Source organism: Bacillus sp. V3B, assembly GCF_024494465.1.
Lineage (GTDB): Bacteria > Bacillota > Bacilli > Bacillales > Cytobacillaceae > Bacillus_BD.
Genome location: NZ_JAETXM010000030.1, coordinates 1 through 46,156, shown reverse-complemented (window position 1 = coordinate 46,156; position 46,156 = coordinate 1). Strand labels below are relative to the sequence as shown.

Genomic DNA, 46,156 nt, shown 5'->3' with positions numbered 1-46,156 from the left:
CAGCCGGGGTTTGAACCCCCACTGAATCAAAGAGCTTTTTGCATTCATCCCCCACTTACAGAAGTGGAGGACTTCTGTACCTGTCGCAAGCTTTCGGTACAAAAAGCATTTGCTGAATGAAGTTAAAGTGTCTTTTTGTGGTGCCTGACACCAGCTAGTTTCGCTTATCGTAGAAAACTCCATCTGTTATAAGAGATTCGTATGGATTGTTATATTTTGCTGTTGATTGCTTTTTCTTACTTAAGTTTTTTATATCCTTTTGAATCATCGTTTTTTCTTTTTCTAGCAGCTTCGTTAATTGTTGATCTAGTTTAACAAGTTGCTTACCTAGTTGTTGTTCAGCTTGTGAGAAAGGAGGCTTCATGCTTTTCATGAACCCCTCTCGTTTTTCTAATAACTCTTCAATCCTTTTGATTTTTACATCGCGATCCTTTTGATCTTCACGGCTAAGCAACTGAATTAACTCAACCGTTGCCTCGTAAAAACCCTTTACAACACCCACTATGCTTGACCACCTTCGGCATAGTGCTTCTGACGATTGAGTTGAATGACTTCTTTCCATGTATCACGGAACTCTGTTACAAATCCTTCTACTTCATCTAAAATGGCTGCATCATTTTTCGTGTTTGCTTCGATTAAGCGACGAAGCAAATAATCATATAAACTCATCATATCTTTCGAGACAGCTACATCCATTTTTAATGTTACCATTAACTCTTGGATGATTTTTTGTGCTTTGATCAGGTTTGTGTTCTTTTCTTCTATATTATTATCAGTAATCGCCTTTTTAGCGATACGAATAAATTTAATACATCCGTTATAAAGCATCAGTGTCAATTCTCCTGGTGAAGCTGTTGTGACGGAATTTTGTTTATAAGATTGGTAAGGATTATTTATAGCCATTTGTTTACTCTCCTTCTGTTCGTTCATTCATTAACTAAAAAAGTTCTGCATTAAATACGATGATTGTTGGTTTGCCTTTTGTATTGCTTTTTCCATTGCCGTAAATTGCCTATAATAGCGATCTTCCACTGCTGCCATTCTTTCTTCAAAAGCCGAAATTTTATCTTCATAATTATTTAATAGGCGTCCTATTGTAAATGTATTATTGATAGATGAGGCTTTGCCAGCTTTCGTACTAATGTCTGTCATGGCTGCCTTTAAATCTGTTCTTAATCTTCTCGCAACCCCTTGTTCACTGGTTGGTGACGAACTACTGCCACCCATAAATAATTGGTAAACACCATTGGGATCTTCTTCAATTGCTGCTCGAAGTGTATTTTCATCGATCTCAAGCTTCCCGCCTTCGAGATAATTACTCGTTGTCGAGACTCCAATTTTAGCTAAACTACCGAAGGATGTATCACTAACAGACGTATAAATCGACGTTCTCATTTTCGTAAGTAGGCTACTCAATGTTGAATCTCTGCTTAACGTTCCTTTTTTTGCGATAGCCTCCCACTGTTCAACCTCGTCATCTGACATCGCTTTTTTCTGAGTATCCGTTAACGGAGCATAATCCCTACTTTTCCTTTCAGATGTTTTGTCTGAAATATTCGCAATTAATCCATTATAACTATCGACAAAGTTCTTAATCGTATCATAAATGGTATCGACATCTGATGATGAAGAAAAAGTAACAGGACTTGTCGTTGCTTGTTTAAGCGTAATCTCAGCTCCATTAATTGTGAACTTGTTTGAAGCTCTTTCGATAGACAAGCCATTATAAGTTAAATTCGCATTTTGTCCAACTGTGCCTGCCATAATAGGGTCTTCTACAGTTCCAATATTAACACTAGCCGCATCAACATTGTTGGCACTCATTTTCATAATCTGTGTAAAAAAAGTATCTCCGTCAGCAATTACAGTACCATCTTCAGCAACAGCACCTAAAACAATTTCTGGTACATCATCACCCGCACTCGTCTTTGCATCACCAGTATTCTTAGCTGTAATCGAAAATTGTTTTGAGTTTTCATCAAAAAAAACAGTTACTCCCGAGTCAGCATTTATTTTATTTATAACGCTTTCTAACGTGTCATCTTCTGTGATCGTGTAAGAGAACACCTTATCTTCAGTCGAATCAGTTCCATCAGCATTTTTCTCTTTATCATAGCCGCCATCTTTATTGATTGCTTTTATTGTAATGGTTTGTCCAACAGTGTTTGGAGTAAGCTCTGATAGTTTTTGCTTTGCACTTTCTATATCTGTGTTTTCCGCCGTACTCACCATCGTTGCCGCACTTGCCAGATTGCTTACACTTACTGTTCCTGAGAAATCGCTCGTAGAATTCACATTTTTAACAGAGATCGCATTCTCGTTGGATACCGTTACATTCTTTTTGTTAAAAGAAGCTTGCTTCCCAACGCCTTCAAAAATCAATGTATCTAATTCGGATAAGGCCGTATTCATTGTTCGGTAATCATCACGTTGCCATTCCGTGTACGTTTTCTTTTGTTGTACCTTATCTAGTGGAATTCGCTCTGCATTCATTAAATTCGTAACAATTTCATCAATGTCCATTCCGCTTGCCAGACCACTGATTCTCATATCTGCCATTTCGAGTCACCTCGTTTAGATTTTCTTATCTACCAATAAACCAACAAATTCCATCATATTCGCATACGTATCTAAAAGCTTTTTCGATGGAATTTCTTTTATCACTTCATCTGTTGCATCATCTACAACCGCTACATAATAATCATTTAATTTATCATGAAGAACAAACTGGATGGACGTATTAATAGGCTGTATAAAATCATTCATTCCCTGTACAACCTCTTCCACCTTCTCCTTATCCATTTCTTTATAACCCTGTTTAGAAGGTTCTTTAGAAGAAGGCTCTTCAGGATGTTTCAATATGTCTTCAACTGGCCGAGAGGGATTAACTCTTTCTACTGCTGGTATTCTAGTTGAACCGGAACCATTTTGATTCGAAATCCGCTCAATCATCATCGAACTCCACCCCTTACAATAGTAGATTGCTACCCTTTATATCGGCATAAGGAGGGATGTTTTTAACAGTAAAAAATATAAAGTGAAGACTTTCGGAAATTAATATACCGCAATCAAAAAAGAAAACCTGAATCCGTATGAATTCAGGCCAAAAAAATTTAATTTTCATTTAAAAACTTGTTCACTCCAATGGACATTTTCTTGTCCAAATTCACCCTTTTATATCAATGTTTCCACCAAGATGTGGTTGGGCAGCATGCTGCAATGCCTGCACATTCATCTCACCCATCATCTTGTTGATGAAATCAGCATTTCCTTCTGATTGATCCATCGCTTTTTTCATCACTGAAATAGAAGCTTGTTGCTGAACTTGTCCTTGACTTAAAGCCATTGACATAAGTGCTACATCCATGAAAACACCCCCTTTATTGAGCTAATGTACAACAGAATGCAATTGTTTTTCTAAAACGTGAAATTCATTTTTCAAATCATTTAATTGGCTATTCAATGATTTCATTTCAATTGCTGAAAGCTCATGATCCACTACGTATTGAGCGATCCTTTTCATTTCAAGAAGCTTTACGTTCATTTTGTCTAAAATACGAGCTTGATCCTTGCTCCACTCAAGTTGCTCTTCTAGAAATTTTTTCACATCTTGTTGGTCTTTGTCCATCCTAACCCTTCTCATGAAACAGATTCTTTATATCAGATATTTCATATCAAATTCGCCCCGCCGAATTTGCGCCCGGATTTTTATCGAGCTTGCTCGATAAATTACCTTTAAAAAATCCGAGGCATCCGCCGGAGGCTTAACTTCATTCAGCCGGGGTTTGAACCCCCACTGAATCAGAGAGCTTTTTGCATTCATCCCCCACTTACAGAAGTGGAGGACTTCTGTACCTGTCGCAAGCTTTCGGTACAAAAAGCATTTGCTGAATGAAGTTAAAAATAGACTGCAGAGATGTTCACTACCCTAATCCCTTTTCCTATAAATGCCAATACATTTTGAAGATCATATTCTTAGTTTTCATACACATATTGATCCCGACCGGCGTATACACCAAATAGAATCAGAAGTGCGGTTACAATCATTAGTGTGATTAGTGGAATGGTCCACAGATGGGTGAAATCATACAAATAGCCAATAAACATAGGTCCGATCGCAGCAAGTACATACCCGATTGCTTGCGCCATGCCCGATAACTCAGCGGCTTGTCTGGCATCCCGAGCGCGCATTCCTAAGAAGGTTAGTGCTAAAGGAAAGCTTCCTCCCAATCCGATCCCCATCGCAATAATACTGACCATCATGACTGGATAAGATGAGCCTAGTAGCAAGCCCCCGAATCCGAAGAACGAAAATAAACCTAACACGACTACAATCCATTGCTGAGAACGAAAGCGCCCTGCGATGACAGGAACCAAGAAACTAAAAGGTAAACCGACAAACTGTAGGAGCGAAAGCAACCAACCAGCCCTCTCCATATGTACCCCTTGATTATGTAAGATTTCAGGTAACCAAGCAATCGTTACGTAAAACAAAAACGACTGAAACCCCATGAACAACGCCACTTGCCAAGCAATAGGTGAACGCCAAATTCGATTGTCACTAGGACGAACGTTTTTTATATCCGTCGGATTTCTTTTATTTATTTTGACAAGATAGACCCAGATAAAGATTGCCAATACTACAGGAATCACCCACACAATTAAAGCTCGCTCCCAGCCGAGGTTCAAACCGCTTGCCAATGGAATACTAATCCCTGATGCTAACGAAGCAACCAATCCCATGGATGTAGAATAAACGCTTGTCATAAGTCCAAACTTCAAGGGAAAATGACCTTTTACAATAACTGGCAACAGGACATTACAAAGAGCGATCCCTATTCCAACAAAAAGAGTTCCCGCAAAGAGAAAAAACGTCATAGAGATGGAGCGAATGCCTATACCGATTAAAAGAATCAGCAAACCAAGTAACAAGGCCCGCTCATTCGTCAAACGACTGGCGATTTTTGGGACCATTGGTGATACGACGGCAAAGGCCATTAATGGCAAACTGGTCAACAAGCCTGCACTCCAATGGGCTAGTCCGATATCCCCCTGGATCATTCCTACTAACGGCCCTACTGACGTAATAGCTGGTCGTAAATTAAACGCTACAAGTACAATACCCATAAAGAGAAAAAATATATAAAATGATTTCGTATTTACATCTGATTTTGACTTTGGTAACTCCACAAAAGAATCTCCCTTCAAATAACAATCTTACTTAATATAGCACACTAAGATTTTTAACTTACAGATTTCTAATGAATTTATTTGAGATTCCACTGAATCCCCACTATCTGGATGGTACCTTGCACCTAAGAATGGAAATGATAGTCGTTAACTACATAAAAGAAGTAATACGATCTACTCTCGGGATGAAAAATCGAAAGGTGGAAATGAAAATATCAAGTTATCTTATTTAAGTGAAGATGTATTTGACATGCGAATATTAAACCCGCTTAGCGATAAAAAAGGAGATCGAATCTCTTTTACGGTTCGCATTCCAGAGAAATTTATTATATTAATATAATAAAAGGAGAGCTAATCAACATGGATAGCTCTCCTTTTTCTGTATGGTATAAAAATATGGTGAAACATCATTATGAAGCAACATGGTTTTGATTGAAACACACAGTGACCTCAATTACATGGATGCAAAAATAAATGACTTTGGCTTTTCTGCCTTAAGTTTATCTAATTCGAAAAAAAGTTTCTTATATTCAACAATCGATAATTCCCCATAAATATAACTTTTTTGAAGATAATCTAGTAATTCATTGATGTGTAATGGGTTACGTTTTTTTACAAGTTCAAAACGGTTTGTTAACTCTTCTACCATAATGATCCACTCATTTCATTTGTTATTTTTTCAACTCGTTTATGTTAAAAATAGTATAACATGTGAATGGATTGTTTCTTATTTTTATAAAATTCAAACTAACGACATGTTTCTACAATATTTTTTATTGAACTACGAAACCTCTTTCAACGCCTTAGGTTATGGAATCCGTTTGCTACGAGAAACCGAAAAACAACAATCTATGCGAAAACAGCCTTTATTTAGGATCATCTAAAATGATTTTCTTTCCTTTTTGTTTAGGGACTAGAATCTGTAATAGCCCGTCTTTGTAAGAAGCTTTTACTTCTCTTTCATTGATTGGCTGTGGCAATGGGATCGTTCTGCTCGATCTTTGGAGGGACTCCTGTCTTCTTACCGTTTTCTGATTTTCATCTTCTTGTGTTAATGATTCGGATGAATGAATCGAAATGGTCACGTAACGATCAACAATATCTATATCAATTTGTTCCCTTTTGATCCCCGGAAGCTCAGAACTAATCAAATAACCATGTTCAGTTTCGGAAACTTCCACATTGAAAGAAGGAGCAAAAGAGAAAGTCGTTTTGAATAATTCATCCATCTGCTGCAGGAACCCTTTTACAGGTTTCTCATGAAAAAAATGATTAAGCGGCTTTATTAATTCTCCAAAAAGCTCATTTCTTTCATTCTTTTTACGCTCATCCATATGGTCATCCCCTCTTAGGCAAGAATTTTTCCTCTATATCGTATGCAAATAGAAAAAAGGTGTGAAAGGACTATCCTCTCTTTGTTAAAGCATGAAGACAACGGTCATATTTCGATAAGAAACAAAACATATAATGTTTCAACCTTCCATTACAGGAAGCAAGATTAAATCAAATGGAGAAAGGTAGTAAAAAACGGGCGATTGTCCCTTACACAAATAACAATGAGGAATAGGATGTTACCGTACTCTTATAGACAGATGAATGGAGGAAAGCTCACCATGTATAGAAATAGACCACCTCATTTTCAAAATAGAACGTTCGGGATTGGACCATTAGGTGCAGGATTAATTGGAGCTGGACTAGGTTATTTAGGTGGAGAACTTTTAGATAGACCAGGTATTTTTGGAGGATCAGCAGGTTATTATGGAACAGGCCCAGGAATGGCGTTTGGAGCAGGTTATGGAAGACCCGGATATAGCGGATATGGTCAAGGCTTTGGACCTGGATATGGTGCGGGTTATGGAAGTCCTGGGTATGGACCCGGATATGGAGCAGGTTACGGTTCGGGTTATGAACCGGGTTATTATGGATCAGGCTATGGTTCGGATTATGGACCAGGTTACGGTCAAGGTTATGGGTCAGGATATGGCCGAGAGTTTGACCCAGGATACGGATCTGGATTTCCTAATGGAATTGATTGGGTAGAAAATATTCTCTAAACCTCAGATTCGTTACCATCGGGATTTTTGAAAAATAATAATCAAACATCCTTCTTAAAGAAGAATATATAGGAAACATCATTTGCAAGGAGAGTGGAATTTATCCACTCTCCTTCACAAACGTTACCCTTTCTTACTCTTAAAATTCTGCAAAGCAAAATAAAAATGAAAACAAAAGAAAATAGCGTAGACTTTTCATTCCATGCCATCATTAGAAGAACAAAGTTTATTTAATAGAAAGCCGAAACGCCTTTACGATAATGCCATCATTTGCAGGTTCAAAGTCAAACTGAGGCAATCGTTCAAAACCGAGACGTCCATATAATTTTATGGCGCTTTCCATAAAATCAGCGGTATGTAACCCAATCGATGCAAAGCCTTTCGCTTCCGCTCTTCGAATGCATTCAGTGATTAATGCTGCTGCCACTCCATTCCCCCGAGCTTCTGGTGCAACAGCAAGCATGCGTATTTCAGGATGTTCTAACTCATCAACTAACCCATCATATGCATTCGTCTTTGCCGGAAATAAAGCGATACTCCCTACTATTCTTCCATCTAATTCAGCTACTAATCGTTCCACACCTGGCTGCATATCTACATCAGATGAGACCGTCTGCTTTAGAACCTCCCAATGATCACTAGAAATCTTTTGTGCATGTTCACTATAGGCATTCACTCTTAGTTCTCGAATATTTTGAAATTCACTTTCTACAGCATCACGTATGATCATTCCTTTATCAGCTCCTATTATAAGTTTCGACCTATTTACCCTATCAAGCAACATTTTATCATGTGAAAAATTGATTTTTTCATGAAAAGAAAGGTGAGTTTCTACTGACTCATAGTGACTCACCTTTCTAGTTTATCCTATATTTTATATATTGGAGGCGATTATCTTTTTTTGGTCTTCTTGCCTTTTTGTTTTTCATCATTGATTGCCTCTATAAGAAGACTTCCATGATGTATAAAAAAGCACCAAGGAAAATATCCCCGGTACCGCCTCTTCAAATGCTTCAATGAGAGACCCAGCAAAACTAGAGTCTCTTTCAAATGATCTAAAATGATGATAACAATTATTCTACAAAATCGACATATACTGAGATATCAAAGTGCCAAAAACCTAACTCTGCGAAGATTAGGTTAAGAATAAAGCTTTCTCTTTTATATAATTCATTATTTTACTAATATCTACTCCGGTTCCCTGCGCTACATTCATCGCGTTGGAGTTAGGGTTTTTACGTATATAGTCTCTTACCTTTTCATAATCGGAACGTTCCTTTTGGGAACACTCTACACAATACGATAATGACTGATTCTCTGTTAGCTTACCACAACTAGAACAGAATCCACGTTGGCTCAAATATAAAACCACCTATCTTTAGGATAACAAATAAGGTTCGAATACCTTCTGTAACTCCGCTTTCCACTTCGGGGCGTAACGGAAACATAGATCTTTCATGATAATTTAGGAATTGAGAAACACAAAAAACTATGCGGCTTTTTCTAATGCCAATTTCTTGATTAAGTTTCCAATCCTTTTCATTTGATTAACAATTGCTTTTCCAGCTAATATCTTACTAATTTTTCCCGTTATCTGCAAATAGACAATCTATCTATGCACCTAGATCAGTAGAAAGAAAAAATCTCTCCGAAGAATAGAAACTTCGAGAGATTTTTTAGTCGTTGGGTTGTTGCTGTGAAAGCATATGTTGTAATTCCTAATTATCTGGATGGTGCCTGGCACTTAGATTTCTAAGTATACTAATCCATTTATTCCCACTGATCTAATACTTTAATAGAAAGATTTGAAAAGTAGTTTGCTGCAACGATAAGGCCTTCTTCTTTTAAGGTGAACGCAGGATGGTGCCACTCTTGCGGACCATCTACACCTACCCACATAAAAAATCCAGGGATTTTCGTTTGATAAAAAGCGAAATCCTCCCCTGCTGCACTTTGCTCGGCTTCCACCACAGCATAACCAAGCTCCCTAGCAGCTTCCCTTGCCACCTTTGTAAAGCGAGGCGAATTATCCACAACCGGCATATAAGGATACCAACGGAAATCGGCTTTTGCACCAAATGAGCTCGCAATCCCCTTCGCTGTACGCTTCATCAATTCTGGAATAGCTTGACGAGCTTCATGTTGGAAAGTGCGAACCGTTCCTTCAAGCACTGCTTTTTCAGGTATCACATTCCACGTATTTCCTGCGTGCACCTGCGTCACACTTATCACCGCATTATGGAATGAGCTGAGGTTACGGCTGACGATTGTCTGCAATGCCGTAATGATCTGACTAACAATCACAATTGGATCAATGCTGTTATTCGGAATTCCCGCATGGCCACCGACTCCCACTACCTCTATTTCAAATCGATCGACACTTGCCATTAAAGAACCTTCACGGACCCCAATCGTTCCCACTGGTAATTCCGGTTTATTATGCATGCCAAAAATCGCTTCTACATCCTTGAGTGCCCCAACTTCTTCTATAAGAACGGCCCCTTGTGCAATTTCTTCAGCTGGTTGAAAAATGATTCGTACCGTCCCTTTTAATCGATCTCGACGTTCTTGCAAAAGAATCGCTGCTCCAATGATAGAAGATGTATGAAAATCATGACCGCACGCATGCATGACTCCTTCGTTTTTCGATGCAAACGGCAAGTCTGTTTCCTCTTTAATCGGCAAAGCATCAATATCCGCTCTTAATGCAATAGTAGGTCCAGGCTCGCTCCCCTTGACCTCCGCTACCACTCCCACCTCTAATGGAAAATCCAAAACCGAGACTCCTGCTTCTTCAAGCCACCTGCGAATTCTCTTAGTCGTTTCGTATTCCTTCATCGATAGTTCTGGATGTTCATGCAGCTCTCTTCGGTATGAGACTAGTCTTTTTAATAATGGTACCTGCTCATCTACTCTTGTCATCTTTCTATTCCTTCTTTCTATCAAATTTAGGAAAGAATCCACCTTCCTCAACACATATAGAGAGACCCCTTCTCACCTATTTAGATAAAATGAAAATCCTTCACAAAGTTCTTGTCCATACAAGCTTATTTAATCGTAAGCCGAAACGCCTTTACGATAATGCCGTCATTTGCAGGTTCAAAGTCAAACTGAGGCAATCGTTCAAAACCGAGACGTTCATATAACTTTATGGCACTTTCCATTAAACGAATTTCATAAGCTAGCCTTGTTTCTTCATCAAAACTGAGCTGTTCCCAATCTTGAAATGCTTCTCGCAAAATAGGATCTTTCATCGCAATTCCCTCCAACTCGTGATAAATATCCTCGTATAGATGAAAGGAAGTATGAAATTTACTTATTTCTATTTTAAACACATTGAAATTAAGAATATTGATCGTGATCACAGGTTTTAGTTCTAAATAACTTGATCCTGCATGCATCGGTTCTTTATACAAATGGGACCAGTAGAAAAAGGAACGCTGTACCATATCATATTCTTATCAACTCATGTAAAGGCAACCGTTTGAGTAACCGTTCCACAACCATCACCTTCTTGTTTTACCTTTATTATAACATGGCTGTATCCTTTCAACCTCCTCTTGGATACCTTAAGGGTCAGGCCGAAAACAACAAAAAAACAGAGATCATTTTCTCCTCTGCCTGATTTTCCTGCTGTATCTAGATATTGATTAGATTGATAATCTCTCTATGAAACGATTCTGTGAAACAAGACTTTTCAGGGCTTCACAGCGAACAAATCTCACGGTCTCCGGCATTAGATGAGTACAGAGATAGAGATGCCTGCTTGATTTGTTTCATCATTTGGACGACTTGGTCTGAGCTGGATGCGAGCTATTCGATTACTGTTGAGACATTTACGATTTGTTTTTAGCCTGCTTTAATTGCTTCTACAATTTCAACACAAAAAACAGGGGAATCCCCTGTTTTTAAAATGTCCAACCGTATGATTTAACTTCTACATTGGCAATTTGATCGACGACTTCGCGAGGAATTTCTGGATAGGTTAATTCAAAACCTGCCTCTGAGCCGGGGTTCACGCCAACATCTACAGAGCCGGTGAAGACTCCTAGGAGCTTCCCATTTGCATCAAATAAACCCGCTGCTAAACGAATATCGTCTTGTTTTTCTTCGGTTGTATTTTTTACCAATCCAGTTACTTTGTAAGGGGTGAACTCATCTCCTTTTATTCCCTTAACCCCTGAAACTTCAAGGATATTAGGGTCCTCTTCGGTTTCATCAAAACCAAAATTATAGGTTGTTTCCTTATACTGAGCGGGGTCGGTTATCCCGTCTAACATCGTTGTTTCTCCAATAAAAGCTGTTTCCCCTGGTTTGACAATTGCCGGAACAGAATAAATCATAGTAGCGGTACCTAATATCCCGTCATCCTGCCCTTTAAAGTTCATTTGCGTTTCTCCAATATCTACAGATTTTGAACCTGTATTTTTATAAACAGCTGCGGAGTGTACCCATACAGTGTCAATACTGTCTTTCCAAGTACCACCGGTTGAATCGGTAATTTCTAGTTTAGCTTCTTCTTTTTTAGCTTTGCCTTTATCTTGATCTTTGTTTGTCTCTTTTTGATCATCCGTTGTTTCAGCAGGAGTTTCCTCTGAAGTGCCTGCGTTATCCCCATTATTACAACCGACAGTTAACAAGAGCACTGAAAATAATAGTACAAATAGTTTCTTCATTTTATGACCACCTTTAATAAGATTCTTTTACTTTTTGTTTTGGTTTTCTCATGATCCCCATTAGACCAGCCGGGACTAAAAATAGGGCTGGTACGACACCAAATAAACTAATTGATATGACAATGGCAATCCCGGAAATCAGCATTAACCAACCGCCCAGTTTGGGTTTAAATTTCACCACAATCGCACCAATTAAGGCAAGCGCACTAAATAAAAAGGCACTGGTTCCAAGGCCTGACACTTCACCACTGCCATCAAAAGCTTCATCAACAGCACCTACAAATAAAGCGAAAAAGGCGCCGGCAAACGCAATAAGGGAGCCTATTATACCTAAAATCATTTCGGTCATGCGACTCATAATCCTACCCCTTTCTTCTAGATGTATAAGCATAGTATTTATCAGTCAGACAAATTTATGATTCAAACAGGTTGGCTAAAATTGTTAAATGGTGCTGACTTTCCCTTTCAGAAAATATTTTTCAAACTCCCACGCAAAAAAAGGCTATCTCATTAAACGTGGGGGCAGTTCTAGCGTTTCATAAGGTCCTTAATTACTAATTATAAACAGAATAAAAATTTGATTAGCATCCATTTTGTGGAACAATCTATGAAACAAGGTTTTTCGGAGTGTCACAGGGACGAAGACCACTTCCCCTCACTTCTTATTTTATGGTAAAATATTCCCATGACTAGTTCTAGGGGGCTATTTTATGCTTGTGCTATTAGGTATTATTATTTTTATCTTGATTGCGTACCGTGTAATCAAACTCGTTAGAATCCTTTTTATGAAACAATTTTGGATTGGTGTTGGATTACAGATACTTTTCTTTACATTTGTTATTTCCTATATTGTTCCAAAAATAGATTCTAGTATAAATAATTCGGATTATGTAGGATTCCTTGTGACTTTTGCCATCGTATCTTGGATCACATTAGCCTCTATATCTCGGTCTTTTAGACTGCCATTCTTGTTTATATTAGGAGCTCTTACATTAGGATTAGTAGTTTTTGGCATTGGCAATGTAGATATCGATACTGATATCGATACTGACTTTGACTTTGACCCTGATTCTGTAGACTTTGCGTTAGAGGAAGATGTCTTTGCTAGCGAAATGATGACTTCTGGGGCTGACTTATCAGGAATCCAAGACTGGGCAATAGCTTCAGAAAGCACATTATTAAACGCCACAACTAGCACCATGGAATTTCCGTCCTTTTCCTTTCCAGAAGTCCCCCTGTCAGAAATGGATTTTGGATTTGAAGAAGAGATTTATACTGATGATTCCTACAATGAAGCTGCCGCAACGAGTTATATGCAAATGAACATACCCGAAGATGCAGTCATTTTAGATCATGATTTAGATAATGATCAACAGTGGGACTATTTAGACAATGATATGGATAATGATGGAATGTACGATCCATACGATATTGACTTAGACAACGATGGAATGCCCGACATGTATGATTCAGATTTAGACAACGACGGCGAGTATGATGGGCTTGACCGAGATATGGATAATGACGGACAGCATGATCGCTTTGACAGGGATTTCGATAATGATGGACAGATGGATTATGTGTAAGGAAAAAAGGTGACCAACTACGGTCACCTTTTTTCATGATGATACTACTAAAAAATTACTCATTAAATTCCGGATATACATATGAAGCACCAACAAACTCTTCCATGATGAAGGAACCATCTACCGCTTGCACGCGATAATGTCCATCAAATTTTTCTTTATTCGTCGATCCATCGGGTTCTATATACTGATCAACAAAAGTCACAACAACATCATAAGAATCTCCGTTATATTCAATCCCCTTAATTTCTAGACTTTCGTTGTACATAGTAAGATTAATTTCATTTACAGTTTGAATATCTGCCTCTACCTTTTGAGCTTCTTCACTATTCAGATCATAAGCCCAGGCAACTCTCTCAAAGCCTTCCCCATTATAAGCCATAACGTAATCATCATAATAACGATTGATAAAGCTTAACATCTCAGATTCTGTGATAGCAGGAGCCACTTCATCTTCCACCACTACGACATCTTCGACTACGACTTCCTCTACTATAGCTTCTTCTACTGCAGCTTCCTCTACACCCTCTTCATTCGTTGCTATTTCTTCTTTATTTGTTGAAGTAATATCAATTCTTTCAATGGCGAAGTTCGTCTCACTTAGTGCCTGTATCGTATAGCTTTTTTCTCTCTCATAAAAAGTGACTTGGCCCTCACTGTTCGTAAAATCAAAGGTTTCATATACATGAACTTTGTAGCGATTATCTCCCATATTTTCAATTCCATTAATAGACAAATGATAAAACTCAAAATAATATCCATTATCCGTTAACGATAAAATATAGTTAGCAAGTTCACTATATGCATATCCTTGATTGAATAAATAAGGTGCTATCCTCGAAAAATCCCTGTAATTTAATGCACTCATGTAATCGTTACGGAAATCATCAAGGAACTGCGTTAAACCTTCTTCATCAACTTGAAAAATGATGGGTGGTTCTGAAACCTCTTCAGCTACTAAATCAACCTGACCCTCTACATCCACGTCATCTTCTTCCATATGTTCATACGATTGATGATCGAATTGAGAAGACCCCTCATCATAAGAATAAGAGTAGACATTTTCATCTCCTAAAATGGCGGTCCCTACCCAAAAAGTGACTCCTAGAACTAAAATAGCAGCAACTTTATTACGCCTTCTTCTAAGTTTTTCTATGTAGGATGGTAAATTAATCTTAATTCTACCTGACAAGTATTGCTTCACATTCATAGTACATTGTTCCAATTGAATCGAAGGTCCGTCTATTGATTCATTCAAATTCGGATATTTTCTTTTCTTATACAACCCATCTAGACGCTTCTTCCCTTTTTCCAATTGTTCAGTCTTTGTTATTTCTTGAAGGTTTTCATACAAATTAATCGTATTTTCAAAATAAGCTCTATCTTTGTATTCATACAACTGAAGCAGCGGATTGATATATCCTAAAGACGTTTTCCACATTTTTACCTTCATCGTTACTTCATTAATTATTTCTTCATTCCATCTCGAGTTTTGTAATCTTCGCTGTAACCATTGTTCATACCTTTGATGTTGAGTCTTCATTTTCCACAGCAATACAGCATCTAACTTTTGCAATAACCCTTTAACCTTTACTTGAAAACGTTGAAATGTATCTCGCATTTCTTTTTGAGCATTTTCTATCCTATTGGCCTCTCCATTTAATCTTGCACCATTTTCATTGCACTCTTCTACATCAAAATAGTAATCCTCGAGTTTAGAGAAAAAAATAAAAGGTTTCTTGACAGAAGGCCATCTGGAAGAAAGAGACACTAATTCTTCACGGTGTTTTTTCGCATTTTGAAAATAGGTGGAAAATGACCGATGATACGCTTTATATTGTGGGCATACAAATTGATCCCATTCCTCGAGTAATTCCACATAATTCTCTCTTGCCCCTATTTTATTTGCAAACGAACCTATTTCTTCCAATGCCTTTGTTAAAGAGTCCATATCCTTTATTTTCAGCGTATTCCATTCTCTTAAGATTTCCCGGAATTGGTGATGGGCATCCATCCATTGATGATGTTTCTTTTGAGATTCTTTCCACTGTTCTTCCTGCAATAAAAACCGTTGGACCTCATGATGCATGGGATCTATAGTATTTTCATAAAAGGGATAGATTTCATCGTAAAGTTTAGTCATGGGCTGGCTGATAAGATCATAAAACAGATTAGCTTGATAAGAAGATAGATTTTGATTTTCTCTCAGTGCATCGCTTATGATAGATAGTTGTTCTATACTGATAGCTTCATAGGTATACTCATTTTCAAGAAATGGATGACTTCCTTCAACCCAGGTATGAATCCTTGGTTGTTCCAAAATAGAACGAATATACGTGAGCTGATTGCCAGAAAGCGGCTGATCCCCTATTGCAATAACTGCCCATGGATATTTACTCAGGTTCGGAACAGTCATGAGTTTTTCATGCTGACTCCATGGACTATAAACAATGGAAGTAGATCGCAGTACATCATTTGGCAGAGTCATAACGATTTCTTTTAGCTGGTTCCTTGCCTTTTTCCATGGCCCGTCCTTTTCCGTCAATAATAGCTGAAAGGCCTGATCATTGATGATACGCGGCTGACCATTTTGAAAAAAAGCCTTGAAAGCCTTCTTTAATCCATACTGAATATGAAACTTAATTCCGCCAACTTCTGGACCTATTTTTGCAAATAGGTCCACGGATAACAATGTATCTAATAGCAAGCTGCTTTGTACGGCTTCACCAGTCCAGAATATATCATAAGGCTGACTAAGCTGTTGTATGAATTTATCGACCTCTTGAGCTACTTGAGAGCCACGCTTGATTTCCCAATCTCTCCATTTTAGCAACTTCTCCCGTAAACTGCTGTTTATCAAACCTAACATCCCCCTAAAATCAAAAGAACGATTTCTCTTGCTTCCTAGGACTAAAAAGAAGCAAGACAAGCGTCCCCGTGCTTATCCTGAAATTATATAGTAATATTATACCATGTTATACATCCTAGATCCGTAAAATAAATAGGGGATATTGTCCTCTTCTTTCTGACCTTAGGTTGTTCTAATTTCGAGACATAGTTGTTAACACTAAACCAATTATTAAATGATTGATTGATAGATATTCATTTTTGAACTACAAACGTTTAATTTATATAGTTCATTTGGGGCGTACAGTGACGAGAATCTATTGTCCTTTTAATCATTGCTTACGCTATGGTTCGATAATGGATAGGAAAATGATCAATACAAAACAAATACCAAGTATGACATCACCTAAGAGAACAACGATCTATCTGCCAAGAGAAATCACATTACTCAAACCAACTAATGAAATAAATAACCAACTAACCTACTTGCCCAAACTTCATAAGATTTCCATCACTGACCGTGAGATGTATTTAGACCACTACAAAACGTATTTCTTACCCCTTAGAGAACTCGAAAATACAAAACCTTATCAAATTACAATTGAACAAAAGCGCTGGTGCTCTTTAAATCGTATAAAAAGAGTAACAGGGTTGACTAATAGCCAAATTGTCACTCTCTGCTTTGTTTTAGGAAACTAGCATCTCTCTTCTTTCGAAGCGTCACAGTAACGAAGACCTTGTTGAAGAAGTGGATGGTAAAGATTTTTTATTTTCGGCATGTAATGTAACGGAGACGATGGTTAATTTTTGTTGTGGCATAGGAAAAGCACCTCCTTTGATTGATAAAAGTATCGTACCAAGAGGTGCTACGTGTTTAATATGCGTTGTTTGAATGGGGGCTTACGTTTCATTAGCTTCATTACGTATCGATTCATGGTTTCTCCTCCTAAAATAGAAATAGCCCTAACTCCTTAAAAGGAATTAGGGCTTAAGATAAGCTTATACATGGTAATAATATATTCTTATTTTTACATTTATTACATAAATCAATATATCAGTATTTAATTACCATATAATATTTGGTACAAAACCTTTATATATTCCAAACAATAAAAACCTCATTTACTTAGGGTAAGATTCACCTTAAATAGTCCAAATGCGATTTTTTTATTTTCTCTCATAAATTATAGGATATAATCTTACTATATTATTCTAAAAAGGAATTGATACTATATGTTTAGAGAACAAACAAGATATTCCCGTCTTGCTAATATAACTAAAATAATCAATACGAAGCTCGATTTACGTGAAGTATTGGAGCAGGTAACGATTGCAATATCTGAGGAAATAGTCCAGTGTAATTCCGTCGGCATTTACTTACCGCAGGAAGATGGCTCATTTAGAGGCTATGTAGGAAAACCAGAGTATATAAATGGATGGACACTGGATATGCATGTCATTGATACTAATTTCGATTTGCTAGCAAAAGAAGTAATTGAAACAAAGAAAACAATCTATATTCCTGATACATCAAAAGATAATCGACCTGACCCACGAGCTGTTGAAGGATTTCAAATTAAATCTTTATTAGTTCTTCCAATCTCTTTTGAAGATGAGTTATTTGGCCTTGTTTTTTTATTCGATTATGGAACACCAATGAATTTAACAGTGGATGAAATACAAACAGTTGAAGCATATGTAAATATGGCTGCTGTTGCTATACAAAATGCAAACAATTTAGCTTATAAAGAGCATCTCATTAAAGAAAAGCAGCTGCTGCTTGATGCGACACGAGATTTATCGATGTGTTCCACTATGCAAGAGAGTCTTGATAAATGTTTTTTCTACTTAGCACAAGTTTTAGATACTTACAATACAGGGGTTCACTTATTAGATCCAATCGCTGAGAAAAAAATTAAACCAGCAAAGTTAAGTAAAGATAGTGACTGGACAGAAGAAGAATGGATCAAAACACATAATAAAATTAAAATAGACCAAAGTAATGATCTTGTAATGCAAGAAGTATTTGAGACAAGAAAAGCCATTCTCATTCCGGATGTATTTACAGATGATAGACCTAATCACGATGTTTGTTGTAATTTTGGTATTAAGGGTCTACTAATGTTCCCTTTAATTTCAATGGGCGAGATTTTAGGACAAATATCTGTTGTGAATCTTGGTGAAAAGGAATTTTTCTATTCGGAAACTGAATTACAACTAGCCCAATCCATTATTGATGCGACAGCCGCCACGTTATCAAATCTTTTATATATGGAAAAGCAAGAGGTCATTATCGAGGAGAGAACATCTGAAATAACAGTAAAAAACCAAGAACTTGAAAATGTTGTAGCAGAATTACAACAACTTAGTCGAGAAAAGGAATTAATTCTCAACTCTGCTGGGGAAGGAATCTTTGGTTTAGACCTTGATCAAAATATTACATTTTGTAATCCAGCAGGTGCTCACATGTTAGGATACAAAACAGAAGGCGAATTAATCGGAAAAACAGTAAGTATTATCTTTAACAGAAAAGAAACAGTAAGAACAAATATTGTTTCATCTGATTTAGAGGTAATTCCAAATTTTTCTTTAAAAGAAGGCGAATTTTTCAGAAAAGACAATTCCGAATTTCTCGTTGAATATGTCATCTCTCTAATAAAAGAAGAAGAAGGCGAAATTGTAGGAGAAGTTGTCACGTTTAAAGATATAACTCAAAGAAAACAATTAGAAGAAGAGATTACATACCATGCATATTTTGATAGTTTAACAGATTTACCTAACAGAGTTCTTTTAACAGACAGGTTAACTCAAGGGTTAATATATGCAAAAGAGAACGAAGAAAAATTAGCGGTACTATATTTAGATTTAGACCGCTTTAAATATGTAAATGATTCACTTGGCCATAGCTTTGGAGATCGGTTACTACGAGATGTTGCCAATCGTTTACGTGATTGCATTCCGGATACAGTAACGTTATCACGACAAGGTGGGGACGAATTCGCAATCTATTTACCACATATTCACAGTAAAAATGATGTCTTAAAAGTTGTTAATAGTATCATCACTACTTTTTCCAAACCTTTTAGTTTACTAGACAATGAAATATATATTAAAGCGAGTATTGGCATAAGTCTATTCCCTGATAACGGCGATACTACAGAAACGTTAATCAAAAATGCGGATACGGCGATGTACAAATCAAAAGAGACGACAGGCAATAGTTATCATTTCTTTAGTGAAGGCATGGATATAAGAACCTTTGAAAATATTAAGCTGGAAAATGCTCTATACAAGGCTTTAGAACAAGATGATTTTGTTCTTTTTTATCAACCACAAATCAACTATAAAACGAATCAGCTTGAAGGAGTAGAAGCTTTAGTGAGATGGAATCATCCGGAACAAGGGATGATTCCACCAGATAAGTTTATTCCGATTTCTGAAGAAACAGGTTTAATTGTTCCTATCGGTGAGTGGGTTCTTACTGAGGCTTGTAAGCAGATAAAGGAGTGGCATAACCAAGGTTTCCCATTAAAAAGTATGTCCGTAAATTTGTCTGTTCGTCAGTTGGAACAAAATAATTTATTTTCTATTGTCAAAAATGTATTAGAAAAAGTAGAGCTGTCACCTGAGTATTTACATTTAGAGCTCACAGAAAATCTGATCGTTAAAAATACAGAGTTAACCTTAAAAACGATGAAACAATTAAATGGATTAGGTATTAAATTAGCCATTGATGATTTTGGCACTGGCTATTCATCTTTAGGTTATTTAAAAAACTTACCAATTTCTACATTAAAAATTGATAAATCCTTTGTACAAGAAATGACAGAAGATGAGGCAGCAATTACAAATACAATCATTACGCTAGCCCAAAATTTAAATCTTGAAGTGATTGCTGAAGGTGTCGAGACAAAGGAACAAGCAGAATTTTTATCTGCTCAAGGCTGTTATTTGATGCAAGGTTATTTTTTCAGTAAGCCAATAAAGGCTGATAATATCGTGAAAAAATACTTTTCATATAATTCTAATCTATAAATAGAAGGAGAATGATCATGAAAGCAGCTCGACTTGTACTAGAATATTTAAAAGGTAATGGCGTAAAGTATATTTTTGGAATTCCAGCAGGTTCAGTTAATGCATTTTTTGATGAGCTAAATGAAATTCCCGAAATTACACCGATTGTAACAAAACATGAAGGTGCAGCTTCATATATGGCTGCAGCCTATGCAAAATATACGAATCAGTTAACTGTAAGTATCGGTTGCAGTGGCCCTGGTGGAACAAATCTCGTAACAGGTGCTGCAAACGCCATGCGTGAGCATTTACCAATTTTATTTATAACTGGTTCTGTTCCATTGAATACAATGGGATTAAACGCTTCTCAAGAGCTAGATGCTACTCCTATTTTCGAGCCAGTTACAAAATATAGTGTGTTAGTGAAAGATTCAAAGGACTTATTAAATGAAGTCGTAAAAGCATGCGAAATTGCAGTAAATGGAGTACCAGGCCCTGTACATATTGCTATTCCACTCGATATTCAACATGAAGTCGTGCAAGACATTGAAATACCGGCTCCAGCTAAGAGAGTAGCAATAGTTCCTGATCTCAACACAATTAAAGACGTAGCTCAAGAATTATTAAAAAGAAAAAATGGCTATATTTTTGTAGGACAAGGCGCAAGATATTCCATTGATCAATTAATTGAGTTAGCAGAAATGCTAAATTGGCCCATTCTAACAACTCCTGTAGCAAAAGGCTTCATCCCAGAAAGTCACCCTCTTCTAGCAGGCGTTTTCGGCTTTGCTGGTCATGATAAACCTTCAAATATGATTAATGAAGGTGATGGACAAGTATTATTAATAGTTGGTTCAAGCTTGGGTGAAACAGCAACAAATAATTATAATGTAAATCTTACGAAAAATCGTTTTACAATCCAAATGGACTTTGACCAATCCGTATTTAATCGAAAATATAATATTGACTTACCTGTTCTAGGGGATATCAATTTAAGTTTAGCTTTCCTAATTGAAGAATTAAGAGTTGCAGGTCTTACAAGAAACACTGCTGATTCGGATGTTCAAACTGAGGAAAATTTTGAGGGAATTACTGAGGAGTATAACACAATAAATGTCCTACTACACCTTCAAAAATATTTGCCTACCTCAACTAGATATACAATTGATATTGGTGAATTTATGTCTTATGTCATTCATCATATGAAAGTTTTGGATTATACGTCATTCGATATTAATGTACATTTTGGAGCAATGGGAAGTGGTATTGCAACTGCAATTGGTTCAAAGTTAGCAGAACCAGAACGACCTACTGTATGTATTACAGGTGACGGATGCTTCTTCATGCATGGTATGGAAATCTTAACAGCAAAGGAATACAACATACCAATTCTATTTGTAGTAATGAATAACGCTCGTTTAGGAATGGTATATCACGGACATGCGATGCAATTCCATCGCACACACCCATCATTTGAGCAGGAAGCAATTGATATTAGTGCAGTAGCTGCGGCTATGAATATCCCAAGCTATAGAGTAACAGACATGCAGGATCTTAACGAGGACCTGCTGAACAACTTCAAAAATTTATATGGACCTGCTGTTTTAGAGGTAGCTTTAGTCGATAATAATACACCTCCAGTGGGCGACCGAGTGAAGTTTTTATCTTCTTTTGGAAAATAAAATTTTTTGATGGTTTAAAGAAAATGAAAAACCATATAGTACGGGAATTTACCCCTTCTATATGGGTTTTTAGAATAGCTTCTGATGGCATGTAAAGTGGTTTTTATAAATTAGAGAATGATTGCTGAATAACCTTGCTGATAGCTGCGATTGTTTGCCCTTTAAATGCATCAGGAACCGCTTCACCTGTAGGATTTGAGAAATAGTATCTACCGATTCCCTCATTGTAGGAATAACCAAGAGCTATTAATAAATGCTGTAGATCAGTTGGAAGTTCCGCTACTCCAGTCTGTTCTGTGAAATAGGTTGTAGGATAAATTTTCACATCGACATCGCCAGTGCCAGTATGTACGACAAACAAGTCTTTTTCCTGATGAACAACCCACTGATCTTTTGAATACAAAGAAATTCTTGCCCCCTCTAAAGAAGAGATTGCTTCTAAATTAACCCCGAATATTTCATTGATCATCCCACGAATGTTGACCCCTGTGATTTCCTCACCGGATTGTTTGAGGTGCGAATCTATTACTAATCTAGACATTAATTTGTCCCCAGTTGATGAAAGACCTTCTACCGTATCTACTTTTGTTAATATAGGTGCCTCATCTAAATTCATCCCAAAAATCGAATTTACAACCTCACAAATTATAGAACTACTAATTGTTTTTCCATATGAATCTAGATACTTATCCATCATTGCTGCTTTTGACATTATAAAGTTCTCCCTTAGAATAATTTCACTTGTTTCCTTTAAAATCCAAGAACCTCACTTACTTATGGTACGGCTCGTTACTATTAATACTAAAGCCTCCTCTATTTATAGCCATATCCTCTCAAATTTATTTTCACGAGCTAACTTTAAGAGCCTATTAAATTAATCATTCGATTCTTATTGAAACTACTAAGGTTTTTAGGTAATTTCCATGTAACCAAATTAATTAACATCATGACTTATCTCAAAAAGTAAAAGAGACCCTAGCGTAACTAGAGCCTCTTTCAAGTATATTAAAATTAACGAAGAAGTTGTAGAACTCCTTGTGGTTGTTGGTTGGCTTGCTTTGCCGCTATGTCTTTCAACCATAGAATAGACTATATCTTCATCCATGGTTTTCATGGAGCTGGGCACTTCGAACAGCTTTTTACTGCCCTACGAGATTCATAGTCATAGCTTTCACCTTAGACCGTGTTCTCTAGTCGTTGAACCTTCTCCATCCTTTCGGAACAGGAGCTTGGCTGCTGATTATCCATTGGTTCATCTCCATTATTTTCAGACCATCACGCTGACCGTTTCCAGTTACGTTGTGGTTAATGAAGCTTTAGGAAGTTCCAGCAATTCACCCAGTTATCCTCTAGCTCGTTACCAAGCTAGACGCCCTTAAATCATTATCTCAAGAGTTGTAACACTCCTTGAGACATTTGATTGGATTGAGCCAACATTGCTTGTGCTGCTTGAGAAAGAATAGAATTCTTAGTTTGTGCCATCATTTCTTTCGCCATCGTGCGAACATTTACTTTCATAAATGACTAGACTATATCTTCACCCTCTAGCATTCTAGTAGGGGTCGGGCACTTCAGATTCACAATGCTGATGACTATTGTTTCACCTACGGATTTCATCATCATAGCTTTCGCCTAAGATGGTTTATCCTAGTCGTTGAACCTTCTCCACTCTTTCGAGACAGGAGCTTGGCTGCTGATTGCCCAAATCTTTTCTTTTTTCAAACCTTCACGCTTGTCGTTTCCAACTACGTTGTGGCAAGAAAAGCTCTAAGGGGTTTCCAGCAATTCACCCGATAATAATCGCTGACCGTTACCAGTCAGGACGACTGTGCTTAGCTGCGCTTTCTACTCTTAAGCAGCTAAAGCATAATCTACGTCACGGATACGAGATTCCGCAGCAGTTAGGTTTTCAGAAGATGTACCTAAGTTGTTGATAGTGTGCTCTAGACGGTTTTGTACAGCACCTAGTTTTGAACGCTCTGTAGAAACGTTTTTAATTGCATCATCAATAGTTGAAATAGCAGAAGATGCACCACCCTGTGTTGAAATATCAACATTATCAATATGCAAGTCAGCCGTCTTCATTGAATTAATACCGACATTAATAGTTTGGTTTGAGTTCGAACCAATCTGGAAAGTCAAAGAATCTGATGAAGTTCCAGTAGTGTTCTCATCTTGACGAGTAACCAATGTAAAAGAATCCCCAACTTTGATTGCAGTAGAATCCACATCTACATCAATACCACCACCGACAGTAATTGTATCAGCAGCAGCACCTGTAGGAGTAAAATCAACTTCTGCAGATTCAACGCCAGTCGATTCTGGAGTTACAGTATAAGAATAAGTATCTGTACTAGCATCATACTTGGTAACCTTAACTGTAAAAGTATCATCTGCAGTTACAACTGCAGCAGTAGCTGCATCACTATCAGGTGTTGTGGCGGCATTAACGGCAACAGTAAAATCGCCCGTTTTACTTGCTATTTCTGCACTTTCTGCTTTAAAAGAATAATCGTCTAGATCACCATTTAATAGTTTTTTAGTGTTGAACTCAGTATTATTTGCAATTCGATCAATTTCTTCTTTTAATTGTCCAACTTCTTTTTGAAGTTCCGCACGATCATCGGCAGTATTTGTATCGTTTGTTGATTGAACTGCTAGTTCACGCATACGTTGAAGAATACTATGAGTTTCATTCAAAGCTCCTTCAGCTGTTTGAATTAAAGAAATACCATCTTGAGCATTTGATGAAGCTTGGTCTAATCCACGAATTTGCCCACGCATTTTTTCAGAGATTGCAAGACCTGCAGCATCATCTCCTGCTTTGTTAATACGAAGACCTGAAGATAATTTCTCCATTGATTTACCTTGCGCTTCATTTGCACCATTAAACTGACGATACGTGTTAAGTGCTGCAATATTGTGATTAATTCTCATTTCTTTTTCCTCCTTGAATGTCCGGTTCACGTCCTTGTGAACCTTTTTATATAGAGGGAAAAAAGTCGGCCGCCTTTTTTCCCTCTTACACTTATATTATCGGAGGAATCTCTACAGTGTTTAACCTTTTTACTACTTATTTTTTCAAATTCGATAAATTTTTTATATTGGTTAACAAATTTTCGACAGAAGCTGCCGCTGCTTTATTTTCGGCTTGCGTTTCTTCGAATAATTCTTGACGTAAAATCTCCACATTCTTCGGGGCTTGGATGCCGATCTTGACTTGATCATTCGCTAAGGCAACAATCGTAATTTCAATATCATCACCAATTTTAATCGTTTCACCTTTTTTTCTTGATAATACGAGCATCATTTTTCACTCCTTCGCAGCAACTACTTCCTCTGCAAAGAGAGGATGCTTTGTTTGATAGACTGTATTGCTTAAGATCACTTGTCTCGCTTTACGGGTAGTCCTATTAATGATAACAGGGGATTGCAGGTTTGCTGTCGAATGATTGAACGGTTCTTGTGGCGTAATAATGACGATGACTTTAACATCCTGTTCATTTTGAATCCCTAGACTATCAACAATCGAATCTTCTATTGAAAAATCATAATCTTTCTTAAAGAAAAAAGGATCCGTCGTAATGAAGCCAATGTCTGGATCAGTGGTTGATTGTAATACTTGAAAGAGTCCATCTTCTGACAATGGAATTTGTGCAAATTTCGTTTCACCTGGAAAACCTGGGATGCCTTTTTCAAAATGAAGAATATCTTCTTCCTTGATCGGGATTTCACCGTGATACTTTGTTTTTATATTCATATCATCATTTCCTTTTTTTAGTGATTTTAACATGATTAAAAATGGTATTCCACAAACCCTCGAATTCAAGGCCTTTTCACAAATGCTAAAAAAACCCTGTAGAACGCACTCTTCCACAGGATTTTCTTTATTTATCTTAAAAAGTCCATCAACGTTGGTTGAATCAACCGCGCGCCAACAGATAACGAAGCTTTATGCAGGCTTTCTTGTAACGTTAAATCAATCAGAACTTGTTCAAAGTCAATATCTTCGTTTTCGGAAACGGTTTGTGTCGCAATCACTTCCTGCTCAAGAAGGCGGTTATGCACCATCTCCGCTCGGTTCGTTCTTGCACCTAGTTCCGATCTTGTCGAAACAATGTTATCTAGCATTTGATCGAGATATTCAAGCGACTGATTAATATCTGTTCCCTTCGTTTCAGGATCATTGATCATTTTCTTTAATGATTCTAAACCACTAAATAACTCAATCGAGAAAGTCTCATTTGGCTTAATATTAATCGGAAGCTTAACACCCTTCATCACTTCAATCACAACATCTTCCGTATTACTTGAGACCGCACTTTCATGAGAGATAACAAGTTCTTGCCCTTTTAGACTTTTTTGAACGTCTGCAAGTTCACCGTTACGATATTCGAGAGCTTCCTGATATTGATAAGTAACCCCATTTGTTTCTGGATCAACAACCATTTTTTCACCTGTTACTGATAGAAATGTATTACCAGATACATCATTTGGATCATATTTAAACGTTTGACCTTGGTAACTAATCACATAGCCCTCTTTATTTCCTTGATTCATAAATGCATCGAATTCAATATTAATTTGGTTCCCAGTAATTGGTTTCTTATCTGTATCTGTACCACTAAAAATATAAGTATCTCCAACTTTTGTATCTGCTAGAGCCACAAGATGTTCTTGTAAGCTCCCGATTTCGTCCGCAATACTCCTTCTAGCTGTTGGATCATTACTATCATTTGATGCTTGGACCGTTAATTCGCGAATCCGCTGAAGGACTTGACCCGTTTCATTTAGTGTCGAATCAGCATTTTCAAGCCAGTTAAACCCTTCATTTAAATTACGTTTGAACTGACTAATTTCTACCACTTGGCTGCGGTAGTGCATTCCATTCATGGCAACAACTGGGTCATCCGAGGGCTTCGAAATTTTCTTCCCTGTCATCATTTGCTCATTCAGTTTTGAAAGTCTATCATAATTTTGACTTAAATACTTTATGTTGTTGTTTATTAACATTCCTTGTGTAACACGCAAAACCATTCACCTACCTTATCTACCTACTAAACCCATTCTATTGATGATTGTATCGAGCATCTCATCGATTAACGTGATGTTCCGAGCCGCTGCATTATATCCATGTTGAAATTTAATCATATCGTTCATCTCTTCATCTAGCGATACACTACTAATAGACAATCGATTTTGTTCAACGGATTCTTTAAGAACTCCGGCTACTTCAGACATACGATTTGCCTCTGAAGCGTTATCGCCTAATGTCCCTATCATTCCTTGATAAAAGGTTTGAACATTCGTTAAGTTTCCACCGTAAGGAAGAACCATATCTTTTACTTCTGCAAGTGTTTGTGCATTCGATCCATTTCCAATAAAGGCTGTGTCATCTGAATCGACATCTTCAGGTCCTTCGGCAGCAGCAATATGATCTACATCACTCAAGATTCTATCTGACAACTGTATATTTGCGGCAGCCCCTTTTGGATTTTCTGCTGTAAGACCTAGCCCATTAAAAGAGAAAAAGTCTTGCGGATCTCTCGTACCTGTACGGATTTCGATTGGGCTCCATCCAGATTGATGGACTTCGTTAAACTTACTAGCAAAGGTATAGGCCATCACATCTAAATCAGCGAGCATTTCATTATACAGACCTGCGTCTGTTTCAACACCATCCACCGTGCTTTTATATCCATAGCCCTCAATATAGCCTCGTAATCTACCATTTGTATTGAATTGCGAGAGGTCATTTAGTTGATAGATAGGAGAACCGCTATCATCTGCTTCAATTTGTGTCAGTCCTTCAAAGCCTGTTTCATTGTTTTTTAGCTGAAAAAACTTAATTTCTGCTACTGGACTATCTAAGTCTAGTCGATCTTCATATTGAATATGGAAACCGTTAGCACTACCAGTCTCAGAATCAATTAGCTTGATCGCATTATTATTAGCATCTTTGAGTACTTCCCCTTGTGGTGTCGCGAGGTAGATATTATAGAGTCCCTCAGCATTTTGCGAAGAAAGGCCACCGCTAGGCTTTGCCTCGATTTTCACGCTAACCATGGTTGATAATTCATCGATCAAACGATCACGTTCATCGTATAAGTCATTTGGCATATATCCGTGCGGTTCAAGCGAGCCAATTTGCTTATTCACTTGGTTAACTTGACGAAGAATAGAATTAATATTTTGTTCGCTAACATTCATTTCATTTCTGTAGTTCTTTTGGACAGATTGTAATGAACTGTAAATATAACTAAACGTATCCGCCAACGCAATTCCCCGCTGCTTCACAACACGTCTTGCTCCGTTATTTTGTGGTTGTGCCGCTAAATCTTGTAAAGAGTTCCAAAATTGATCTATTGTATGGGCAAGCCCTGTTTCAGAAGGTTCATTCATAATCGATTCCATTTGTGAGAGTTGTTCTGCTCTTGCTTCCCAGTATCCTAGCTTACTAGTCTCTGTACGATATTGCATATCAACAAAGGAATCTCTAATTCTCTGAACATCACCTACCTGTACACCTGTCCCTATTTGACCTGGGATTTGTGGTCGATTGAGGCTGGCAGAAGGAAAAGCCTCTGTTGGCTTTATATTTACCCGTTGTCTCGTATACCCTGGTGTGTTTGCATTGGCAATATTATGTCCAAGTGTAAGCAGTGCTGCTTGTTGGGTACTTAGCGCTCGACGGGCCGTTTCTAGTCCGTGAAAAGTCGAAGTCATTTTTTCTTACCTCCGTTATGCATTTGAATCAAAAAGAGAACGACCATGCGGTTCATAAGGCTGATTACGATCAGGCCGCTCATAATTATACGTATCGATATCAGGTGTTAAAAGATCTATCGACATCTGAACGAATGCCAATGATTGTTCTAATAACTGCTGATTTAGGTCATTCTGTTTCTTGAAGAGTGAGACTTTCTCCACTAATTGTAATTGTAACGTGGTTAATGTTTGTTGGTCTTGTTCTTTTACATGTTGTAGACAATCACGCAAGGTAGGTTGGTCAATCGATATGGAATGGTATTGAAGGAAATTCTTCGCATCGCTCATTAAATCTTTCTGCGCTGCATGAATCAATTTTAGATCGTTCCGTTCATCATTTGTAATCGACTTAAGGGCTTCTACGTCACCTTTTTTTATGATTTCAGTCTTTATCTTTGACTTGTCAAATAGTTCTTCATGTAATGATATAAGCTTTTCTAATGATGTGATGATATTTTTTGTTAACAAAAGATTCCACCTCGACTATTTCATATCCCAAAATGAATACATCTTGCGAGCTACTTCTTGTGGATTTACTTGATATTCACCAGATTCTATTTTGTTTTTTAACTCAGCTACTCTTTCTTTTCTGTCAATTTCTAATTGATTTCCTTTTTGCAGTTGTAAGGCCTCTGATGAAATTTCAATTTTATCTCTTTGTTTGGCTGTTTCAAGTTTATCTATTTTATCCTGCTGCTTATTATAGGGATTGACATTCATCGGTCTGATATTGTTAATTTTCACGTAACTCACCTCTTTCTATATTCATTCCCAATTTTTGAATTTATTTTCTGTGTAATCCGATTTAATTTTATTGTTGTTATTTATATCGGCATATTCCGGAACCTTTTTAGAAGAAAGAGAAAAAAAGTACCCTTTTAGAAGAAAAGCGGTACTTTATGTGTACATATTAATGAGCATTCCTTTAATTTCGCCTACTTTGTTTAGAATGTCTAAGCTCGTTTTCTCTTTATCAAGGACAGTGTTTGTTAAGTCGATCAGTTTGCTATCGATTTCTTTCACAATTTTATAAACTTTTGTCCGGCCACGGCGATTAAAGCCTCGTTGTTCTTCTAGCTGGAGTCCGTTTTGGATCGCTTCTTCCATGAATTCTTTGACCATTCTTTTATATTTACGAAGATGGTCAACGGTTCGCTTTTCGGCAAGTACTTTTCCTTGAACTTCGATTTCGGAAACCATTTTTGTCAGTTTTTCGTGAACGATGTTTGTCCGTCCTTTTGACATGACTTCTTGAAAAGAAATGCTTTCGGTTGGTATGTTTTGTTTGTTTTTGATTCCTTCAAGACCTGCTTTGCCGACCTTTTGGACATCCATGTTCTTCCCGCCTTTATGATTGGATTGATCTATTGTTACATAATTACTAGGGTTTTGATCTCTTAATGAAAGTTATCTTTTTGTTGTTATTTTATCATATTAAAAAAAGAAAAGAGAGGGCATGTCCGTATGATCGGGACATTCCTCTCTTTTTGGGTAAGCATATTTTGTAAAAGTCGTGAAAGTTTATCCTTGTAATAATTGTAGGACGCCCTGTGGTAATTGATTGGCTTGTGAGAGCATCGCTTGGGCTGACTGGTTAAGGATATTATTCTTCGTGAACTCAGTCATTTCGAGTGCCATATCTGCATCTCGGATCCGTGATTCAGCTGCTGTTAGGTTTTCACTTGTTACTTGTAGATTATTAATCGTATGCTCAAGACGATTTTGAGTTGCACCTAGTTTTGAACGTGTTGATGAGATTTGGTTAATCGCTTGTTCAATTTTGAAGATGGCATCATTGGCATCATCATGAGAAAGCACATTTATGTTTTCGATCCCTAATTTAACCGTACTTAGTTGTGGAACATCAATATAAAGATTTTGCCCTGTGTTTGCTCCTATTTGGAAAGCCAACGCTTTATTTGTGAGTTGGAATCTAGATGTTTCAGCCTTAGCACTAGCACCAAATTCCATTTCTAGTCCACCATGGTTAATTAGTCCATTTTTAGATATGATTTCCTTTTCAAAAGTAATCGGTGTAAGACTTGATGTAAGAGGGTTGGCAGGATCGCTAACTCTTGATACTGTCACATTCATTTTTCCCTCTACCTGTATTTTAGCTGTACCATTACCTGTAATTAATGTTGTATCAACAGTAACCTTTTTTCCTGTTTCTGTACCAATTATTAGATCTTTCCCTTCTACAGAACCAATTTCCTCTGCACTTGAACCAATTAAGAAACCATCTGGATCAAGTACTTCAATCGTAGCACTACTTGTATCTGAATTATATTTAGATACTACAATTGTATACTCACCAAACCCAAGTTCTGCACTATCTGTAGAATTAACATCTAGTACGTTTGCCACATTTATTCCTGCACCATTTTGAGTTAATTCATTAACGATTGATACATCCGCTGTGGTGATAGCATAAGGTCCTGTTTCTAGTGCAGAGTCCGTAACAACGGGCACATCTTTAATATTTGTGTTAGCTTGTTCACCAGTTAAAAATTGTGTTTCCGCCGCACTTGAACCATCCAATAATTTACGAGTATTAAACTCAGTTTTTGTAGCAATACTATCAATTTCTTTTAATAACTGATCAACCTCCAATTGAATGGATTCTCGATCTGATGTCGTATTCGTATCGTTTGCTGCTTGGACCGATAGTTCGCGCATACGTTGTAGCATGGAGTGAACTTCTGTCATCGCTCCTTCAGCCGTTTGCATTAATGATATACCATCTAAAGAGTTACGTTCTGCTTGTTTAATACCACGGATTTGTGAGCGCATTTTTTCCGAGATGGCAAGACCTGCGGCATCGTCAGCAGCACGATTGATACGGAGTCCTGATGATAGTTTTTCTAGGTTTTTTGATGTATTTGTTTGATTTTGATATAAATTACGGTATGCATTTAATGCTTGAATATTATGGTTAATTTTCATTTTTCGTATCTCCTCTTTAAATTACTGATCTATTAGAACATTTTTCTCGTAAGCCATTGCTCTTTTTCTATTTTGCGTAATTTGTTTTGCGGGTTTTTTTAATGACTCATTCCATGCTTGAGAAATATCCTCAAGGATCCTGATTACTTCTTTAATAATGATAGGGTCCTTTTTAAGATTGGCTTCAATAAGTTTATCTGCCATGTAGTTATAAATCATATCGAGCTGGTCAGCAATAATGCCTGCTTCGTAGTTCAAACCCGCTCCTAGACGTTGTAAGATGTCATTCGCCTTTTGTAATTTATGGTTAGCAAGAACGTAGTCTTTGCTATTTATGTTTTCAATTGCTTCTTCTAAACTCGTTAAGCAAGCTTCATATAATAAAGCTGTAATTTCTTGTGATGATTTTTGGTAGATCATTTCTTTTGTTAAGAAGTCGGACACGCTGTGTACACCTCCAAATTGATTCTATATTCTTTATCGGCTAATTCGTAAAAGTGTTTATATTATTTTTTAATAGTTTTTTTCTATTTCTTCAATCAACAAGAGAACTTCCGCCATGACCGAATAGAGTTGTGGCGGAATATTATCCCCCAAGTCCATATCTAAGAGATTGGCAACGAGAGTCGAGTCTTCTTGCATATGAATATTATTTTTTTCGGCTAGTTCAATAATTTGTTGGGCAACAAGACCTTTTCCTGATGCTACAACAATAGGTGATTTCCCATTTTCCTCATCATATTTAATGACGGCTGCTTGTGGACCGTTGATTTCCTTACGCTTTTTTTGGTTATAAAAATTAGAAACTTTCATATGGTGAAGTTCATTCCTTTCTCGTTGAAGATTTGCCTTGTTTCTTTCACTTGTTTCATTTCGCTTCCTAGTTCTTCCTGTGAAACGGATTGGCTACGAACAGGATTCATTTTGGCAAAATTGATACTTGAGACGTTATAGCCTACTTCCTGAAGTTTCTCTTTCGTGAAGCTTGCTAGTGGTTCTATTTTTTCTTTAAAGCCTGGCAGATCATTTTTGATCGTGATGGATAGATTTCGGTCTGTTGAATTAAGGAGAATTCCGACGTCACCTAGTTTTTTTGTTTCTAATAAAAAGTAAAGGTTACAGTTTTCCCATTCGACTTGCTGTCCTTCATTCTTCGAATTAATGAACACTTGTAGATTTTCTGGCTTTCCACCTAACATGAGGGGAAGATTGAAAAACATACTTTGTAAGGTCCCACTTGCATCTGATTTACTTAGTAATTGTTGGCCCGTTAGGTTCGTTAAGGCTTGTTCTGCTTGTTGAGTGATTTTCGGATTGTTTTCCTGACCTTCTCCTTGTGCCAATTTCATTAGTACTTCTTTTAAGTTTTGTTGCTGTTGTTGTTCTTGCTGGGATTGACCGTTTTTATGAAAGACAAGGGAATTGGCGACATCACTTTCATGGTTTAGTCCAAGGGAGCGAACCGTTTCATACATTTGTCGTGCGGATGGTTCTTGGTTTAAGGTTCCATGTGTTGCTTCACTGTATTGTGATAGCATTTGTTGCTTTGGTGTGCTATTGCCTAGTAACGTACTTTCTTTGTTCACGTAGTGCATGACTTTTTGTTCGGATGGTTTGAAAATGAGTTTATCAATTAATGTTTTGACTTCGTTGACGATTCTCCCCGCTTCCGCATGATCACCTTTTGCTAGTAGTTTTTTTGCGTCTGCTAACTGGGAGCTGGCATTCATGAGTTGCTTTTCTGTTTTCATGTCGGTGAACAGCATCATATCGCTTTTTAAAATGGCGTTATCTAGTTTACTGATGGCTGTTTCGAGCATTTGTTTTGCTTGTGGATAGGCATTTTTCTTGAATGTGTTGATGACCCGCTCGACACTGTCAAGGTTTCTCGTGATTTCTCGTTTTAGTTCACGGAAGTCATGGGTGGCTTGTGCTAGTTTTTCGGTTACTTTTGTGACTAAGATGTCTTTTGATTGAATGTTTAATGATTGTAATTGTTCGTTTAGTTCGTATTGCATTTGTTCTTGTAACGATTTTTGTTCCATATTGATCTTGGGCTCTGTTTTGGCTAATTGTTGCTGTATTTCTGTTAGTTCTTTTGTTATATGTTGACGGGCTCCCATTTCTCGGCCTTTATCTTGTAGTTGTGTGGCTTGGTTTAGTGCTTTTTCCGCTTTATCAATTGTGTTTAAGTCGATGTCTGGGTTGCTTGTGATTTCTTTTCGTACTTGGTCAAGTGCTTTTTCTAGGTTTGGTTCTCGTTGGAGTTGCTTTAAGGCTTGGTTGATTGATTCCGATGGACGGATACTATTTGTTTTTGCTTGTTCCACCATTTCTGGGTTTTTGGTTAGACTGTTTTGTTGTTGTGAATGATTGATGGTCTGTTGTTCTTTTTGGGTTGTGCTAGAAACGTTTTGTGGTGCTTTATTTGGTTCTATTGTTGTTTCGACTTGTTGAAGCATTTTTGTTAGACGATCACGACCTGCTTGGTCTAGTTGGTTTGCTTGGTTGGCTAGGCGTTCGATATTGCGTGTTGTTTCTGGGTCGATATGTTTGTTATTTGTGACTAGGTCTTGGACTTTTTGTACGATTTTTTTGGTATCGGGCTCGATTTGTATTTGTTCACGTACTCTTTTGATTGATTCTCTTAGTTGGGAATCTTGTGTCGGTTGTGTTGCTTGTTGTGTCGGTTGCGCTGGTTGGCGAGTTTCGATTTGTTTTAGGTCTACTTCTGCTTTTGTTAATGCTTGTTGGACTCGATCTCGACCTGCTGTTTCTTGACCTACCCGCTGAAGCTGGGTTGCTTCTTTTAAGGCTTGTTCTACTTTTTGCGCTACTTCTCGATCCATTTTCGGGTTAGTAACGACTTGGTCTCTTACTTTTTCCACAGCTCTTTGTAAGTTTGGTTCATTTTGGACTTCTGTTCTTGCTTGTTTTACTACTTCGCTTAGGCGTGGTTCGATTGTTTCTTGATTAATTTGTGATGGCTGAACTTGTTGCGTTGGTTGACGAGTTTCGTTTTGTTTTAGGTCTACTTCTGCTTTTATTAATGCTTGTTGGACTCGATCTCGACCTGCTGTTTCTTGACCTACCCGCTGAAGCTGGGTTGCTTCTTTTAAGGCTTGTTCTACTTTTTGCGCTACTTCTCGATCCATTTTCGGGTTAGTAACGACTTGGTCTCTTACTTTTTCCACAGCTCTTTGTAAGTTTGGTTCACTTTGGACTTCTGTTCTTACTTGTTTTACCACTTCACTTGGACGTGGTTCTGCTGGAACTCTATCTATTTGAGTAGCTTGAGCTTGTTGTAGACGTTCTCGGCCTGTTGATTCTCTACCTATTTGTTGGAGCTGTACCGCTTCTTTTAGTACTTGTTCTACTCTTTGCGTTACTTCTCGGTCCATTTTTGGATTAGTAACGACTTGCTCTCGCACTTTCTCTACAGCACGTTGTAAGTTTGGTTCATTTTGGACTTCTGCTCTTACCATTTTTACCATTTCGCTCGGACGTGGTTCCGTTGTGCTACGCTCAACTTGAGGGCCCGAACTAGCTTTTTCTTGTACCGAATCTACTTGTTGGTTGGCTCTTCTTTCAGCCTGATCAACCGTATTCTGTACATCGGTTAACACTCGGCTTAGCACTTCTTTCCCGGTCGTAATCCGTCCTTGTCTGCCGAGAGAACTCGCTTCATTTAAGACACGATCTACTTTCTCCGCTACTTCTTTCGAAAAGCGTGGATTCTCTACGATTTGCTCTCTTATTTTATCAATCGATCTATTGATATTAGGATTCTTTGAAACTTCTATTTTTAAATCATTGACTACAGTGGTTAACTTTACTTCCTGACTACGATTTGCAGAAATAGCATTGGGTTGACTGACAGATGAACTCGTTTGAACAGGAGACTGCTCTTTTTTTAGCAACTGATCTTCTGCGCCTTTTAACGCTTGTACAAGACGTTCTTTCCCAATGGACTGTAGCTTTTCAGCTTCCTGTGCAGCTTTTTCAATTTTCTGCGCAAGTTCACGATCTATTTTTGGATTTTTGATAATCTCTTCTCTTACTTGTGTAATTGCCCTTTTTAAATCGGGCTCTTTTTCAAAGGTTTCACGACTCTTTCGAACAAGACTACTCAGTTCGGAAGTATTCGTTGTTGGGGCACTTTGCGTACTTTGGGAAGGCTTTATGCTTTCAGAAACAGTCTTATTTAAACTTTTCTCAACTACAGGTTGATTCCCAGTCTCTTTCAAAGTCGACGCAGGCACATTTTCCTTTTGCGGAACCGGGTTAGACTGTTTTCCACTTGGTCTTTCTGTTTTTTCCAATTTAAATGCTGGATCGATTTCTTTTGCAATATTTGATAACACTTCGTTTAATGGCTTGCCATGTAACGCTTCATGGACGGCACGAAGTTGGGGAAGGGTTGCTTCTAATCTTTTGTTCGCTAAAGCTCGAACGGTTTCCATTTTTGAATCACGCGTTCCATTTGGTTGATCCATAAATGCTTTGAGTTCGCCAACCGCTTCTTTTGACAATGGCGATCCTTTATCAAGCAGGATTCTCACAGCTTGTTTTAAATCTGCTTCGCCTTTCCCTGTTAACCCAAGACTCGTAAAAACCTTTTCCTCACTGGATGCGGTTTTCACGTTTTCGGTTGTGATCGTTTTGACGTTGACCATTTGATCGCTCCCACCATCGACTAAAACGGTGACACGATTTTCAGTTGCAGGAACCCCCTCTGAAAACTTGGCATGAACTTCTTTTCCTCTTATATGTAAAATAGCATCTGTGCTATTTAACTTTTCTTTGATAGACGCCCGATACACTTCCCCCTTTTTCAACTCAAGAGGGGCATCGGATGTCGCTGAGCGCTGATGATGAATGATTTGCTGGTTAATCTGCATATGTTCCACTCCCGTACAATCACATTCTCTACATTTACTATCGGTAAAATTTTAATAATATTTAATCATGCCAAAAACTACCAACAAATAAAAAAGGACATCTATAGTAGATATCCGTAATGACTAGACTTATATATTTATCTATCTTGTAAAGATTACCGCTTTTTCTATATTACGAATGACTATTAAAAAATGTTTCCCCATTCATTTAACGTTTTTATCCAACGAGTAATTTTTTTAGAGATAACGAACCTATAGGATGATTAATCTCGATTTTTTATTCCATTCGCTAAATAAGTTCCTCGCTCCCGCTCTAGCAATTCTTGCTTACGCTCTTCTTCCTTCTCATGCAGCGCCATTTCTTCTCTTAAATCATTTGTACAGTCCCCACACAGCTTCCCTGTACGAATCATGTTTCCACATTTGTCACAAGGATAGCCAAGGTTTGGAAATTGGGCTGTTTTTAAGCGTCCGGTTTTGATGAACTTGATTAGTAGATTTTCGTCCACACCGGTTGCTTCGACAACTTGGCGAAGCGTTGCCATTCTATTTTGACGCTTCCGAATGAATTGGTAAACGATTTCATAAATCTTTTCTTCTTCTTTCCAACACCCCTCACAAATATCACGAAATTTATTTTTGACCATAAGATTTCCACAACTTGGGCAATTGACTACATCCGGCATTAGACTAATCTCCTTTTATATGCATTCATTCTCTGCTCACAACGCAGATTCGAAATTTGATTATTTACTCTTATTATATAGGATTTATTACCCATTGTGGGAGAATTTTTGTAGGTCTTGTTATTTATATTCCATTCGTTTGAAAAAGATCCCCCCTTTAGCCTCGCGCAATGGTGATAGATGTAACCGTGGTAGCGCCATGATTAACTAATACTTTTGCCGCATGCCTGAGGGTGGAGCCTGTTGTGTAAATATCATCAATTAGGAGGATTCTTTTCTCTTCAAGTGTAGTCGGTTCAAGTTGAAAAACTTGTTGAACGTGAATCCGTTCTTTTCGTGACTTTTTTGATTGCTTTTCTGAATGGGTACGCTTTAAAAGGTTCGTTGGCTGAAGACCGGCTTCGTTTATGAGTGCTTCAGCTTGGTTAAAGCCCCGCTCCTGCAATCGTTCCGGACTTAGTGGGATGGGTACGATTAGATCTACTTGTCGTCCAGTGAGTTTCTCTAGTAAACTCTCTGAAAAAACTTTCGCCAAGATATAATCCCCACGGAATTTAAACTGGGCAATGACTTCCTGGAGGAAATCATTATAGAAGAACAAGGATTGATTCTTCTCCAAACAACCAGCCCATTTCGGATCGTCTTCCCAGCGAACACAGTCGTAACAAGTATCACCCCGAATAAAGCGATCATCGAGTCTATCAAAAGGTCGGTCACAAATCCGACAAGTCACACCTTCAATTTCCTGCAGCTTGTCTTTACATGTCGGGCAAAGGGTTCTTTTCTTCTCTTCAGAAATCAAATTATTCCATCCCATCTTCGAGATGATCTCCCCAAAACAAATAAGACAATAGTCGCTCATGTATGGATCAGTCCTTTTTGTAAAATATGAATTTATTGAGAGAGACGCTATTTTTGATTAGACTCTCTTTTAAAAAACTAGATAAGTAGATTTTCTGTTGATTTTTCCCATGATTATCTAATAACAGATATGATAAAACTACGGATATCTTTATTTTTATTGGATAAATCAATCATCAATCAACCCTTTTTGCCTTGCTTCTTTATTCATGAGGATGATTTGGCGGCGGGCTTTGACCATGTTATCGGTTTTTCCATAATGAAAAAAGGTAATGTCTCCACTTGGGTGGTCGGAACTACGACCGACACGGCCAGCAATTTGGACAAGAGCACTTTCAGTAAAAATACGGTCCTCTGCCCCGAAAACAGCGACATCTATGTTTGGAAATGTCACCCCTCGTTCTAAAATGGTTGTCGTTAATAGAAGAGGAATTTCTTTTTGACGCATCGCTTGAACTTTTTCTTTTCGTTTCGGATCTTCAGAATGAACAGCTTCAATATTTGGATGTATTTTTTGGAGGAGGGGGAGTAGTTTTTCCATTAATTCAATGCGTGGAAAGAAAAGAAGTGCTTGTTTTTCGATAAGAATTCGTTTTTGAATCCACTGAAGAATGTTTGGTGGTAACTTTCCTTTTTTCAATTTTTTTCCCCAGTTACCACACCAAACAAACTGGGGTACAGGCAAGGAATAGCGATGGAAACGAGCGGGAATGGTCACAAACGGCCTTTTACCTGTCCGACATTCTTTTTGCCATTTCTCATTCGGTGTCGCGGTTAAATAAACAATCGAAGAATTGGGTTTGCGGGCCTGTTCGACTGCGTATTGCAATGATTCGTCGACGGAATAAGGAAAGGCGTCGACCTCGTCCAAAATCAATACGTCAAAGGCTTGATAGAATCGTAACAGTTGGTGGGTCGTAGCAATAGTCAAAGGGGCAAACAGATGACGGTCTTCACTCCCGCCATACAACGCAGCAACAGGGATGTTCGGAAAAACCTTTTTCAGACGGGGAGCGAGTTCCAATACAACATCGGTTCTCGGCGTCGCGAGACACACGCGCTTTCCTTCTAGTAAAGCAGCATTGATTCCTTTAAATAGCACCTCCGTTTTCCCTGCTCCACATACAGCCCATACGAGTAAAGAGTCTGACTGACGAACAGCTTCAACAACTCTATCTGAAGCAAATTTTTGCCCAGCTGCTAAAGTACCCGACCACTGGAGAAATGAAGAAATATTTGTGGTTAATACTGGATCACTATTTGCCTCTAGTAATCGTTGTTTTATTTCAATTGATGAGGCTGTTTCTTTGCCTTGTTGCTGGTTTAATTCCATTAGCGAGAGGACTTCTTGATTTTGTTGGGGTTCCAAGACTCTAGTCCCTGCCCAGCTGACGAGTGGTGTACATGTGCTTGTTCTCCCCATCATGATGCATTTTCGGCAATAGATACATTCTTCACGACATCTCACACATGAAAAAGCAGCAAATAGATGAGGATCCTGGTTTCCGCAGCGGACACATGTCGGTTTGTTCTGTTCGATCACAATGCTTTTTCGATAATAGAGATAGCCGTTTTCGTAGTGAGATTGAATACTCGTTAAGGAAAAAGGAAGATCTTCGAGGAGAAGTTGTTTTCCAGCTAGTATTTGTTGCAGGTTTTTATTGTAGGGATAATCAAGGTTCAGTGAAAGTCGGGGGAGATTCTCGATCTGTGAAATGGGTAGTGTTTCTTTTTCTGTGGTCAACAATGGTTCAGGGATCAGTTTCCCATTACTACAGGCAAATCGCATTAGGTCACCTCTTATGAAGAATCAATCAAACGTTTGATTGATAGGTCTGTTCTATTTTTATCATTCAATCAAACGTTTGTTTAACGCTTATGTTCGATTAAAATTCTTTTGCCTTTTAACTTCAAGCATAGGCAGTTTTTAACAGTGGACGATTGTCTAGCCCCTTTTTTATTTGCCTGTTCTTTAGTTCAACTTGTAGTTGGTCAATAAATTCCTGTTCAAGATTTATTTCAATGGCGTGATTGTAAGCTTTCCATAATTCCTTATCGGTTAAAGCCGCTAACCCCTTCAACTCTTTCCCTCCTCATAGGTATCTGTTATTATTTTACTAATTTAATCTAATAATGGAAACAAAATAAGCTATTTGTCATTATTATTTCATAATTAGCCTGTATGATATACTTCCAAATTGCCCTATGAGAGAAGCGTTAAAAAAATTCTTGTTTTTTTATTCGATTATGTTAAATAATCGTATTGTTGCTTATAAATCTTTGGTGTATGCGCCATTTATCAACAATAATGATTAACACAATTTATTATCAAATTCGCCCCGCCGAATTTGCGCCCGGATTTTTATCACGCTTCAGAAAGCCACATCCTGTGGCTTTCGCCTGACTAGGACGTCCTGTCCGTCGTCGAGCTCGATAAATGACCTTTAAAAAATCGAAAGGCTCGCCGGAGGCTTAACTTCATTCAGCCAGGGTTTGAACCCCCACTGAATCAGAGAGCTTTTTGCATTCATCCCCCACTTACAGAAGTGGAGGACTTCTGTACCTGTCGCAAGCTTTCGGTACAAAAAGCATTTGCTGAATGAAGTTAAAAAAAGATATCCCCATGATTCTCAGTCAGTTATCCTCCATTTTCAAGTATATGGTGCGTATTTATCCACAATTTTAGAAATGGTTGATATGAATCGTCTTATACAGGGATTATCTTTCAATTTGTCCCCAACTATTAACACGTTTATCACAATATATCCACTGTATATAAAACATTATCCACAAGATTTATCCACTTATCCACAATCAGGTGATGAAGGAAACAAATTCATCTGATCAAATTCGCCCCGCCGAATTTGCGCCCGGATTTTTATCACGCTTCAGAAAGCCACATCCTGTGGCTTTCGCCTGACTAGGACGTCCTGTCCGTCGTCGAGCTCGCTCGATAAATGACCTTTAAAAAATCCGAGGCATCCGCCGGAGGCTTAACTTCATTCAGCCAGGGTTTGAACCCCCACTGAATCAGAGAGCTTTTTGCATTCATCCCCCACTTACAGAAGTGGAGGACTTCTGTACCTGTCGCAAGCTTTCGGTACAAAAAGCATTTGCTGAATGAAGTTAAAAAACAAGGCTTTGTTAATAATGAATGTTGACATATTGCCTTTGGAATATGTGGGCATGCGTTTTATTCGAATGAATAACGTCATGCACACGTACTCCAAAGGCAATAAAGATATCAACAAGGCTATTGAACAAAGCCAAAACAAAAAAACACCCCCCAAATGGAGAGTGCGTAGATTTATCTTACTTCGACCCAGCCCTTTTTAATGGCTTCAACGACTGCTTGTGTCCGGTCATTTACATTCATTTTTTGTAAAATATTACTCACATGGTTCTTAACTGTCTTTTCACTAATGAAAAGGGCCTCACCGATGCCACGATTGCTTTTTCCATCAGTCAACAGTTGGAGGACTTCACATTCGCGACGCGTTAATAAATGAAGCGGACGACGTACTTCCATTTGTAGAATATACTGATTTCCACCCGATTTCTCAGCGGATAAACGTCGATATTCATTTACAAGATTATGTGTCACTCTTGGGTGCAGATACGATCCACCGACAGCTACCACCTTTACAGCTTCAATCAATGCATCTGCATCCATTTCTTTTAGTAAATAACCACTTGCCCCTGTCTGTAATGCATGGGTAACATAGTTTTCGTCATCATGAATAGACAAAATAATAACCTTTGAGTTTGGATACTTCTCTACTAGCTGACGAGTGGCCTCAATCCCATTGATTGTCGGCATATTAATATCCATTAGCACGACATCGGGCTCGTGCTCTTCCACGAGTTCAAGGGCTTCATTACCGTCATTCCCCTCAGCTACTACCTGAAAGGTTTTTTCAAATTCGAGTATTCTCTTAACCCCTTCTCTGAATAACTGGTGATCATCTATAATTACTATTTTAGTTGTCAACATAATCCGCCTCCCTAAAAAACATCTTTCTTATTTCTTTTCTATTTTTTTAGCCTATCTATAAAATCCTTAATCCGCTAATGGTACTTGAATTAAGACGACGGTTCCCTTTCCAACTGTAGAATCAATCGAAAGTTGGCCTTCTAAAATCTCGACTCTTTCTCGCATTCCAATCAAACCAAAGGAGTTAGACTTCCTTTTATTGATATCAAAGCCTTTTCCATTATCTCGAATGACGACAGTAAGTTGGTTTCTTGTAATTTCCAGTTTCACAACCACTTCTTTTGCCTCCGCATGCTTCATTGCATTTTGGACCGATTCCTGAATTAAGCGAAAGAGCGCCACTTCATATTTTGCCGGAAATCGCTTCGTTTCTCCGATACACGTAAACTGAATAGTGGATTGATTAAAATACTCTTCAGTCGTTTTTAAATATTTTTTCAACGTTGGCACTAAACCTAAGTCATCAAGGGCCATTGGTCGCAAGTCATAAATAATATGACGAACCTCATAGAGGGCATCACGAACCATTTTCTTCATATCCCTGATCTCAGCCATGGCTTCGTCAATCCCACGTTGCTGATACGTTCGTTCAATTAAATCAGAACGTATCATCACATTCGCGAGCATTTGTGCAGGGCCATCATGTATTTCTCTTGAAAGCCGTTTGCGTTCTTCTTCTTGAGCTTCAATAATTTTCAAACCAAAATCTTGTTTTTGTTTCGCATCCTCTAACACTTCACCAATTTGTTTTAAATCACTCGATAAGTAATTCAAAACGACAGTTATTTGCGAGACAAGGTGATCCGCACGTTCAATGGTTTCTGACAAACCGTATATCCTACGTTCTAAATCATCACGACGTTCACGCAACTGCTTTTCCATTTGCCGATTCATGGAGAGATCCGTTTGGATTTTATGGGCCTTCTCGTACGCCTCTCGGACTTCAGATTCATCATAGTCATTAAAGTGCTGACTTACTTCCGAGAGTCGCCTCCTTGAAAACCTAGACTCTTTATCAAGCTGATCTCCTTCAGAAATCGTATCTCGAACGGCCTGTTTTATTTCCTTTAGTTCATCTGTTAAAAGTTCAAAGTCTTGTCGGCACGTTTCTCCAATTTGAAGGATTTCACTTTTACTGCTGCCAACTGTCTCCATCATTTTTTCAAGAATTTTATCAAGTGCTTTTGTATCAAACTTCTTTATGTTCAACGTGAATTCCCCCAGAGGACACAAGAACTTTTCACCTATTTTACCGTGAAAGACGAAAATAGGGTTCTATAAGTTTCTTAATAGTTAAAAAATCGTTAATTAGATATAGTACACTTGCGCTTCACCTATGTCTTATATCCTATTTTACACCAAAACAAACCGTCTATATCATAGTACTTCGTTCATTATTAAAAGTTTTTGTCCGTATCTTTTTAAATTTAAAAAAATTTATTTTATAATTAGGTTCATTATACCATGCAAAAAAGACAGCCATATTAAAGTTTAATTACATTCTGATTGTAAATTGATGTTAAGAACATTGTCGTTTTATAATAGAAGAAGCATCCATTCTACAAATTACACTAGAATCCAGCACGGTTGCTCTAAGAAACATGCAAGGAGTCTAGAGCTAGACCGCTATCACGGTTCAGAAAAATTATACTTTTTTACCTGAAAAAGCCATTTAATGAGTAAAATTGACCAAAGAGCTTAGAAGAATCGAGTGAATACGATTAGAACTATCGTTTTATATGACATAGTTTTTACAAAAGAACGAAAGGAGTGGTACTATGTTGCCCTACTATTATACAGTCAAAGGAAACGGCGAACATGAAATCGTCATTCAAAAGTCGCGTTTCATTGCCCATGTGGCAAGAGTCGAAACAGAAGAGGCCGCACAAGCATTTATCCAATCCATTAAGAAAGCAAACTGGAACGCTACCCATAATTGCTCAGCCTATTTAATCGGGGAAAACGACCAAATCCAAAAGGCTAATGACGACGGTGAACCGAGTGGCACAGCAGGTGTTCCGATACTTGAAGTGTTAAAAAAGAAACATTTAAAGGATACAGTTGTCGTGATTACTCGTTATTTCGGTGGCATTAAGCTCGGTGCAGGCGGCCTGATTCGCGCTTATGGAAAAGCGACTTCAGAAGGAATTGAGGCGACTGGTGTCGTTGAACGGAAACTGACGAGAGTCATGTCAACGACAGTCGATTATACGTGGCTCGGCAAACTCGAAAATGAATTGCGTTCCTCGGTGTATGCCATCAAAGAGATTCATTATCTTGATAACGTTGTGATTGAGACGTATGTCGAGGAAAGTGAAGTCCAAAGTTTTGTTGATTGGATGGTCGAGTTGACGAATGGACAAGGAGAGATCAGTCAAGGAGAGGTTGTTTATTTGGAAAAAACAATATAGTAAAACTTCCATTGGAAGGTTTTACTATATTAATAATGAATCAATTTACGCTATTCTACTAAAACTATAAAAAATTCCATTTTACGAAATGATAAAAAGGCTGTAAAATAAGGGTTAGCTCATATTTTGTAGAAATAAGGAGAAACTTAATGAACAATAGGCGTTCTATAAAAGTCAATCAAAGAAATTCCCGAAGAAAAAAAAGGGTTATTAAATGGCTTGTTATACCGCTCTTAGTAATAGCTATAAGTGCTCTTAGTTACGGTACTTTCCTATATAATAAAGCACAAACTGCTATGGAGGATTCTTATGACCCTATCGATCGAATATCTTCTAAACGGAACGGTGTAGTAAACCCAGATATTGATAATATTTCTGTTTTATTTATTGGTGTCGATGATAGTGAAAAGCGGGGGTTTAGCACCAATGCAAGATCGGATGCTTTAATGCTAGCAACCTTCAATGAAAAGGCTAAATCTATCAAACTACTAAGTATTCCTCGAGATTCATATGTTACTATTCCAGGTCGTGGTCAGGATAAGATTACACACGCCCACGCATACGGAGGACCCCTTTCAACAATTGAAACAGTTGAAGAACTATTAGATATCCCTGTTGATTTTTATGTCAAAATGAACTTTAATGCATTCATTGATATTGTTGATGCGTTAGATGGGATTACGGTAGACGTTCCTTATGCATTTTCAGAACAGGACTCTAAAGACCGTCAAGATGCTATTAGCTTCCAAGAAGGATTACAACATTTAGATGGAGAAGAAGCTCTAGCATTGGCCCGTACTCGTAAACTGGATAGCGATATTGAACGCGGCAAACGTCAACAAGAAATCCTAAAAGCCATTATTAATAGAGCGGCTTCCGCTGGCTCCATTACGAAATATGGTGATTTAATTGATGCTGTGGGTAATAATATGGCAACCGATTTGTCTTTCGCCCAGATGAAATCCTTTATTGATTATGTGATAGCCGGTACTTCTTTAAATATAGAAACATTAACCTTAACAGGACAAGATCTTTACCTTTCTAACTATAATGGAAATAGAGTCTATTATTATCAATTGGATGAAGAAAATTTATGGACAATCCAAACTACTTTAAAGTCACATTTAGATTTAACACAAGTAATGACTTCGGGTGAAACAACAGAATCAATGGGTTATTAATGTAGTAAGTAACCCACTATAAAAAAAGATTCATACGTCATGTATGAGTCTTTTTTTGTACCATCATGACTCCTTTTTACTTTGCTTTCCTAATTCCTTCATAACATCACGATATATTTAGCTGTTTATGATGCTGTTGAACAAACGAAAAAAGCTCCGATTCCTTAACTAAACTTAAGAAATCGAAGCTTGTTTAAAGTAATCAAATTCGCCCCGCCGAATTTGCGCCCGGATTTTTATCACGCTTCAGAAAGCCACATCCTGTGGCTTTCGCCTGACTAGGACGTCCTGTCCCTCGTCGAGCTCGCTCGATAAATGACCTTTAAAAAATCGAAAGGCTCGCCGGAGGCTTAACTTCA

At 37.8% G+C, this 46,156-nt stretch carries 42 protein-coding genes and 3 pseudogenes; 7 read left to right on the top strand and 38 right to left on the bottom strand.

What is annotated here, in order from left to right; translation table 11 throughout:
* Positions 1–154 precede the first annotated feature (154 nt).
* The 9 genes from fliT to JMM81_RS20080 all read right to left on the bottom strand — a co-directional run bounded on the left by fliT (position 155) and on the right by JMM81_RS20080 (position 6,524).
* Positions 155–502 carry a flagellar protein FliT gene (fliT, locus tag JMM81_RS20120; protein WP_256243327.1) on the bottom strand — a complete coding sequence of 116 codons (348 nt, stop codon included), beginning with the start codon at positions 500–502 and terminating at the stop codon, positions 155–157.
* The gene (gene fliS, locus JMM81_RS20115) at positions 502–903 is read right to left on the bottom strand and encodes a flagellar export chaperone FliS (protein WP_256243326.1); all 402 of its coding nucleotides are present in this window, start codon (positions 901–903) and stop codon (positions 502–504) included. The genes fliT and fliS (JMM81_RS20115) overlap by 1 nt, the downstream gene beginning before the upstream one ends.
* Before the next feature lie 30 nt (positions 904–933).
* Positions 934–2,559 (bottom strand): flagellar hook-associated protein 2, encoded by a 1,626-nt coding sequence (locus JMM81_RS20110; protein WP_256243325.1) that lies wholly within the window; start codon positions 2,557–2,559, stop codon positions 934–936.
* Positions 2,560–2,574: 15 nt separating this feature from the next.
* Positions 2,575–2,955, bottom strand: a complete 381-nt coding sequence (flaG, locus tag JMM81_RS20105; protein ID WP_309143512.1) for a flagellar protein FlaG — start codon at positions 2,953–2,955, stop codon at positions 2,575–2,577.
* Positions 2,956–3,166: 211 nt separating this feature from the next.
* The gene (locus tag JMM81_RS20100) at positions 3,167–3,367 is read right to left on the bottom strand and encodes a YjfB family protein (RefSeq protein ID WP_256243324.1); all 201 of its coding nucleotides are present in this window, start codon (positions 3,365–3,367) and stop codon (positions 3,167–3,169) included.
* 21 nt (positions 3,368–3,388) lie between these two features.
* On the bottom strand, positions 3,389–3,628 hold the full coding sequence (locus JMM81_RS20095) for a hypothetical protein (protein ID WP_256243323.1): 240 nt from the start codon (positions 3,626–3,628) through the stop codon (positions 3,389–3,391).
* Positions 3,629–3,975: 347 nt separating this feature from the next.
* Positions 3,976–5,127, bottom strand: coding sequence for a CynX/NimT family MFS transporter (locus JMM81_RS20090; RefSeq protein WP_256243329.1), 1,152 nt, complete (start codon positions 5,125–5,127; stop codon positions 3,976–3,978).
* 517 nt (positions 5,128–5,644) lie between these two features.
* Complete coding sequence (gene yppF, locus JMM81_RS20085; RefSeq protein ID WP_256243322.1) at positions 5,645–5,839, bottom strand: YppF family protein; 195 nt, start codon at positions 5,837–5,839, stop codon at positions 5,645–5,647.
* A gap of 217 nt (positions 5,840–6,056) precedes the next feature.
* On the bottom strand, positions 6,057–6,524 hold the full coding sequence (locus JMM81_RS20080) for an Hsp20/alpha crystallin family protein (RefSeq protein WP_256243321.1): 468 nt from the start codon (positions 6,522–6,524) through the stop codon (positions 6,057–6,059).
* A gap of 279 nt (positions 6,525–6,803) precedes the next feature.
* Here JMM81_RS20080 and JMM81_RS20075 point away from each other — a divergent pair, with 279 nt between their 5' ends.
* Positions 6,804–7,244 carry a hypothetical protein gene (locus JMM81_RS20075; RefSeq protein WP_256243320.1) on the top strand — a complete coding sequence of 147 codons (441 nt, stop codon included), beginning with the start codon at positions 6,804–6,806 and terminating at the stop codon, positions 7,242–7,244.
* Between the two features lie 226 nt (positions 7,245–7,470).
* Here the strand turns inward: JMM81_RS20075 and JMM81_RS20070 are convergent, their stop codons facing one another.
* The 7 genes and pseudogenes from JMM81_RS20070 to JMM81_RS20045 form a co-directional block, all read right to left on the bottom strand.
* Entirely contained in the window at positions 7,471–7,974 is a 504-nt protein-coding gene (locus JMM81_RS20070; protein ID WP_256243319.1) for a GNAT family N-acetyltransferase, read from the bottom strand.
* Positions 7,975–8,379: 405 nt separating this feature from the next.
* On the bottom strand, positions 8,380–8,604 hold the full coding sequence (locus JMM81_RS20065) for a hypothetical protein (RefSeq protein WP_256243318.1): 225 nt from the start codon (positions 8,602–8,604) through the stop codon (positions 8,380–8,382).
* Positions 8,605–9,014: 410 nt separating this feature from the next.
* Positions 9,015–10,166, bottom strand: coding sequence for a M20 peptidase aminoacylase family protein (locus tag JMM81_RS20060; RefSeq protein ID WP_256243317.1), 1,152 nt, complete (start codon positions 10,164–10,166; stop codon positions 9,015–9,017).
* 125 nt (positions 10,167–10,291) lie between these two features.
* Positions 10,292–10,498: a hypothetical protein gene (locus JMM81_RS20055; protein ID WP_256243316.1), complete on the bottom strand. Its 207-nt coding sequence runs from the start codon at positions 10,496–10,498 to the stop codon at positions 10,292–10,294.
* Positions 10,499–10,537: 39 nt separating this feature from the next.
* A pseudogene (locus JMM81_RS23195) lies at positions 10,538–10,693 on the bottom strand (PD-(D/E)XK nuclease family transposase); the annotation flags it as partial.
* 459 nt (positions 10,694–11,152) lie between these two features.
* On the bottom strand, positions 11,153–11,920 hold the full coding sequence (locus JMM81_RS20050) for an FxLYD domain-containing protein (protein WP_256243315.1): 768 nt from the start codon (positions 11,918–11,920) through the stop codon (positions 11,153–11,155).
* A 13-nt stretch (positions 11,921–11,933) separates the two neighbouring features.
* Positions 11,934–12,278, bottom strand: a complete 345-nt coding sequence (locus JMM81_RS20045; RefSeq protein ID WP_256243314.1) for a hypothetical protein — start codon at positions 12,276–12,278, stop codon at positions 11,934–11,936.
* A gap of 352 nt (positions 12,279–12,630) precedes the next feature.
* Here JMM81_RS20045 and JMM81_RS20040 point away from each other — a divergent pair, with 352 nt between their 5' ends.
* Positions 12,631–13,506, top strand: a complete 876-nt coding sequence (locus JMM81_RS20040; RefSeq protein WP_256243313.1) for a hypothetical protein — start codon at positions 12,631–12,633, stop codon at positions 13,504–13,506.
* 55 nt (positions 13,507–13,561) lie between these two features.
* On the opposite strand, the gene JMM81_RS20035 is transcribed toward JMM81_RS20040, so the two are convergent.
* Positions 13,562–16,366 (bottom strand): TcaA NTF2-like domain-containing protein, encoded by a 2,805-nt coding sequence (locus JMM81_RS20035; RefSeq protein ID WP_256243312.1) that lies wholly within the window; start codon positions 16,364–16,366, stop codon positions 13,562–13,564.
* A 293-nt stretch (positions 16,367–16,659) separates the two neighbouring features.
* On the opposite strand from JMM81_RS20035, the gene JMM81_RS20030 reads away from it, so the two are divergent.
* The 3 genes from JMM81_RS20030 (at position 16,660) to JMM81_RS20020 (ending at position 22,049) form a co-directional block, all read left to right on the top strand.
* Positions 16,660–17,052 carry a hypothetical protein gene (locus JMM81_RS20030; protein ID WP_256243311.1) on the top strand — a complete coding sequence of 131 codons (393 nt, stop codon included), beginning with the start codon at positions 16,660–16,662 and terminating at the stop codon, positions 17,050–17,052.
* 534 nt (positions 17,053–17,586) lie between these two features.
* Positions 17,587–20,388, top strand: coding sequence for a sensor domain-containing phosphodiesterase (locus JMM81_RS20025; RefSeq protein WP_256243310.1), 2,802 nt, complete (start codon positions 17,587–17,589; stop codon positions 20,386–20,388).
* Positions 20,389–20,405: 17 nt separating this feature from the next.
* Positions 20,406–22,049 carry a thiamine pyrophosphate-binding protein gene (locus tag JMM81_RS20020; protein WP_256243309.1) on the top strand — a complete coding sequence of 548 codons (1,644 nt, stop codon included), beginning with the start codon at positions 20,406–20,408 and terminating at the stop codon, positions 22,047–22,049.
* 103 nt (positions 22,050–22,152) lie between these two features.
* Here JMM81_RS20020 and JMM81_RS20015 read toward each other — a convergent pair whose 3' ends face one another.
* The 21 genes and pseudogenes from JMM81_RS20015 to JMM81_RS19920 all read right to left on the bottom strand — a co-directional run bounded on the left by JMM81_RS20015 (position 22,153) and on the right by JMM81_RS19920 (position 43,414).
* Positions 22,153–22,761, bottom strand: a complete 609-nt coding sequence (locus JMM81_RS20015) for a hypothetical protein (RefSeq protein WP_256243308.1) — start codon at positions 22,759–22,761, stop codon at positions 22,153–22,155.
* A 671-nt stretch (positions 22,762–23,432) separates the two neighbouring features.
* Positions 23,433–23,534 (bottom strand): flagellin, encoded by a 102-nt coding sequence (locus tag JMM81_RS20010; protein WP_305367861.1) that lies wholly within the window; start codon positions 23,532–23,534, stop codon positions 23,433–23,435.
* A 366-nt stretch (positions 23,535–23,900) separates the two neighbouring features.
* Positions 23,901–24,986 carry a flagellin N-terminal helical domain-containing protein gene (locus tag JMM81_RS20005; RefSeq protein ID WP_256243307.1) on the bottom strand — a complete coding sequence of 362 codons (1,086 nt, stop codon included), beginning with the start codon at positions 24,984–24,986 and terminating at the stop codon, positions 23,901–23,903.
* Between the two features lie 136 nt (positions 24,987–25,122).
* On the bottom strand, positions 25,123–25,356 hold the full coding sequence (gene csrA / locus JMM81_RS20000) for a carbon storage regulator CsrA (RefSeq protein ID WP_256243328.1): 234 nt from the start codon (positions 25,354–25,356) through the stop codon (positions 25,123–25,125).
* 6 nt (positions 25,357–25,362) lie between these two features.
* Positions 25,363–25,809: a flagellar assembly protein FliW gene (gene fliW / locus JMM81_RS19995; RefSeq protein ID WP_256243306.1), complete on the bottom strand. Its 447-nt coding sequence runs from the start codon at positions 25,807–25,809 to the stop codon at positions 25,363–25,365.
* Between the two features lie 131 nt (positions 25,810–25,940).
* A complete protein-coding gene (gene flgL / locus JMM81_RS19990; RefSeq protein WP_256243305.1) occupies positions 25,941–27,080 on the bottom strand; it encodes a flagellar hook-associated protein FlgL in 1,140 nt (379 codons plus the stop codon).
* 15 nt (positions 27,081–27,095) lie between these two features.
* Positions 27,096–28,775 carry a flagellar hook-associated protein FlgK gene (gene flgK / locus JMM81_RS19985; protein ID WP_256243304.1) on the bottom strand — a complete coding sequence of 560 codons (1,680 nt, stop codon included), beginning with the start codon at positions 28,773–28,775 and terminating at the stop codon, positions 27,096–27,098.
* A 15-nt stretch (positions 28,776–28,790) separates the two neighbouring features.
* A complete protein-coding gene (locus tag JMM81_RS19980; protein WP_256243302.1) occupies positions 28,791–29,285 on the bottom strand; it encodes a flagellar protein FlgN in 495 nt (164 codons plus the stop codon).
* 15 nt (positions 29,286–29,300) lie between these two features.
* Entirely contained in the window at positions 29,301–29,561 is a 261-nt protein-coding gene (gene flgM, locus JMM81_RS19975; RefSeq protein ID WP_256243301.1) for a flagellar biosynthesis anti-sigma factor FlgM, read from the bottom strand.
* Between the two features lie 153 nt (positions 29,562–29,714).
* Positions 29,715–30,152 carry a YaaR family protein gene (locus JMM81_RS19970; protein WP_256243300.1) on the bottom strand — a complete coding sequence of 146 codons (438 nt, stop codon included), beginning with the start codon at positions 30,150–30,152 and terminating at the stop codon, positions 29,715–29,717.
* A 186-nt stretch (positions 30,153–30,338) separates the two neighbouring features.
* A pseudogene (locus JMM81_RS23190) lies at positions 30,339–30,593 on the bottom strand (flagellin); the annotation flags it as partial.
* Between the two features lie 762 nt (positions 30,594–31,355).
* Positions 31,356–31,763: pseudogene (locus tag JMM81_RS23185) on the bottom strand (flagellin N-terminal helical domain-containing protein); the annotation flags it as partial.
* Positions 31,764–31,784: 21 nt separating this feature from the next.
* On the bottom strand, positions 31,785–32,183 hold the full coding sequence (fliS, locus tag JMM81_RS19960) for a flagellar export chaperone FliS (RefSeq protein ID WP_305367862.1): 399 nt from the start codon (positions 32,181–32,183) through the stop codon (positions 31,785–31,787).
* A gap of 93 nt (positions 32,184–32,276) precedes the next feature.
* A complete protein-coding gene (locus JMM81_RS19955) occupies positions 32,277–32,576 on the bottom strand; it encodes an EscU/YscU/HrcU family type III secretion system export apparatus switch protein (RefSeq protein ID WP_256243297.1) in 300 nt (99 codons plus the stop codon).
* A complete protein-coding gene (locus tag JMM81_RS19950) occupies positions 32,573–36,664 on the bottom strand; it encodes a hypothetical protein (protein ID WP_256243296.1) in 4,092 nt (1,363 codons plus the stop codon). The genes JMM81_RS19955 and JMM81_RS19950 overlap by 4 nt, the downstream gene beginning before the upstream one ends.
* A 263-nt stretch (positions 36,665–36,927) precedes the next feature.
* A complete protein-coding gene (locus tag JMM81_RS19945; protein WP_256243295.1) occupies positions 36,928–37,350 on the bottom strand; it encodes a TIGR03826 family flagellar region protein in 423 nt (140 codons plus the stop codon).
* A 157-nt stretch (positions 37,351–37,507) separates the two neighbouring features.
* Positions 37,508–38,167 carry a ComFC family protein gene (locus JMM81_RS19940; RefSeq protein ID WP_256243294.1) on the bottom strand — a complete coding sequence of 220 codons (660 nt, stop codon included), beginning with the start codon at positions 38,165–38,167 and terminating at the stop codon, positions 37,508–37,510.
* Positions 38,168–38,380: 213 nt separating this feature from the next.
* The gene (locus JMM81_RS19935) at positions 38,381–40,000 is read right to left on the bottom strand and encodes an ATP-dependent helicase ComFA (protein WP_256243293.1); all 1,620 of its coding nucleotides are present in this window, start codon (positions 39,998–40,000) and stop codon (positions 38,381–38,383) included.
* Positions 40,001–40,121: 121 nt separating this feature from the next.
* Positions 40,122–40,292, bottom strand: a complete 171-nt coding sequence (sda, locus tag JMM81_RS19930; protein WP_256243292.1) for a sporulation histidine kinase inhibitor Sda — start codon at positions 40,290–40,292, stop codon at positions 40,122–40,124.
* A gap of 1,226 nt (positions 40,293–41,518) precedes the next feature.
* Positions 41,519–42,205: a response regulator gene (locus JMM81_RS19925; protein ID WP_256243291.1), complete on the bottom strand. Its 687-nt coding sequence runs from the start codon at positions 42,203–42,205 to the stop codon at positions 41,519–41,521.
* Positions 42,206–42,271: 66 nt separating this feature from the next.
* Entirely contained in the window at positions 42,272–43,414 is a 1,143-nt protein-coding gene (locus tag JMM81_RS19920) for a sensor histidine kinase (RefSeq protein WP_256243290.1), read from the bottom strand.
* A gap of 569 nt (positions 43,415–43,983) precedes the next feature.
* On the opposite strand from JMM81_RS19920, the gene JMM81_RS19915 reads away from it, so the two are divergent.
* Complete coding sequence (locus JMM81_RS19915) at positions 43,984–44,616, top strand: YigZ family protein (protein ID WP_256243289.1); 633 nt, start codon at positions 43,984–43,986, stop codon at positions 44,614–44,616.
* Between the two features lie 149 nt (positions 44,617–44,765).
* Positions 44,766–45,797: an LCP family protein gene (locus JMM81_RS19910; RefSeq protein WP_256243288.1), complete on the top strand. Its 1,032-nt coding sequence runs from the start codon at positions 44,766–44,768 to the stop codon at positions 45,795–45,797.
* Positions 45,798–46,156: the final 359 nt, after the last annotated feature.

Bases quoted from the DNA above. Each gene is read 5' to 3' on its own strand.
- fliS (WP_256243326.1), bottom strand. From the start codon at position 903: ATGGCTATAAATAATCCTTACCAATCTTATAAACAAAATTCCGTCACA.
- JMM81_RS20110 (WP_256243325.1), bottom strand. From the start codon at position 2,559: ATGGCAGATATGAGAATCAGTGGTCTGGCAAGCGGAATGGACATTGAT.
- flaG (WP_309143512.1), bottom strand. From the start codon at position 2,955: ATGATGATTGAGCGGATTTCGAATCAAAATGGTTCCGGTTCAACTAGA.
- JMM81_RS20100 (WP_256243324.1), bottom strand. From the start codon at position 3,367: ATGGATGTAGCACTTATGTCAATGGCTTTAAGTCAAGGACAAGTTCAG.
- JMM81_RS20095 (WP_256243323.1), bottom strand. From the start codon at position 3,628: ATGGACAAAGACCAACAAGATGTGAAAAAATTTCTAGAAGAGCAACTT.
- JMM81_RS20090 (WP_256243329.1), bottom strand. From the start codon at position 5,127: ATGGGTATTGTACTTGTAGCGTTTAATTTACGACCAGCTATTACGTCA.
- yppF (WP_256243322.1), bottom strand. From the start codon at position 5,839: ATGGTAGAAGAGTTAACAAACCGTTTTGAACTTGTAAAAAAACGTAAC.
- JMM81_RS20080 (WP_256243321.1), bottom strand. From the start codon at position 6,524: ATGGATGAGCGTAAAAAGAATGAAAGAAATGAGCTTTTTGGAGAATTA.
- JMM81_RS20075 (WP_256243320.1), top strand. From the start codon at position 6,804: ATGTATAGAAATAGACCACCTCATTTTCAAAATAGAACGTTCGGGATT.
- JMM81_RS20070 (WP_256243319.1), bottom strand. From the start codon at position 7,974: ATGATCATACGTGATGCTGTAGAAAGTGAATTTCAAAATATTCGAGAA.
- JMM81_RS20060 (WP_256243317.1), bottom strand. From the start codon at position 10,166: ATGACAAGAGTAGATGAGCAGGTACCATTATTAAAAAGACTAGTCTCA.
- JMM81_RS20055 (WP_256243316.1), bottom strand. From the start codon at position 10,498: ATGAAAGATCCTATTTTGCGAGAAGCATTTCAAGATTGGGAACAGCTC.
- JMM81_RS20050 (WP_256243315.1), bottom strand. From the start codon at position 11,920: ATGAAGAAACTATTTGTACTATTATTTTCAGTGCTCTTGTTAACTGTC.
- JMM81_RS20045 (WP_256243314.1), bottom strand. From the start codon at position 12,278: ATGAGTCGCATGACCGAAATGATTTTAGGTATAATAGGCTCCCTTATT.
- JMM81_RS20040 (WP_256243313.1), top strand. From the start codon at position 12,631: ATGCTTGTGCTATTAGGTATTATTATTTTTATCTTGATTGCGTACCGT.
- JMM81_RS20025 (WP_256243310.1), top strand. From the start codon at position 17,587: ATGTTTAGAGAACAAACAAGATATTCCCGTCTTGCTAATATAACTAAA.
- JMM81_RS20020 (WP_256243309.1), top strand. From the start codon at position 20,406: ATGAAAGCAGCTCGACTTGTACTAGAATATTTAAAAGGTAATGGCGTA.
- JMM81_RS20015 (WP_256243308.1), bottom strand. From the start codon at position 22,761: ATGTCAAAAGCAGCAATGATGGATAAGTATCTAGATTCATATGGAAAA.
- JMM81_RS20010 (WP_305367861.1), bottom strand. From the start codon at position 23,534: ATGATGGCACAAACTAAGAATTCTATTCTTTCTCAAGCAGCACAAGCA.
- JMM81_RS20005 (WP_256243307.1), bottom strand. From the start codon at position 24,986: ATGAGAATTAATCACAATATTGCAGCACTTAACACGTATCGTCAGTTT.
- csrA (WP_256243328.1), bottom strand. From the start codon at position 25,356: ATGCTCGTATTATCAAGAAAAAAAGGTGAAACGATTAAAATTGGTGAT.
- fliW (WP_256243306.1), bottom strand. From the start codon at position 25,809: ATGAATATAAAAACAAAGTATCACGGTGAAATCCCGATCAAGGAAGAA.
- flgK (WP_256243304.1), bottom strand. From the start codon at position 28,775: ATGACTTCGACTTTTCACGGACTAGAAACGGCCCGTCGAGCGCTAAGT.
- JMM81_RS19970 (WP_256243300.1), bottom strand. From the start codon at position 30,152: ATGGATGTCCAAAAGGTCGGCAAAGCAGGTCTTGAAGGAATCAAAAAC.
- fliS (WP_305367862.1), bottom strand. From the start codon at position 32,183: ATGATCTACCAAAAATCATCACAAGAAATTACAGCTTTATTATATGAA.
- JMM81_RS19955 (WP_256243297.1), bottom strand. From the start codon at position 32,576: ATGAAAGTTTCTAATTTTTATAACCAAAAAAAGCGTAAGGAAATCAAC.
- JMM81_RS19950 (WP_256243296.1), bottom strand. From the start codon at position 36,664: ATGCAGATTAACCAGCAAATCATTCATCATCAGCGCTCAGCGACATCC.
- JMM81_RS19945 (WP_256243295.1), bottom strand. From the start codon at position 37,350: ATGCCGGATGTAGTCAATTGCCCAAGTTGTGGAAATCTTATGGTCAAA.
- JMM81_RS19940 (WP_256243294.1), bottom strand. From the start codon at position 38,167: ATGGGATGGAATAATTTGATTTCTGAAGAGAAGAAAAGAACCCTTTGC.
- JMM81_RS19935 (WP_256243293.1), bottom strand. From the start codon at position 40,000: ATGCGATTTGCCTGTAGTAATGGGAAACTGATCCCTGAACCATTGTTG.
- JMM81_RS19925 (WP_256243291.1), bottom strand. From the start codon at position 42,205: ATGTTGACAACTAAAATAGTAATTATAGATGATCACCAGTTATTCAGA.
- JMM81_RS19915 (WP_256243289.1), top strand. From the start codon at position 43,984: ATGTTGCCCTACTATTATACAGTCAAAGGAAACGGCGAACATGAAATC.
- JMM81_RS19910 (WP_256243288.1), top strand. From the start codon at position 44,766: ATGAACAATAGGCGTTCTATAAAAGTCAATCAAAGAAATTCCCGAAGA.